Here is a 57,108-nt window from a genome sequence, read left to right on the forward strand (position 1 = left end):
TCACCTTGTTCAGCGCAGGCGAGGAAGACGATCCGGTCTGTCACGTGACCGCGACCTATTCCATACCGCCGCGAGACCCCGAATGAGCGCAGAAGCTGTTATCCGGCTTTCTGCTAGAGGTCTGAATGTAGAGATATTGCCGGATTCGGGCGGTCGCATCTCCGCTTTCTGGAGTGAGACCGGCGGGGAGCGGACGGACTGGTTCGTGCCGCAGCCGAAACCTGGTGACGCTGACAGCGGATCGACTGCGTGGGGCAGCTTCCCTCTGGTGCCATTCTCCAACCGGATCCGGGACGGACGCTTCACGTGGGATGGTGAAGAGCACCGGATTGCCGCTTCGGAGAAGAACGCCCCTCACGCCATTCATGGCCATGGCCGTTCGGTACCTTGGGATGTGGGTGACGTCTCCGAGACGCGTGCCGCGTTGTCCTATACCTATCCAGGAGAGGATTGGCCCTTTCCCTATCGGGCGCGGCAGGTTTTCGATCTGGTGGATGGCGCGCTCAGTGTTTCACTGGAGCTGGAGAATACCGGAACAAAGGACATGCCGGGCGGGCTTGGTCATCATCCCTATCTGCCATGGCGCGACGGTCCCGTATTGGCGACGTCCTTTGGGTCAATCTGGCCTGCGGTTGACGGTGTACTTCCGGCTGGTCCGGAGGCTGTTCCCGGAGATCTCGACTTTTCCGGCTCAAACGGGCGGAAGTTGCCGCGTGGACTTGATACCGGTTTCGGAAGCTGGAGCGGACACGCACTGGTAAAGTGGCGGGGTGCTGGGTTAAGCCTTGAAATTGACGCCAGCGAGACGCTTTCTCACGTCATTCTGTTTACGCCGGAAGGCAAGCCGTTCTTTTGTGTGGAGCCTGTCACGCATTGTATCGATGCCATCAATCTGGACGCGAAAGGCGTCGCTGGCACTGGGATACGGGCGGTTTCGCCGGAGGGATCGCTTGTTGCGTCGATGAAGTTTCGGCCCGGCGTTGACCGACGTTAAGTCTTTCATCCTGTTATAAAACGACTTACGTATGCGGTAATATAATACCGTTATTGTAAAGCTATTGAAAAAACGCGCTTTTTCGCGCTTGACTTAACAATGCGCATCCGTATTTTACGCCAACCGCTGCAGGGGGCTCCGGCCTTCGTGCGGCTATTGGATTTCGCAGCATCACTGGATGGTTAAAGAGATGCGTACTTACTCGGCTAAACCGAGCGAGATCGAGAAGAAGTGGTGGATCGTTGATGCCGAAGGCATGATCCTGGGCCGCCTCGCGACCGTTCTCGCAAACTACCTGCGCGGCAAGCATAAGCCGACCTTTACCCCGCACATGGATTGTGGCGACAACATCGTCGTGATCAATGCTGAAAAGGTGAAGCTCACCGGCAACAAGCGGACCGACAAGACCTTTTACTGGCACACCGGTTATCCGGGCGGCATCAAGTCCCGCACCATGGACAAGATCCTGGACGGCAAGCATCCGGAACGGGTGCTCGAGAAGGCCGTTCAGCGGATGATCAGCCGTGGCCCGCTCGCGCGTGAGCAGATGCGCAACCTGCGTATCTATTCCGGCACCGAGCATCCGCATGAGGCGCAGCAGCCCGAAGTGCTGGACGTTGCCTCGATGAACCCGAAGAACAAGAGGTAAGCCATGTCCGTTGAGACCGAAGCGACCAACGAAGGCGCAGGCATGGAAGCGCTCGAGGCTCTGAAGCAGGATGCTGTGGAAGAGGCCGCGAAGGCTGAGCCGAAGCTGGACCAGTACGGCCGGGCCTATGCCACCGGCAAGCGGAAGAACGCGATCGCCCGCGTCTGGATCAAGCCGGGTACCGGCAAGATCGTCGTGAACGGCCGTGAAGACAGCGTGTACTTCGCCCGTCCGGTGCTGCGCATGATCATCAACCAGCCGTTCACCGTTGCGGACCGCAAAGACCAGTTCGATGTCTACGCGACCGTAACAGGTGGTGGCCTCTCCGGTCAGGCCGGTGCCGTGCGTCACGGTATCTCCAAGGCCCTGACCTACTTCGAGCCGGGCCTGCGCCCGCCGCTGAAGAAGGTCGGCTTCCTGACCCGTGACCCGCGTGTGGTCGAGCGTAAGAAATACGGTAAGGCGAAAGCGCGCCGGAGCTTCCAGTTCTCCAAGCGTTAACGCGACCAAATATCTCAGACGGAAAAACGCGGCCTTGTGCCGCGTTTTTTTATTTGGCCAATTTTGAAAATACGGAACCGGATTGTTCGCAACTTGCCGGCTGTTTTCCTCGTCGCCCAGCACGTTTAATGGTGCAGCCGCATCATAGCGCTACCGGCATGTTTGATATCTTCGGGTAGCCCCGGAGCCATGAGCGCCTAAAAATAAAAAAAACGGCTTTTGGGAGGATCGAATGAATATCTTTCTTACTGGAGCGAGCGGGTATATCGGCGGTTCGGTTGCAGCCCGGTATGTCGAGCACGGCCATAGCGTTCGCGGTTTGGTGCGGACAGAGGAAAAGGCAGACCTAGTCCGGGCGAAAGGTATCGAGCCGGTTATCGGCAGCCTCGACGACAGCGCTCTCTTGAAGCGCGAGGCAATGGCCGCTGATGCCGTCATTAATGCGGCGAGTGCCGATCATCGGCCCGCAGCCGAGGCCCTGTTAGATGCGCTCTCGGGGAGCGGCAAGATCTTTATCCATACAAGCGGATCGAGCATCGTCGGTCGGCGCGACGAAGGGCGATATGGCGAGGCTGTGTTCGAAGAAAATACACCGATTGAGCCGTCTCCGGCACGTGCCGCGCGGGTTGCTCTGAACCGGGACATATTGGCGTCAGCTGAAAACGGTGTCCGTGCCGTGATTATCGCCCCCAGTCTGATTTATGGAGAAGGCCTGGGCACCAATCCGGACAGCATGCAGGTGCCCTGGCTGATCGATCTGGCGCGTCAATCCGGCGCGGCGCGGCATATTGGACCCGGAACAAATGTCTGGTCGAATGTCCATATTCGCGATCTTGCGGATCTTTACCTTCTCGCACTCAAGGACGCGCCTGCCGGCTCGTTCTTCTATGCCGAAAATGGAGAGAACGCGATGTGCGACGTCTGCGCGGCGATCGGCAAAATGCTTGGCTATGGCGACGGCACCATGGAAATGACCCTGGCCGAAGCGGCGGGGCATTGGGGTGAGGGGCCGGCAAACGACACAATGGGGTCAAACAGCCGGGTGCGGGCCGTACGGGCTCGAGCCGAACTCGGCTGGGCGCCGAACGGGCCAAGCCTGATCGATGAAATTGAAAGCGGGTGCTACGCAGAAGCCTAGGCGGAAAGCTGATCAGAGGCCGGAGTTTCCAGGGGTTGTGGTTCTCTCAACGGGAGGGCTATTTCCACGTCGAGATGGCTTCTATTGGTTTTTTCTTGACGGTAAAACACAGAATAAGAATATGGTCGAAATTGCACGTTTTGTTGTGTGTTTACTGAATTATGTCGCCTCAAAGAAAGTATTTATGGCGCCGGAGCAAGTAAAAGGAATTACTCGGCTACATAATGTCAAGGCGCTGTTCCATGGGGATTCCTTTTCTTTCGGTGTCACGCAGATTGCGCCGCACGCCTTTCTCAGATGGTGTTGAACAGGCCGGTGTCCGCGCGTACACGGTTTATAATCATATGTTGCTGCCAACCGTGTTCCGGTCAGTAGAGGAAGACTATCGCCATCTCAAGGAAGCCGTGCAGGTCTGGGACGTCTCGTGTGAGCGGCAGGTAGAGATCCGCGGCCCCGATTCCGGTCGTCTGGTGCAAATGCTTACCCCCCGCGACTTGAGAAGCATGTTGCCGGGCCAGTGTTCTTACATACCGATCGTGGATGAGACCGGAGGCATGCTGAATGACCCGGTATTGCTCAAGCTAAGTGAAAACAGGTGGTGGATATCCATCGCGGACAGCGATTTGCTCTATTGGGTGAAAGGGCTGGCCTACGGGTACCGTCTTGATGTGTTGGTCGACGAACCCGATGTTTCTCCGCTGGCGGTTCAAGGGCCAAAAGCAGAGGACCTGATGGCCCGGGTCTTTGGCGACTCTATCCGCCGGATCCGTTTTTTCCGCTTCGGCCACTTTGAATTCAAGGGACGGGACATGGTCGTTGCCCGTTCGGGATATTCGAAACAAGGCGGTTTCGAGATTTATGTCGATGGTTCCGATATGGGAATGCCTCTATGGAATGCCCTGATGGAGGCTGGGAGAGATCTGGATGTTCATGCCGGATGCCCAAATGTGATCGAGCGTATCGAGAGCGGACTTCTTTCCTACGGAAATGACATGACCGACGACAACACTCCGCACGAATGCGGATTAGGGCGGTTCTGTAATACGCAAAGTGCAATCGGGTGTATCGGGCGGGATGCTCTCCTGAGAGTGGCAAAGGAAGGTCCGGTTCAACAAATTCGACCACTTTCCATTGAAGGTGATCCTGTTCCTGTCTGTGAGTTTTTCTGGCCGATTAAGGCAAATGGCAGGACAGTCGGACGCGTGAGTTCGGCAGTATGGTCGCCGGACTTCAAGACGAATGTCGCGATCGGCATGGTCCATGTCACGCACTGGGATGCCGGTACCAAAGTGAGCGTGATCACTCCTGAGGGCCCACGGCCGGCTGAAGTCCAAGAAAGTTTCTGGAATTGAACTGACCGATCAGGGGATCACGAGCGAACAGCGATCTCTGTTTCCCGTTGTGCAAAGCTTCCGTTCGCTCTGAGGCCAACAGTTCAATGGCAAGACCGGCCGCGTGCCTCGTTGAGATGGCGAGCAAGGGATGCTGCTGGCCACTCCATGACGCTGATCCGGACAAATCCCCCTGCCGGCGCCTGCAAATGTTCTTTTGAACGGTGGCTGTATCGCTATTCTGCAGGCCCGTCTTCACGCGACACCGGCTCGGATTCATGAATATGCAGAAATCGGCTGTCCCGGTTTTGATCGCCTCCGTTTTGACCTGGGCATTGCTGCTGGTCTGCAGCCGCGCTCTGGTGATCGGCCTCGACCTTGATCCATGGATGTTCACGTTCCTGCAAATGGGATCCGGAGGCCTGTTCTTCATTGTGATTTCCTGGGGAGCGGACGCTGGCATCAGTGCCCTGCGGCGGCTTGATACATGGCTCATCGGTATTTTCAGGATCGGAACGGCGGCTCTGTATATGGCGGCCCTGGTCCATGTCGATGTGCTTCAGGCCGGTTTTTTCGGGGCGATCGGTGTTCCTGTGTCAGCTTTTGCTGTCTGTTTGCTATTTAGTCGCCGGCCGACCCGGCTTGAGGTGCTGGGGCATATCCCGCTTGTTGCAGGTTCCGTCACAACTGCATTCGGATTTGATGGCAGCCTTGATAATCCGGCGCTTTTTTTGCTGATCCTGTCGCTAATCTGCGTGCTGAGTGCGAGTCTCTTTGCCGAACGACACCCGCATATGACAGCACTTGCCCCACGCACGCGTCTCCGTCTCACAGGCATTGTCCTGTTGTTGACCGCAGTAGGCTTCGCCTTCTGGCGTATCGTTCAGTCAGCGACGGGAATGACGGACAGTGCGGATCTCATGGAACTTATGCGCCCCGAACTCTGGGCTGCCGCTCTCGGCCTTGGGATTACACTCAGGGGACTTGCGACCTATCTCGGCTTTCGCGCCGCGGCGGTTGCGGGCACCCATAATTATTTGGCCGCTGTGCTCATCCTGCCAATGGTTGGCGCGGTGCTGGAAGGTATTGTCGCAAATCACGGTTATGGCCCCTGGCCGGAAATCGGACCGCATCAGATAGCCGCTGGAGTACTGATTGTAAGCGGGGGAACAATGGTGATTTACGCGCGGAAGCGGGCGGGGAAGGTCGCCACCCAGGCCGCTTGATGGCCCGGGTGGTTCCGTGATGAGGGGCTAGAGACCGAGCTTGTCGATATCTGCGGCGGAATGTCGTTCTTCGAGTTGTTCGCTCGGATCGCCTGAGACGCGATTGACGACCCGGCCGCGCTTGACGGCCTTGCGGGCAGCAATTTCCTTGGTCCAGCGCTGAACGTTCTTGTAGGTGTCGACCTCAAGGAAGGTACCCGAATCGTTATAGATCTTGCCTTGTGCCAGGACGCCGTACCACGGCCAGATCGCGATATCGGCGATGGTGTACTCGTCGCCCGCGATGTACGGGGTCTCGGCGAGCTGGCGGTCCAGAACGTCAAGCTGACGTTTGGTTTCCATGGCAAACCGGTTGATCGGATATTCGAACTTCTCCGGCGCATAGGCATAGAAATGCCCGAAGCCGCCACCGAGATAAGGTGCGCTGCCCATTTGCCAGAACAGCCAGTTCATGCACTCGGCGCGTTTAGCGGGATCCGTCGGAATGAAGTCACCGAACTTGTCCGCAAGATAAAGCAGGATCGAGCCTGACTCGAAAACCCGGGTCGGCGTCGGTGTGCTGCGGTCGAGAAGGGCAGGGATCTTGGAGTTCGGGTTGATGGCAACGAAGCCGCTGCCGAACTGGTCGCCATCTCCGATGCGGATGGTGTAGGCGTCATACTCGGCGCCTTTGTGCCCGCGCTCGAGAAGTTCCTCAAGCATGACCGTGACTTTCACACCGTTCGGCGTTGCCAGCGAATAGAGCTGAAGCGGGTTGTCACCGACCGGAAGCTCCTTCTCATGGGTGGCCCCGGCAATAGGACGGTTGGTGCTGGCGAACTTGCCGCCGTTTTCCTTGTCCCAGGTCCAGACTTTCGGGGGCGTGTAGGGCGCTTGATCGTTCATGAAGCCTCATCCGTTCATATGGTTGCGGGGCCGGGCCGACGCCCCGGTTCTTTGCCAAATGGGAGATGGCCACATTTGGACAAGGTTAAAAAGGGGATTCTGGTCACCGGAAAAAGACTGTTTCTGTTTTGCGAGTGCTTGTCGCGGCCTTGTTAACTTGAACGGGGGGAAACTGATTTCATCAATTCCACGCTAGCGGCGTCCGTGCGCCAGTTTCACGGAGTCCGGCATGGCCCGCAATCTGGCCATCGCGAGTACGCCGAGGAACGGGCCGACAGCCAATGGAACAAAGGCGCCGCTCCAGCCGAACCAGTCGACCAGAAAGGGCACCGCGTGGATCGTCGCGATGGTCAGCACGAAGCCGATGCAGGTCTGCGTCGTGACCATGGTGCCGACATAGGCAGGTGGCGAGAGCTCGATGACGCTGGCGGAGAATTGGGCAGAGTCGGCGATGATAGAAATACCCCACACAACGCATAAAATGAACAGCACGTAGGTCGGCATTCCGAACGCGAAACCGGCGAGGATGCAGCAAATGCCGCTGATCGTCATGGCGCCGATGGTAAGCCGGGTGCGGCCGATCCGGTCGGCAAGAAAGCCTCCCGCTATGCTGCCCGCAGCACCGGAGCCGATCATGGTGAAGGCGAGAAGTTTAGCCAGTTCCGGTGCATGCTCTCCGCCCGGGTATATGGCCAGGCTTGACGCGAGAAACAGACCGATCCAGGCCCAGACGGCATAAAGTTCAACCATATGGCCAAAATATCCGAAATTGGCGAGCCGTAGAGCGGGGTCAGTCACAGCCTGAAGCATCTGGCCGGGCTTGAAGGCTGCGGCCTTGGCAAAGGGACGGCCGGGCTGGAACAGTTGGCAGAGCAATCCGGCGATCGCAGCCATGGTCGAGCTCGCGACGATAGTGAAGCGCCAGTCGAGGCCACCGAACAGATCGATCAGGTGCGGGGCGCCAGAGCCCAGCGTCAAGGCCGCTACCAGCAATCCGACCAGCAATCCTCTGTCTTTCTCGGTCCAGGATGAGACCAGCACCATGCCGACAGGATAGACGCCTGCCATGCAGGCACCGACGATGAAGCGCAGGACCGGCATCCAGATGCCCGCAGGATCAATGATCAATGTCGCCAGATTGGCGCCCGCGGCGATAAAGGCCGCCAGCATGAAGAGCGTCTGTGGTCTGACCCGGTCAACAAGCGTAAAGAAGGCGCTTATCAAGGTGCCCGCGACGAAGCCAAAAGAGACTGCACTTGCCATGGCCGCGGCCTGACTGTCGCTCAGGGCCATCTCCTGACGCAGTCCCGGGATGATTGCCGATCCGCTGAACCAAAGCGTCATGGCAAACACTTCGCAGGCGGTGAGCAACGCGATGTTAGGCCACTTGCCACTTAGCACGGCTTCGCTTCCCAGGTTTTGTCAGAGAGGTAGATGGCGTCTGGCTCGCCTTCTTCATTGAAAGAGCCGTCACTCAAGGCAGCGCAATGGAAACCGTGCTTTTCGTAAAAGTGCCTCGCGCGGTCATTTTTCTGAAAGACATAAAGCGAGAGCGTGCCGCCAGCGGCTGTCTTGGCGCTTTGGAGCAATTGGGAGCCGACACCTTTTCCTTGCGCCTCTAACGAGACGTAGAGGTGCTCCAGGTGATTATCGCGAAGCGCGGCAAAACCCACAGGGGAGCCGGCACTGATCGCGACAATCACATCAGTTGTCTTCAGCACGATATGTTCCATCCACCAGCGGGTTTCTTCATAGGTATGAAGGTCGGGAAGGAACGGCATGGCGATGCGGCGGGCTGAGACAAACAGATCCGTCAGCGCGTCCGCGTCGTCGGGACCGGCGTTCCGCAATTCGGTTTTCATGAACGTCCAATAACCGCTTTTAAAAAAGGCTGAGCGGTTTTGCTCCCTCACCAATGACAATTCAACCCTTGAGGCTGCAATCGGTGCCGGACTCGGTTAAGGATGTGAAAAGTCTCACAAAGCATAAGGAGCAGAGAGTGCCGGTACTTCTAAGACCTGTAAAAGGGAAGACACCCAGCGTCGCGGCCCCTTCTTTCCTTGCAGAGACCGCTGTTCTGGTCGGCGACGTAACCGTCGGCGCCGAAAGCAGCATCTGGTACGGTGCGGTTCTTAGAGGAGACGACAATCCGATCCGGGTCGGTCGCCGGAGCAATATCCAGGACGGCACGATTGTGCATGTCAGCTCCAAAGGGTTGGGCACTGAGATCGGAGACGACGTGTCCATTGGTCATGCAGCCATCATCCATGCCTGCATCCTGGAGGACAGGTCCTTCGTTGGCATGGGCGCGACGGTGATGGACGGTGCAGTGGTGGAAAGCGGCGCAATGGTTGCCGCGGGAGCCCTCGTTGCCCCAGGTAAAATCGTCCGTTCAGGGCAGGTCTGGATGGGGAACCCCGGCCGGCATGCGCGCGATTTGACGGAAAAGGAGAAGCAATATCTCTCTTATGTTTCCGTACACTATTGGGAACTGGCGCAAGAATATCTGGCTACTGACCACGGCTGACCTGGGGATAGTGATGCGGGATTAATCCTTATCCTGCATTTTCACAAAGCTCCCCGGTGCATCCTCGATCACTGTCAATGCACCGTCGCCGGGCGTTCTCGCCTCGACCTGACCGCCGCCATGGCGAGACATCCATTTTGCCCATTCTGGCCACCAGGAACCTTCGTGATAGCTCGCCCCTTCAAGCCATTTATCGGGTGACTTCGGGCGGCGACTATTGATGTAGTGGCCGTATTTAGGCTTGTCGCCGGGTGGATTGACCACACCGGCGATATGTCCGGATCCCGCAAGGCAGAACTTGATCGGACCGGAATAGATCTGTGTCGCCCGATAGGTCGATTTCCAGGGGGCGATATGGTCTTCCTTGGTCGACAGGATAAATGCCGGGGTCTTGATCGTGTTGAGGTCGATTGGTGTCCCGGCGAGCGTGAGGGCGCCCGGCTCGATCAGCTTGTTCTCCTGGTACATCTTGCGCAGATAGAAGCTGTGCATGACCGCCGGCATCCTGGTTGAATCGGAGTTCCAGTACAGCAGGTCGAACGGGAAGGGGTCCTTGCCGAGCAGGTAGTTGTTCACAACAAATGACCAGATAAGATCGTTGGCGCGCAGCATGTTAAATGTTGCTGCCATTTCGGCGCCGTCGAGATAGCCGCGCTTGTTCATCTTCTCTTCGAGAGCAGCGAGCTGCTCCTCGTCGATGAAAACGCTGAGCTCTCCTGCCTCTTCGAAATCAACCATGGTAGTGAAGAATGTGATCGACTTGATGCGGTCGTCTTTCTTGGCGGTCATATAGGCGAGGGTTGCCGCCATCAGCGTGCCGCCGATGCAATAGCCTATGACGTTGGCTTCTTTCTCTCCTGTTGCCTGCTCGATTGCATCAAGCGCCGCCAGGGGGCCTTCCAGCATGTAATCCTCGAAGGATTTCCGGCTCAGATTTTCGTTCGGATTGACCCAAGAGACGACGAAGACCGTGAAACCTTCGGATACGGCCCAGCGGATGAAGGAATTCTTCTCCCGCAGGTCCAGAATGTAGAACTTGTTTATCCACGGCGGCACGATGAGGAGCGGACGGCGATAAACTGTCTCGGTTGAAGGTGCGTACTGAATCAACTGCATCAGGTCGTTCTGATAGACGACCTTTCCGGGCGACGTGGCGATGTTCTTGCCGACTTCGAACGCGTCGGGATCTGTCATCCGGATCGACAACTTGCCTTTGCCGCGCTCAAGATCTTCAAGCAGGTTCTGCAAACCGTGCACGAGGTTATCGCCATGGGTTTCCATGGTGGTCCTGAGCACTTCCGGATTGGTCATCAGGAAGTTTGTCGGAGCCATCGCGTCGACGAACTGCCTTGTGTAGAAGTCGACCTTCTGCTGGGTTTTTTGATCGAGCCCCTCGGTTCGTCCGACAAGATCCTGCGTCCAGCGCGATGTCAGCAGATAACTCTGTTTGATGAAGTCAAAGACGACATTTTCCTGCCAGGCCTCGTCCCGGAACCTGCGGTCGGTGTTGTCCGTCTGAACTGCCGGCTCGGTTTCCTGCCCCAGCCAGCGCTGCGCGGACCGGTTCCAGATGTCCATATAACCTTGCCAGAGATCGATCTGAGCCTGAACGAGATGAGCCGGGTTGTTCATCATCTGGTTCGTGAGGGCCATGAAAGCATCGGCGAGGTGCAGCGGGTCGGGTTCCGCGGTCTTGCCGTCAAGTTTCTGGCGCTCCATGAAGCCACCCACGAGCTTTTGCGATCGCGTTGCGATGTCCTGCATGGTGTTGGCGAATTCAACGGGGTCGATCTGCTTCATCTCCTCCGAATGCTCATGCATCCCAACCTCACTCTCTCAGCCGATCATTTGAAATCAATTGTAGCAATAGTAGGGATCGAGTGTGGCATTTCAAAGAATCATACCCACAAAATCAGATAGTAATCTGTGTTTTTCCAAGCAACTATGGTAAATCCGTCCGCGGCAAGTTTACTGTCGAAGGTCGGTAATTCGCGTGACCGGTCCGAGAGGCGGAGTTTCTGAAGGATGACGGAAATGTATAAAGGGCGCCACAAATCGGCTTTGGCTCTGGCAACGGCCTTAAGCTTGACGCTTGCGGGGTGCTCATCCGTGCCTGACGCGCTCAATCCGGTTGAATGGTACAACGACTCCGCATCTGCTGTCGGCGGCTGGTTCGATGATTCCGATGCCGATACGTCCGGCGATACCGGCGCCTATCCGAATGTTTCCTCTGTCCCCGAAAACTCGACCCCGCGTACGACAGCTACGGAGCGGGCGGGAATTAAGGACGAACTGGTCTCGGACAGGGCGAATGCGCAGTATGACGACAAAGGCTCCGTGCCATCGGTGACTGACGCCAGCACTGGCTCCCTTGCGCAGATTCAACCGAAAACTCCCGTTGTTTCAGCGCCCAGCGAAGCGACAGAGAGTGCCGCCGCAGAACAGATCAAACCTCTTCGGATGACTGCCTCGGATGAAGCCACCAAGCAGATGGAGGCGCCTGAGAAGGCCGCAGCTCCGTCTCTGCCGTCTCAGGCTGTCGCCGATACCGAGAACACTTCACCGCGGTCCAGTCTGTGGCCGAATTCACCTGCGCCGGAATCCGCGGGTGATCGCCCGGTAACAAGCGCCAGGGTAGGTGAGCCGACGACGCGCGAGAGCCGTACGGACCAGCCCCGTAATGGCACACTGGGCCCGCGCTATAAAAAGTTTGCCGCTGAAGCAAAAGCCGGTTCTTCAGAGACCGTTGCAGATGAAAGCCCGTCTGTACCGGAAACGGTCCAAGAGGTCGTGCCTGCAGCGGAACCTGCAACAGAGACTGCTTCTGTCCCAACGGCCCCGGAACCTGCAACAGAGACCGCTTCTGTCCCAACAGCCGCGGAGCCTGTCGCCGTACCTGAACCCGAGCCGACTCCGGCTCCGCTCGCTGTGGAACCCGGACCGCTGGCGCTTACCGTTCCGGAGAGCAGGCCCTTCAATTTCGACGACCCGAGTGTGATCGTTGACGAGAGCGCACTGCCGGGAGCTTTTGAGAGCTATCCAGCTGGCGGCGGCGGTTCGTATCAAGCGGGAATCATTCGCTTCAGCAATGGGTCCTCCCATCTGTCCAGCTCGGATCGCGGTGTCATACGCGAGCTGGTTCCATTGATTCGGGAATACAACGCGAACGTGGAGATCGTCGGTCATGCGTCGAGCCGTACCCGGAACATGGATCCGTCAGAGCATAAACTGATTAATTTCGAGGTTTCGCTGAAGCGTGCGAATGCGGTAGCTCAAGCGCTGATCAATGCGGGAGCGCCGTCGGACCGGATTTCCGTGGTCGCTGTTGGCGACAGCCAGCCCGTATCGTCGGAAGCGATGCCGGCAGGTGAAGCGGACAATCGCCGGGCGGAAATTTATCTCATCTATTGACCCGCGCTCCCTGCGGGGTATGAAAGCGGGGCCTTGGTGGCTCTGCCGCCGGGCCGCACGTTAAATCTGGTGCGGCGGGATTCGTGAATTGAGCGATCCCGGCGCAGGTCCGTTAGGGAGAATGCATAGATGCAGCCGTTCAGAGTAGCAATCGCCGGACTGGGTACTGTTGGGGCGGAGACGGCGCGTATTCTTCTGACTGACTCAGAGATGCTGAGCGCCCGTGCCGGGCGCCCGATTGAGCTGAAGGCAATTTCAGCCCGGGACAAGAGCCGTGATCGCGGTATCGATCTGTCCGGCGTTGACTGGGTCGACGATGCGGCGGCATTGGCCGGACGCGACGATGTCGATTGCGTGCTGGAACTTATCGGTGGCTCAGAAGGCGTGGCATACGACCTTGTTCTGGGTGCTATAAAGTCTGGCAAGTCGGTCGTGACTGCCAACAAGGCGCTGATTGCGCATCATGGATCAGAAATCGCCAAAGACTGCGAAGAAAAGGGTGTCGGCCTCGGGTTCGAGGCGGCTGTTGCCGGCGGCATTCCTATCATCAAGTCGCTACGCGAAGGGCTTGCCGGGAATCATATCAAGCGGGTCTACGGAATTCTGAACGGCACCTGCAACTACATCATGAGTGTGATGCGTGAGACCGGTCGTCCGTTCGACGATGTGCTGGCCGATGCACAGCGCCTTGGCTATGCCGAAGCCGATCCGTCCTTCGATGTCGACGGGGTCGACGCGGCGCACAAGCTGGCCATCCTCTCCGCCATCGCCTTTGGCCATCATGTCGATTTCGAGAACGTTCATGTCGAGGGTGTGCGTCACGTCTCGCCGCTGGACATCACGTTCGCCGAGGAACTCGGTTACCGCATCAAGCTGCTCGGCATTGCCGAGGAAACGGACGCCGGTGTGCAGCAGCGCGTCCATCCCTGCATGGTAAAGGCGGAAACCCCCATCGGGCAGGTTGAGGATGTCTTCAATGCCGTCGTCGCCGAAGGCAGCGCCGTCGGTACGACTCTCTCCTATGGTCGCGGCGCCGGTGCCGGACCGACCGCGTCGGCGGTAATCGCCGATGTCATGGATCTCGCGGCTGGCCGTCGGGTACCGGTGTTCGGTCTCGATTCAAGCAAGCTTTCTCCGGCCCGGACCGCGCCGATCTCTTCTTTAACGGGATGTTATTATCTGCGCCTGATGGTGATCGACCGACCGGGTGTGCTCGCCGATGTGACGGCGGTGTTCCGCGATCATGAGGTCTCTATCGAGGCGATGATCCAGCGGGCGAGAAACCCTGAAGAAGCAGTGCCGCTGGTGCTGACCACGCATGAAACCTCGGAGTTGGCGATCAAGGCGTCGTTTGAGGAGTTGGCGAGGCTGGATTGCGTGCTGGAAGAGCCGCGGCAGATCAGGATAGAAGACTTCTAATTTCCGGCTGCCATGGGCGCCGGACCGGAATTAATCAAAACCAAGACGACAAAAAAAGGACGACAATTATGGCCGACAGGGAAACGCAGGGCGCGCTGACCATGGACCGGAACCTTGCGCTCGAAGCAGTGCGGGTGACGGAGGCTGCGGCGCTCGCGGCGTCTCGCCTGATGGGGCGTGGCGACGAAAAAGAAGCCGATCAGGCAGCTGTCGATGCCATGCGGAGCGCTCTCAACAATCTTGAGATCGACGGCACCGTGGTGATCGGCGAAGGCGAGCGTGACGAGGCGCCGATGCTTTATATCGGAGAGAAGGTCGGCAAGGGCGGTCCGAAGATCGATATCGCGCTCGATCCGCTGGAAGGCACCACGATCACAGCCAAGGGCGGCCCGAACGCGCTTGCCGTCGTGGCAATGGCAAACGAAGGCGGCTTTCTGAATGCGCCGGACGTTTATATGGACAAGATCGCCGTTGGCGGAGATTTACCCGAAGGTGTGGTCGATCTCGATAACAGCGTCGCCGAAAATCTCGCCAATCTCGCCAAGGCGAAGAAGATGGAGATCGAGGATCTCGTGGTTTGCATCCTCGACCGCCCGCGTCACAGCGATCTGATTGCCAAGGTTCGCGAAGCGGGAGCACGGATCATGCTGATCGACGACGGCGACGTTTCCGGTGTGATCGCTACTTCCCAGCCGACCAGTGGCGTTGATCTCTATATGGGCTCTGGTGGCGCCCCTGAAGGCGTTCTGGCGGCGGCGGCACTGCGCTGCATCGGTGGCCAGATGCAGGCACGCCTGCTGTTCCGGAACGATGACGAGCGCGGCCGGGCGACCCGCCTGGGCATTACCGATTTCGACCGGAAATACGGCCTGCTCGATTTGGCCAGCGGCGACGTGATGTTTGCAGCGACCGGTGTGACCACCGGCACCATGCTGCAGGGCGTGCGAAAGTATCCGGGTGGGGCAATGACCCACTCGATCATCATGCGCTCCAAGACCGGCACCGTACGGACCGTCGAGGCCCATCACGACTGGACCCGCAAGTCTTCTAAAACCGGCTTCGACAAAGACCAATAAGATCGTGCAGAGTTTCCTCGGGATTGAGCGCTCCTTCACCGGCAAACGCTGGGTCCCGAGGCATGGCACTGACCCCGAGACCGAACGCGTCGGCCTCGCTATTGCCCAACGGTTCGGATTTCCGGAACTGGTGGGCCGGCTGATTGCTGCGCGCAATATCGGGCTGGATGAAGTCGAGGCCTTTCTCGACCCGACCCTGAAATTGATGATGCCCGATCCCGGTGTCCTGCAGGATATGACACCCTGCGTCGAACGGATCGCGCAAGCGGTGAGGGACGGCGAACGTATCGCGGTTTTTTCCGACTACGATGTCGACGGAGCGACCTCCGCCGCCGTTCTGATCCGCTATCTACGATGGATCGGTATCGATCCCTTGCTCTATATCCCTGACCGGATCAGCGAAGGTTACGGTCCGAACGCGCCGGCGCTGCTCAAGTTGAAAGAGCAGGGCGCCTCGCTGATCGTGACGCTGGATTGCGGCGTCACGGCTTATGATCCATTGCGGCAGGCGGCAGAGGCCGGCATCGAGATGATCGTGATCGATCATCACATGGCTGAGCCGGAGCTGCCGAAAGCTCTGGCGATCGTCAATCCGAACCGGATCGACGAGGACGGGGCGCTCGGCCACCTAGCTGCCTGCGGGGTGACGTTCCTGGTTGCTGTGGCGCTGAACCGCGCGTTGCGGGAAGCGGGATATTTCAACGGTCGTCAGGAACCGAACCTGCTGCACCTGCTGGACCTGGTGGCGCTTGGCACGGTGTGCGACGTGGTGCCGTTGAAGGGCCTGAACCGTGCCTTTGTTATCCAGGGCCTCAAGGTCATGGCTAAGCGCGGTAACAAGGGGCTGGTGGCTCTCGCGGACGTTGCCGGTGTCGATGCTCGTCCGGAGCCTTACCATCTGGGCTACGTGCTTGGCCCACGTGTGAACGCGGGCGGCCGTGTCGGCAAGAGCGACCTTGGTGCTCGCCTGCTTCTGACCGACTCTCCCGAGGAGGCCGCAGCACTGGCGACCGAACTCGACAGTTTCAATACGGACCGGCGCGAAATCGAGGCGCAGGTTCTAGCGGAGGCCGAGGCGCTGGCGGCGGAACAGCCAGACGACGCACCGGCGATTGTCGTGGCTGCAGAGAACTGGCATCCGGGCGTCATCGGTATCGTCGCAGGCCGGCTGAAAGAACGGTACAATCGCCCGGCATGTGTGATCGCTCTGGATAACGGGATCGGCAAGGGCTCCGGACGCTCCGTTCCCGGTGTTTCTCTCGGGCCGGCTGTCATTGCAGCTCATCAGGCGGGATTACTGGTCGCCGGTGGCGGCCATGCCATGGCGGCGGGTTTCACTGTCGAAGCGGACAAGCTGGATGCGTTCCGGAGCTTTCTCGGGGACCGGATTCACAGCGAGCTGGAAGGCGAGCCCATGGTGCCGACGCTTTCCGTCGATGCGCCCCTCGCCATTGGCGGGGCCAGCCGGGATCTGGTCGACACAATCCAGAAAGTTGGGCCGTTCGGTGCCGGAAATTCCGAACCGCGTTTTGTTCTGACCGATGTCCGCCTTGTCGATGTCCGTGAAGTCGGGACCGGACATGTGCGCTGTGTCTTTACCGGTCCGGACGGCAAGCGTCTGAAAGGCATTGCCTTTCGCGCCCTGGAAGGCGATCTCGGTCCGGCTCTGCTGAAAAGCAGCGGCCGCCCGATCCATGTCGCGGGCCATCTCCGGCCGGATGACTGGAATGGGCGCAGCGATGTGCAGATCATGATCGACGACGCTGCTGACGTTTCCTGACAAACATAAAACGGCGCCCTGAGGCGCCGTTTTACTGACGAGGTCATGTCTCTCCTACTGGATAGCGAGAGGAGCGCCCATTGAGCCGGTCGCACCGGCAACGGGGGTCGGCGTGTAGACGTAGGCAAACTGGTAGACGCCATCGGCGGCCAGTTCGGAAAGCTTCATGTTTTCCTGGTTCACGATACCGTGCCGCGTCTGCAGGAAGGTGTGAACGCAGAACACGCAGGCCGGGTCCGGATTGGGCACCGCATCGACAGGCCAGGTATCGGCCCCGGTGACACCAGCCTTTACGTCTTCAGCCACCCACCGCGCGACTTCCATGCCGATCCCGGGGCAGCCATTGTTGTATGTTGCGGCATCGTTCCAGTGCTTTTCCCAGCCGGTACGGAAGATGATCGCGTCACCTTCGGCGAACTGGAAGCCTTCCATCCCCTGTTTTTTCAGCGCAGCCAGCACATCGGCCATGGTGATGACTTCACCTGCGGCCATCGACTCGACCCCGCGCACAGCCGCGATGTCCAGCAGGATGCCGCGGGCCACAATGGGATGCAGTTTTTCCGTGCCGAGCTTTTTCAGCCCGTAAGGCGTGATCATTTCGTCGGCGGTGAAGCCGTTGTACCAGCGCATCTCGCCTTTGTTGCCGCCGGTTCCGCTATTCACGCCGATATGGCCGAGGCCATCGAACTGGGTGCCGACCTGACCAATCTCTGTTGCCAGGAATTCGTCGTTCCACAGCACTTGGTTGGCGCCGAAGGCCCCTCCTGTCGGCGCACCCGGGATACGCAGCGAAAATTTGCGGGCACCGAAAAGTGGCATGTCAGCCGTGTATGGATGTCCGAGATTGTAGGTTTTCCCGGTCTTGATTTGGGAAATAGCCCGCATCACCACATCCGGCTTCAGATACCAATTCGTCGAACCGGCTTCATCTCCTGCACCCCATAGCGGATTCGGCCACCATTTCGAGCCGAGGGGCGTTTCCATCTTGTCCCCGTCCACCCACGGCTTACCGGCACAACCTTGCCAGTTCTCCGGTGTGCATTCGGCATTGGCAGTACCGCCAAGTCCGAGCGTTCCGGCAAAAGCCATTGCAGCGATTATATATTTTTTCATGATGTCCTCCCTAGTTGCGAACGGCGCATTGAAGGGACTGAGAGGCCGTCCGTGCTCCCGGTGGTGATTATTCGCGACTTTTGCAGGAACAGCAAAAAGGAATTAACGCGCTTTGAGAGAATGAGGATTCTGGGCTTGATTTCCCGAGGGTGAACGAGTACACCAACGCCTCGCTCGACGACGACCCCTTCGTCTAGAGGCCTAGGACACCGCCCTTTCACGGCGGCAACACGGGTTCGAATCCCGTAGGGGTCGCCATCTTACCTCGGAGTGCCGAGCGGTCGGGGTCTTTTGATGACTCCTTCGACGACCCCTTCGTCTAGAGGCCTAGGACACCGCCCTTTCACGGCGGCAACACGGGTTCGAATCCCGTAGGGGTCGCCATCCACATCTTGCCGCTCTGTCCGGCTCATGACAGACTTGGTTTAAGGCCCCTTCGTCTAGCGGTCAGGACGCGGCCCTCTCACGGCTGAAACACGGGTTCGATTCCCGTAGGGGTCACCAATATTTAATCTTCCCAAAAACTGCCTTCGTCACCACCTCTACACCTGAACGGGGGAGTGACTGATGACCATCCGCATGCATTTTCTAGTCGCTGCCGGTCTCGGCTTGATCGGCGGAACGGTGCTTGCCGCCGATATCCAGCCGGAAGGGCCGAGTGGCCTGACGGAACAATCCGGTGCGACTGCCAAGCAGTTCATGGTCGCGGCCGCGAATTCGCACGCGGTCGAGGCTGGGTACGATGTTCTCAAGGACGGCGGCAGTGCAATTGACGCGGCGGTTGCCGTGCAGATGGTGCTCAACCTCGTAGAGCCGCAATCCTCGGGCATCGGCGGCGGGGCCTTTCTTGTCTACTGGGATGCCGTTACCGGGAAACTCACCACCTATGACGGGCGCGAGACAGCACCTGCGGCAGCTGGTCCGGACTATTTCATGAAGCCTGACGGCGGCCGGAAAGGGTTCTGGGAGGCCGTAAACGGCGCCGGTTCTGTCGGTGTGCCGGGCACTGTTGCGATGCTCGAGATGGCGCATACGGCGCATGGAAAGTTACCATGGCCGGACCTGTTCCGGCCTGCGATCCGGATGGCACGCGACGGCTTCGAGATATCGCCAAGGCTCGGCGGTGCAATCGCCCGGGCAGTCAAGCGTGGCTTGCCCGACCAAGCCGCAGCCCGTGACTATTTTTATCACCCTGACGGCTCTGCGAAAAAACCAGGAACGGTGCTCAGGAACCCTGCCTTTGCCGCAAGTCTGGAAGCGATTGCCGCTGGAGGCGCGAAAGCCTTCTATGAAGGCGAGATCGCGGAAAGCATGTTGGCTGCTCTTGCATCGACACCGGACAATCCCAGTCTGATGACGGCAGCAGATCTTGCGGGATATCGGGCGATTGAACGGGCGCCGGTCTGCGTTGCCTATCGGGCATTCGAAATCTGCGGAATGGGGCCGCCGAGCTCCGGTGCGCTGACTGTCGGCCAGATCCTTGGCATGCTCGCTCAATTCGACATGAAGGCCGTCGGCTACGGACCTGTTGCCGCGCACCTTTTTGCCGAGGCGTCGCGGCTCGCCTATGCGGACCGGGCGCTATATATGGCGGATGAAGATTATGCGGAGGTTCCGGTGCGCGGTTTGCTGGACCCGCACTACTTGAGAGCGCGTGCGGCACTGATCGACACTGGTCATGCCATGGAAAAAGCGACGCCCGGCACCCCGCCTTTTGCCAGAAAAGGCGATCTCTTTCCCGATCGTCAGCCAGAGCGCGCCGGCACCAGTCATTTCGTTATTGTCGATGCGGCCGGTAACGCAGTCTCCATGACCACGACAATCGAGACCGGCTTTGGCAGCCGGCTGATGGCCGGAGGTTTTCTGCTGAACAATGAGCTGACCGATTTCTCCTTCCTTCCGGAGAAGGACGGCAAGCCGATTGCAAATCGTGTGGAAGGCGGCAAGCGCCCGCGCAGCTCCATGGCGCCGACGATTGTCCTGAAGGACGGCCGCCCCGTGATCCTGATCGGCTCGCCGGGCGGCAGCCGGATCATTCCCTACGTGGCCTGGGCGCTGGTCGGTATGATCGATTGGGATATGGACCCGCAACAGGCAATCGATATGGGGCATGTCAGCAACCGGAACGGCCCAACGGATCTTGAAGAGGGGACACCAGTCGCTTCCTGGCGTTCGGCACTCGAAGCGAAAGGACACACGGTCAAGGTTCGTTCGATGAATTCGGGACTGCACACCATCAGCATCGGCGACGGTATGCTCACCGGTGGGGCGGATCCCCGACGTGAAGGCGCGGTGCGGGGCGACTGACCCGTTACCAGTAGACCGGATACTTCTTGCCCGGGCGCAGATTGTTGAAAAGCAGTGCGACGACAACGATCAGAAGCGCGCCGGACAGGACGGGCGTCAGTAGAAAAGTCGGACCCGGCTGAAGCACGAAGATCACCGCGGGATCGGCCCCGGCCGGTGCGTGGCCGGTTCCGGTCCACATCATTGCGGAAACGGCCAGCCCGATTGCCAGCGCCATGCCGGGCCACTCCGGGCCGAGAACAGCCAGAACCGCAAGACCGACGAGGCTGGAGACCAGATGCCCGAAGACGATGTTGCGCGGCTGCGCCAGCGGGCTTTCCGGTAAGGCAAAGGCGAGAAAGCAGGACGCACCGAACGGTGCCATCATCAGCATGGCGTCCAGCATTTCCGAAAGACCGGCGGCAAAACCGATGGCAAGCATGGCGCCAAGGCCACTGAGGAGCGCGGCGGCGGGCCTTGCCGGCTCAGGGCAAGCGCCGCCTCCGATCATTTTTCCGAGAAACGTCGGCATGTGGTCAGCCCTCCAGCTCGGCCAGTCTGGTTTCCAGATAGCTCAGGCGCTGACGCAGCGGTGCGACGGCCTCGGCGACGTCGGCTTCCGTGAAACGGGGCGTGATATGCTGCGGGCAGTTCCAGTCCGTCGCCTCGATGGTCAATACGACTGCGCGCTCGACACGCGCTCTGTATTCGGGGAGCTGGAGGCGTTCCAGCATATCCGGCGCATCCTCGTGGTGCAGGATCTTTGCCCGCGCCCATAGCTTCAACCGGCGGCGATTTGCATAATCCATCAGGATCATTGCGACTTTGTCGTTGCCGCTCATATTGCCGACGCTGAGATATTGTCGGTTTCCCCGGAAATCGGCGTAGCCGATGGTCCGCTCGTCGAGCAGTTTCAGGAATCCTGCAGGACCACCTCGGAACTGGACATAGGGCCAGCCGGTCTCCGAGACGGTTGCCTGGTAGAAACCATCCCGGGCCTCGATGAAAGAGGCCTCTGCTTCGGTCAGTCCGATGAAGCCATCCTCTCCAGACGACTGGAAGCGACTCATCTGCGCCCGGCTGCCATAGCGCTCCTGCGCCGCCTGGACATTGGGGGTAAAGCTGATTTCTGCGAACGGTCTCGCCATCGTCCGGTCTCCTCAATGCTGGGGCGGAGGGACGGCACGCATGCTGCCCCTCCGGTATCGCTCAGGCTGCACGGGCCGTCAGCGCGACCTTCGGGAAGTCGATATCGACCTCGGTCGACTTGGCCAGGATGTTGGTCAGCAGGTTCATGCCGACATGAACAACGATCTCGACGATTTCCGCGTCCGAATAGCCAGCGTCCCGAACAGCGTTGAATTCGGACTCGGTCAGCGATCCCTTGTGCTCGCTCAAGGCCAGTGCGAAGGCAACGGCGGCCGCAGCCCGTTCATCTGTAGACCCGCCAGACCGGTTCGCTGTCATGTCGTCGTCCGTCAGGCCGGACTTGCGGCCAATGGCAGTGTGGGCGGAGAGGCAGTACTGGCAGCTGTTGCGGTCCGCGAGGGCAATGGCGATCCGTTCCCGTGTCCGCGGATCGAGAGCGCCTGCACCGGCGATTTCATGCAGGCCGAGGAAGGATTTCAGGGCTGCCGGAGACTGGGCGAGAACGGCGAGGAAGTTCGGGACCATACCCAGCTTGCCCTTGATGGCAGCGAGCAGGGCGCCCTGTTCATTGTCCGCGGTTTCCGTGGTGATTTTGGCAATACGGCTCATGTCAGATCCTTTCAGCGCCGGCGGTTATGAATGGGGGAAAACAGTGATCTCCGGCGCCCCCATCAGATCGTCTATTCCGTTAGAAGAATGAATAGGCATACAATGGAAAAAACTATTCCAATTACCGGAATAAAATGGATCGGTTTCGCGAGTTGCAGGTCTTTGTGAAAGTGGCTGAAACGGGTGGCTTCGCCTCCGCGGCACGGCTGCTTGCCATGTCGCCGCCCGCGGTCACCCGCGCGGTCTCGGCGCTCGAGGCGCGTTTGAATGCACGGCTTCTGGTCCGCACCACTCGATCGGTTCGGCTGACAGAGAACGGCAGGAGGCTGCTGGCGGACGGGCGCTCCATTCTGAACGCGCTGGAGCAGGCCGAGGAAGCGGTAGGAGGCTCTCCTCAGGCGCCGAGAGGCCATATCCGCGTAACGGCACCGGTCTTGTTCGGCTGTCACGTCGTCACGCCTGTGTTGGGAGCCTTTCTTGACCAGTTCGCGGAAGTGACGGCGGAGACGTTGTTCGTTGACCGGGTTGTTAATGTTGTGGAGGAGGGGCTGGATGTTGCCATCCGCATCGGGGAGCTGCCGGACTCATCCCTCACGGCAATACGCGTCGGGTCAGTCTGCCGTGTGGTCGCGGGAGCTCCTGCCTATTTCGACAAATACGGCGTGCCGGAACATCCAGCCGATCTCGCCGACCATAGGCTCATCAACCCGTTGGCGTTTGGCAGCAGGATCTCTTGGAGCTTCGAGCAGGATGGAAAGCCATTGGTTTTCGAATCCGAAGCACGCCTGGCGCTCAACACGAATGACGCTATTCTGGAGCTTCTGCGCGGAGGATGGGGTGTATCGCGCTTGCTGTCCTACCAGGTTGCAACCGGAGTCCGGAGCGGCACGCTGATGACCGTGCTCGACAAATTCAGGCCCGTACCGGTACCCGTGCATGTGGTCCATCCTGAAGGGCGTATTGCATCGGCAAAAGTACGGGCGCTGGTGGATTTCATGGTGGAGAAACTCAGGCAGAATGAGATTCTCCATGTGGCCGGATAATTAATGACGCGCTGTAAGTATCTGACAGGAAAAGACTATGAAAGTGACCACACTCGGCTTTGATGCTGACGATACACTGTGGGAGAACGAACGCTTCTTCAAGCTGACGGAGGAACGTTTCACCGAACTCCTCATCGATTTTGCGGAGCAGGATCACCTCCGTGAGCGGTTGCTGGCGGCAGAGCGGCGCAATCTCAAGATCTACGGCTTTGGTATAAAGGGTTTCACTCTGTCGATGGTTGAAACCGCCATCGAAGTGACCGACGAGCGGGTTCCGGCGCGCGTGATCGAGCAGATCCTGACAGCGGGCAGGGAGATGCACGCGCACCCGGTTGAAACGCTTCCTTACGTCCAGGAAACCCTGGAACAGCTCGCGCCGAATTACCGCATGGTGCTGATCACCAAGGGAGACCTGTTCGATCAGGAACGGAAACTGGCAGCGTCCGGACTGGGAGAGCTGTTTGATGCGGTTGAAATCGTCAGCGACAAGACGGCTGAAACCTACACCCGGATATTCACTGAGTTGGGCGATGCTCCGTCACGCGCAATGATGATCGGCAACTCGCTGAAGTCAGATATTGTTCCGGCTATCGAGGCCGGTAGTTGGGCCGTGCATATTCCGCATGAGCTGACATGGGCTCTGGAGCATGCGAACGAGCCGGCCGAAGCAGATCAATTCAGGTGCCTGAAGAATGTCGGTGAGGTGCCCGGACTGTTACAGGAAATAGGGTAACCGATCTCACTGCCTGTATTTAAGCACCGGCATTATAAAAGTGCGATAATGTATATTATGGGAAATTATATCGAATGCTGATAGCTGCCCTAACAGACAGCAAGCAGGCACTTTGGCCAATCAATCCAAATAATTGGCGCAAAGCGTTGATATGAGCTGGCCAGTTCGGTTCTTGGAACGTTACTCGTCTGTCATCGGCGTGGTGATGACGAGAAAAACGAGATCCGTCAGGCCGGAGTTCTGGATACCGTGCTCTATCCCTGGCGGGATGAAGATTACGTCGTGACGCCGGACCACCTGTTTCTTGCCGGCGATCTCCATAAGGCCCTCGCCTTCGAGCACATGATAGACCTGCTCCTGCACCTTGTGGCTATGCCGCTCGACATATGCCATCGGCTGATAGCAGGAAATCCGATGGTCGAGCAGCTTGGCGTCGGAAGTCTCTGCTGAGACCAGCGGCTTGGACAGCGCGCCGCCGTGATGGCCGGGGAATTCCTTCCACTCGACCTCGGCAATATTCCGGATGAAAGCCTTGCTCATGTCTGTTTGCTCCTCGGTTCCGTGCGTTCTTGACGATTAAGGGTGATACGGCTCGCCGAAGACCGGCTCCTTGTGCGGGATCGGCGGCAATGCCCAGGTTCCGGTTGCCGGCGGGCGGACTTCCGCATCGACATGCACATCGATCAGATACGGTTTGTTGGAAGCGACCGCATGTTCCAGCGCGCCCTTGAAATCTTCCGATTTCGAAACCGTAACGCCCTCAACGCCCGCGGCCCGTGCCCAGGCGGCGAAGTCCGGGTTGTAGGGCCGGTTGTTGTTGCCGGTCTCGTAGAAGCCCGTAGCGATCTCGCGCCCGTCGAACAGGCCGTACTGGATGTCGCGGATGGCGCTCCAGCAGAAGTTGTTCCAGACCACCCAGACGACCGGAATGTTGTATTCGGCGGCGGTGCAGAGAACGTGCGGCACCATGGTGAAGCCGCCATCGCCGCAGATCGAGATGCAGGGCCTGTCCGGTGCCGCCAGTTTGGCGCCGAGAATGCCGCTCGGCCCGAAGCCCATGCCGGAGAACCCCCAGGTGTTCAGCATGGATTGCGGCCGCCGCGCTTTCCAGAACTGCATATACCAGTTGTGATGCACGCCGGAATCGAGGGAGATGATCGCATCGTCCGGCAACACGGCCGCGCAATCCGCCACCACGCGCTCAGGGCGCATCGGGCTGGCATGCACGTCGAAATTCGGCCGGGTGAAGTCGTCCCATGCCTTGGCCCAACCGGCAATATCCGCCAGCCACGGCGCCATGCGCCCGTCTTCGGATGCGCCACGCTGGTCAAGTTCCGCCAGGAGCTGGGTCAGGAACGTCTTGGCATCAGCCAGGATGCCAAGATCCGGCGGATAATTGCGGCCGATTTCATCGTGGTCGACATCGGCATGGATCAGTTTCGTGTCCGGGAAGTTCCATGAGTAACCGGGTGTCCAGGACGACGAGGACCGGTCGTCGAAGCGCGCACCGACGGCAATGACGAGGTCCGCGTGCCTGCCCGCCTGGTTTGCCTGATAGGCCCCGTTCCGGCCGATGAAGCCGAGCGAGAGCGGGTCTTCCATATCGAAGCAGCCCATGCCGTTCGGCGAGCTGATGACGGGAATGGAGAACCGGCGCGCGAGCTCCGTCAGCTCCGCGCTTGCTTCCGAGAGCGTCACGCCGTGGCCGATGAACAGAACCGGCTTCTCGGCCGCCAGCAGCATATCGACCGCTGCCGCGACATCTTCCGGTGCCGCTCCGTTGCGGCGGGCCAGATGGCCGCCCGACGGCGCCTCGGGAGTAACGTCCGCCTCTTCCTGGAAGACGTTGAACGGCACGTCCAGATTGACCGGTCCCGGCCGGCCGCTCAGCATCGTTGTCGTTGCCTGACGTAGGGCCAGCGGCAGCATGTCGACCCGGGTCGGCTGGAAGCTGCGTTTCACTACCGGCCGCATGACATTGGCGAAATCGGCCTGATTGTGCCGGTTCAGTTCCTGGAACGGGCTGCGGTTGAACTGCGAGGTCGGCACGTTTGCCGTGATCGCCAGGAAAGCGGAGCTGTCCGTCTGCGCCACCGCTGTCGCCATGATCAGGTTGGCCGAGCCAGGACCGCAGGAGGTCAGGGTCGCGACCGGCTCGTGCTTGACCCGGAAATAGGCATCCGCCATATGCGCCGCCGTCTGCTCGTGCCGGGGCGAGATCAGCTTGATCTCGTCCTGCACATTGTACAGCGCATCCAGCATGCCCACGGTGCCGTGGCCACAGATTCCGAAGATATACGGGATCTTCTCGTTGATCAGATGTTCCGCGATGATCTCCGCGCCTTTACGCAGCGCCATGGCGCTCTCCCGTTCCAGGTTGTCTCAAGTCGTTCTCAGGAAAATTCCGGCCTTAGACCATGCCGCCGTTTGTCTGCACGATCTGGCCGTCAATCCAGGAGGATTTGTCGGAGGCCAGGAAGGCCACGACGTCTCCGACCTCATCCGGTTGACCGACCCTGTTCAGCGGGCTCATGCCGGCGGAGCGCTGGATTGCCGCCTCGTCCTTGCCGGAGCGGAACAGGTCAGTATCAACCGGTCCCGGTGCAACAGCGTTCACCCGGACACCACGCCCGGCCAGTTCTTTCGACATGGACCGGACGAGACATTCGACAGCCGCTTTGGTGGCGCTATACGGACCGAGGCCCGGAGCAGCGAAACGCACGAGCGACGTGGTCAGCGCGATGATCGTGCCGCCGTCCGTCACCGACTTGGCAGCTTCCTGGAGTACGTTGAAGGCGCCGACGATATTCACCTCGACGAGACGGCGGAAATTCTCCGGATCGAAATTCGCCATCGGTGCCGGCGGCACGTTGATGCCGGCATTGGCGACGATACAGGTCGGCGCCCCGCCGAAATCCTTGCTCGCATCCGCGATTACCCGGGTGACATCCGCCGGATTTGTGATGTCAGCCTTGTAGGCCCGCACCGATCCGGCGGTCTCGGGCGCGGTACTTGTATAGGTCAGTGCGACGTCAAAACCGTCCGCTGCGAGAGCATCGACGCAGGCTTTGCCGATCCCGCGTGAGCCGCCGAATACGATTGCGATTTTCTTGGTCATGATGGTCCTCGTGTTTCTGGATAGAGAATGGAATTCAACTACATGTGACGCGGATTAGAGCCACAGGATCTCCTTGCGATAGTCCAGGTCGTCAAGCAGAGCCTTTGCGGGCCCGGTATGGATAACAGCGCCGCGGTCGAGCACGAAGACCCGGTCGGCCAGGGCCAGCACCAGATCCAGATTGTGCTCAACGATTACCACTGGAAGGCTGAGGCGAAGCCGGTCGAACACGGCGAAGAGATCCTGGATGATCGCGGGCGCCAGTCCCTCGAAAGGCTCGTCTAGCAACAGCAGGCGAACATCTCCGGACAGTGCCCGGGCAACCGCCAGCATCTGCTGCTCGCCACCCGACAGATAGTCGGCGGGCGTGTCGAGGCGTTCTTTCAGGACCGGGAAGAAATCAAAGATCTGCTCTTCGGTCCAGACGACAGCGCGATCACTCGATGCCGCCCGTGCCAACCGGCCAAGCTCGAGATTTTCGGCAACGGTCATCCCGGCGAAGAGCCCGCGCCCTTGCGGGACATACCCAATACCAAGCCGCGCGGCCTGATAAGCGGGCATACCGACCAGCTCCCGGTCGCCGAATGTAACGCTGCCGGAGGCGGCCGGAACAAGACCGGCAAGCGTCTTCAGCATTGTCGACTTGCCGGCACCGTTGCGTCCGAGCAAGGCGACAATCTCGCCCTCTTTTACGTCCAGCCCGACATCGTTCAGGATATGGCTCTTGCCGTAGAAGGTATTCACCTTGTCGATTGTCAGTACCCGGGCCGCCTCGCCTGCAGCATCTGTCTTCCGGCCTGTCACGACCGGGGTTCCGGAGCCGGTGTAGACCTCCTGAACCCGGCTATCCGTGCGCACCGCCTCAGGCCCGCCGGACATCAATACCTCGCCCTGGTTCATCACCGTCACATGCTTCGAGAAGGCAAGCACACGATCAATGTCATGCTCAACGATCAGAACCGGGACCTCCTTTGAAACATTCTCGATCAGGTTGGACACCCTCTCCCGCTCTGCCGCAGCGAGACCTGCAAGGGGCTCATCGAGCAATAGCATTCCCGGCTTCGAGGCGAGCGCGATACCAAGATCGACCAGTCTCTGGCCGCCATAGGAAAGATCACCACCCTTGGTTTCCTGAATTCCGTCGAGCCCGAGATAGCGGATCAACTCATCCGTCTCGGCATTGATTTCCGGGTCTCTGTCGACGTCCTGCCATGGATTGAAGCGGCTTTCGTGCCGAGCCTGCAAAGACAGCCGAAGATTTTCCCGTATCGTAAGATCGTGGAACAGATTGGTGATCTGGAAAGACCGGGCCAGCCCCCGGCGGCAGATAGCGTCCGGCGAGAGGGACTGGATTTCCTCTCCCCGCAACCGGATCACTCCCCTATCCGGCGTGAACATGCCGGAAACCAGATTGAAGAGAGTCGTCTTGCCGGCGCCGTTCGGGCCAATCAGCGCGTGAATTTCGCCTGCAGAGACTTCCAGTCCGGCATGTTCCACAGCCCGGATACCGCCGAAATGCTTCGAGACGCCCTCGACCTGCAGAACGGTGCCGCCTGTGCGTTCGGGCCGAAGGAACGCTGGCAGCGCGAGATTGTCGTACAGCTTCCGCTTGCTCATCGCGGCCGCTTCCGAAGGTGCCTTGTGCCAGTGACGGCGCATACGCTCCCAAATCCCGACAAGGCCGTTCGGCGAATAGATGACGAAACTGACGAAGACGATGCCGAACCAGAACAGCCAGTGCACGGTCCAGATCGAGAGCATCTCGCGGAACAGGATGTAAAACGCGACACCGATAGCCGGGCCGAGGATGTGACGCATCCCGCCGATCACCACCATGGCCAGCAATTCGCCGGAGAAGATGATGGAGGTGGATTCCGCCGACACGATGTAGTGCTGAAAACCGGTCAACGCTCCCGCCAGCGCGGTAACCGCGGCCGAGAGGACAAAGGCGGCCAGCTTGTAGCGGTCGACAGGATATCCCTGGAATGTGGCGCGCTGTTCGTTCTCCCGGATCGCTACCAGGACGTGGCCGAAGGGCGAACGGGCAACCCGGTGCAGCCCATAAAGAACCAAAAAGCCAATCACGGCGACGACGGCGTAGTAGGAAAGCTGGTCGTCCAGATTGAGAGGACCAAGGGTGCCCCGCTGCAGGCCGCCAAGCCCGTCCTCACCACCTGTCACCTCCGTCCAGCGAAAGGATATCGTGTATGTCAGGGCGGCGAGCGCCAACGTCATCAGCGCGAAATAAACACCCTTCCTGCGCAGCATCAGAACGCCGACAACAGCCGCCGCGACAGCAACGAAAAGCATGGCGAACAGGACCGGGATCAGGATCTGGTCCGGGAACCAGTGTCGCTGGCTGAGCGCAGCGGCATAGGCGCCGATACCGAACCAGGCGCCATGCCCGAAGGACACCAGACCAGTATAGCCGACAAGGACATTCAGCCCCATGGCCGCGATCGTCAGCGTGACAAGAAAGGCCGCCGTGCTGGTTGTTTGACCCAGCAGCGACATGATGGCCGGCAACAGAAGCAATGCCAGTGCGCCAACCCAGAGCGGCGCGTGCTTCGTTTTCAGGAGCGCGGAGGTCATTCGAACTTCTCCATGCGCTCGCCAAGCAGGCCGCGCGGACGGAACATCAGGATCAGGAACATCAGGACGTACATCGAGGCCTCACCGGCGGCGGGCACGAAATGGATGGTGATGCCGCGCACCACGCCGACCAGCAGCGCAGCGGCGACAACGCCCCAGAAACTGCCAAGCCCACCGATAACGACGACGACGAAGGCGACGGTTATGATTTCTGCTCCCATCGCCGGGTGAACGACCGCAATCGGGGCGAACAGCGCACCGCCCAGAGCGGCCATGCCGACACCCAGAACCACGATGGTGGTCATATAGGGCTGCAGCCGGATACCCAGCGCCGCCACCATGTCCGGGTCCTGGATCCCGGCCCTGACAACGCGTCCGAAAGACGTCTTCTGCAACAGGTACCAGATACCAACCAGCACCACGGCAACCACGGCCAGCAAAAGAAGGCGGTATTTGGAAAACAGGAAATCGCCGACGATCACCGGCCCCTTGAGCAGCGCCGGCATTGAAGCGGGTTGCGGTGCCGCGCCCCAGATGATCCGGATCGTTTCCTCGCCGACCATGGCGAGGCCGAAGGTCACCAGCAATCCCAGGATCGGGTCGGCGGTGTAAAACCGCTTCAGGATGAAACGCTCGAACAGGATGCCGAGCAGCCCGACGAGGACCGGCGAGATAGCCACAGCAGGTGCGAAGCCGACATATTTGGCAATCTCGACAGAGACATAGGCGCCAAGCGCGTAGAACGCGCCATGGGCCAGATTAACCACACCGCCGACGCTGAAGATCAGCGACAGGCCGAGTGCTATCAGCAGGTAATAGCCACCAAGGACGAGGCCATTTACGAGCTGTTCCAGAAGGAAGACGAGCTGCATTCCTGTTCAGTTCTCTTAACTACGGGATCGGGCATGCGAAAAAGCGGCGTGGCCCCGGGGACGTTCGGGGACCACGCCAGGCAGGTCTCAGAGCGTGCAGGGATTTTGTTCGCTCGTCGGATATATCGCCTCCAGCGGCTGGTTTGCCCCCGGAACGGCAGTCCCGAGCGTCATCAGATCCCATTGGTCCTTGGCCGAGCCGGCATCTTTCACCGAGAACGGATAGGCCTCCTGGACAAGCTGGTGATCCCAGGACCGGAAATAGGCTTCCCTGCCCTTCATGATGTCGAACTTGGCACCCTTCTCGAAATGCTGGATCAGCTTTTCGGAATCCGTCGACTTGGTCTCTTCCATCGCCTGGGCGACCAGTTTCAGGGCCACATACTCGATCCAGGCGTGGTTCTCAGGCAGCTTGCCATAGCGCTTCTGGAAGGCCTCAACGAACGCCATCGACGCAGGTGTCTGCAGCGTATGGTACCAAACGGTCGGCCAGGTGCCGCTGAGGTTGCCCGGACCGGCGGCCCACGCATCTGCAGTGTTCAGGTTGAACCCGACTGTCGGGAACGGCAGGCCGTATTCCGCATACTGTTTGACGAAATTCGTCACCTGATTGCCCGCGAGATTGAGGCACACCACGTCCGGCTGCGACTGCCGGATCTTCAGCAGATACGGGCTGAAATCGGTGACGTCGGTCGCCACCAGATCGTCTCCGGACAGGGTCGCGTCATTTGCCGCAAAGAAGCTCTTCGCCGCCCGCAACAGATCGTGACCGAACACATAATCGGCGGTCAGTGTGTGGAACTTCTTGCCCTTCACCATGCCGTCACGCAGCAGCGCATTGCCGACCGCATTGACCATCACTGTGTTGGGAATATCGGTGCAGAACATGTAGCGGTTGCAGTTTTTGCCACGGAGGGTGTCCGACCGCGGCCCGAGCGCCATGAACATCTTCTTGTTGCGCGCGGCAACCTGGGAGATGGCAAGTGCCGAGGCGGAGCTGATTTCCCCCATCAGGAAGGCCTTCTCGTCACGCTCGAGCATGCGCTGGGCCTTGGTCGCGGCAGTGTTCGGATTGATCGAATCCTCGGATTTCACGTCCAGCTTGCGGCCCATTACGCCGCCCGCCGCGTTGATTTCCTCGGCCGCCATCTGGATACCCAGCACCGCCCATTCGCCGAGAGCGCCGAGAAACCCGGTCATCGGTGTAAGGTGGCCGATCATGATGTCATCGGATGCGGCACGTACAATTGACGGGCTGCCGATTGCCGCGCTGGCAACCAGCCCGCCACCGACCTTCAAAGCAGTTCTTCGGCTTACAGGCGCCTGAATGTGGGCGCGCGTTGTCACGCGTTCTTCCATAATTACCTCCCTCAAGGCTTATTATTTATTATTGTTGTATATGATTTTTACAATATCGCATCATTGTCAACTCGGACTTTGACAATTTCAGCACGCGGCAATCAAAGCGGGAGGTCAGGCCGAGCGGCCGGATTCAAAGTCCGGTCCGTAAAGCCAGGAAATCTCGAAAGAATCCGGAGTCGACGAGCCAATAGCCCGCCTACTTGGTAAAATAGAGGCTGTTTTGAAAGCGCTACTGGAGGGCTGGCGCGCCGAGCGCTTCGCTCACGCGTTCGGCGGCAGATCGCAAGATTGCCTGTTTGTCCTGCAATTCAGAGATGGAAAGCCGCCAGACCGGACCGGAAATGCCGATCGCGCCAATCAGATTATTGCGAAAATCGACGACAGGAACCGCGGCGCAGCGTACTTCGGCAAAGAGTTCGGCATCGTCAAAGGCAATCCCGTTTTCCCGGACCTTACGGAGCTCCGCCACCAGTCTCTGGCTATCCGTGATGGTTGCCGCAGTGTGCGACTCCAACGTCACATCCTCGAAGTAACTCTCCAGCTGGTCCGGCTCCAGATGGGACAGAAGAACCTTGCCGACAGCGGTCGCATAAGCTGGACGCATGGTCCCGAGCCCCTCGCTCAGCCTGAGCGGACTTGTGCTTTCCTTACGCGCCATGATGGCCACGTTTGTCCCCGACCAGACAGCAAAATGAGAGGTTTCCCCGGTATCCCGGGCCAGGTCATGGAGAATCGGGCTAACGATATTGTAGAGCTCGATATCGTTTAGGGCCGCAGCAGCCAGCAGGAACATCGGCCGGCCGATATGGTATTTCTTGCTCTTGTCGTCCTGACGGACATAGCCGAGCTGGACCATCGTCTTGACCAGATGGAAAGCGGTGCTGTTGTTCAGCTCAACAGCCTTGCTCAGCTCCGAAAGCTGAATTCCGCCAGGGGACTGGCCGATACATTCGAGTATGGAAAATGCCCGCGCCAGCGACTGAATGCTGGGTTTTTCGGCTTTTCGTGTTTCCACCAAATCTGCGTCCATCGTCCAAATTCACTATCGCGGCGGGAAGATCTCACGCTTTACAGGCGTACTATCATGTTGGCGAGTCTGCCCCAAAAACACCGGAAATTCAATCGACAAGCGGCTTCTGAAGAGAACAGGAACTCTGCCGGGACGGCATCAGCGTGACCGGCCTGACGGAGTAAACCTGCTCCTCTCCAACTACATGCAAGCCGATGAGTAGGCGGATTATATCTGTATATCGCAGTCGTATTTTACAATATTGAACAATTGGGCCGGATCGCGGACATTTCACTGAAACTGGCTGCAGGGGGAGATCTGACGTGCGTTTCGGTAAAGCGGACCTGTCGCAGGATTATGACGTTATTGTGCTGGGGGCCGGGGCTGGTGGCATGACCGCAGCGGTGGTCGCCGCGAATGAGGGCCTGAATGTACTGCTTCTGGAAAAAACAAACCGGCTGGGCGGGACAACGGCGCTCTCCGGGGGCATGGTCTGGGCGCCGAACAGCGCACCGGGGACGACCGCGGTGGATACCGTCGCAGAGGCACGTACATATCTGGACTCGGTGATAGGCATCCTGCCCGGCGCGACTTTACGGCAGACCTTTCTGGAACGGGCGCCCGAGGCGATTGACTATCTCGGCCGAAACACAGCGGTCCAACTCGCACCCCTCGCCTTCTACCCGGACTATTATCCGGACCTACCCGGCGCCACCTTGAAAGGGCGGGTGCTCGAGCCTCTTCCATTCGACGGCTGCTCGCTTGGTGAGGCCTTCGCGCTGTTACGGGACCCGCTGCCGGAATTCACGCTTTTCGGCGGCATGATGGTCGCCCGTACCGATATTCCGCATTTCCGGCGCATGTTCCGCTCTCCCCGCTCGGCCCTGCGCGTTGCCCGGTTGTTGATCAATTACGGCCTGCATCGGCTCAGCCTGCACCGCGGGGCGTCGCTTGTGCTTGGAAATGCACTCGCCGGGCGGCTGATGAAAAGCCTTATGGACCTTTCTGTTTCCGTCGCCCTTGAGACACATGTCATGCGACTGCTGATCGAGGGCGGGCGGGCCGCTGGCGTGGTGGTTGCGGGGGATGATGGCCGCCCTGTCGGGATCAAGGCCAGTCGCGGCGTCATCCTTGCCACCGGCGGGTTCTCTCATAACCAGACGATACGGCGTGCACGCTTGCCGGAGAATGCAGGCAGCCTTTCTGCGGTTGCCCCTGGTGCTACAGGAGACGGTCTCGGCCTTGGCGAGGCCGCTGGCGGCGCAATCCCGGACGGTAACGCGAGCAATGCCTTCTGGGTTCCTGTCTCAACCTTCCGGCGGGAGAACGGAGCCGAAGCGGTCTACCCCCATACGGTGACTGACCGCGGCAAGCCCGGCATGCTCGCCGTGGCATCCGACGGTTGCCGCTTCACCAACGAAGCCAACTCTTATCATGAGTTCGTCTCGGCCATGCTGCAGACCGATGCGGGGCGGAGCGCCGTGCCGTGCCACCTGATCTGCGATTCAAACGCGCTCTGGCGGTACGGCCTCGGTGCCGTCAAACCGATGACTGCCCGGCGAGCGCCTTATCTGGAGAGCGGTTATCTGATTCAGGCGCAAACCCTTGCCGATCTTGCCGACAGGATTGGCGTGGATGCCGCCGCGCTTGAGGAAACCGTTACCCGCTACAACGCGGACGCAGAGAGCGGAACCGACACCCTGTTTGGGCGCGGCTCAAACGCCTATCACAGATATGTCGGCGACTCAGAAAACAGCCCTAACCCCTGCATGCGCCCCCTCACCGACGCTCCCTACTACGCGGTCAAACTGCAACCGGGCGATCTCGGTACGGCGGGAGGGCTTCTGACCAATGAAAATGCGGAGGTTCTGAGCGAAACAGGCACGCCGATACCCGGCCTCTATGCCTGCGGGAACGACATGAACTCGATCATGGCAGGTTGTTATCCCGGCCCTGGCATCACGCTCGGTCCGGCTCTTGTGTTCGGGTACCTTGCGGCGATGCATATCACGGGGAAGAACGGGCCTGAAGCCCGCCGGCTGGATGCGACTTGCATCAATCCTTCATGACAATTTTTGCCGCCGGGGCACGGCCTCCTGAATCGACAAGTGTCTTGAAGGTCGTCCGCGTATCAGACTTCTCGAAACTTTTGGAGAACCGGATCATCCCGTCCGATGTTCTCAGCAGGACATGGTGCTGCCGGCACAGAGCCGCGAGATCGCCAAGGAAAGCTGCTGCTTCTTCCTTGGAAAGAAGCAGCTTCTGGTGATCTTTCTGTAACTCGCCGATCAAATTCGGGTCTATCATCGAATTCCGGTCCCTCGGTCGCGGTCGTTATCTGGATCTCTATGTGGGCAGAATAGCACTTGAAGACGCTCTGAAGAAACCTGGACGGGTGATCACCTGGCATGCGGGTGAGCACAACAGATCGCACAAGAGCTCTCAGCGGGAAGATTACATCACGGTCGTCCCGAAAGAACTCGCAGGCATGCTGCATGCGATCGGCTCGACGACCACGCTCTATGAGTTTCTGGAAGTTTTTATCGAAGACCTTCTCTACGAACGTTTTGCTGCGGTGGATTCCGACGGGCCGGAGTGCGTCGGAACTTCCGATGCGGGTTCCGAACCTGTTCTGGAGTTGCGGGGGTATTTCGATCGCTGGATGGAATTCTACGTCCGCGAGGTGATCCCGCCCCTGCCCGATCCATCAGGGCCCGGGGGAGCGACGGGGTTCGTTGAGGCAATGAAGCGTCAGCAGCCGCGGTGGCTCATCCTAGCGAACCAGAATGCGCGCGACGAAGTGCGCTGTATGGAAGGGTTCGAAACCTTGCTTGATGTCGCCGAAACGGTGTCGAAGCGTTTCGATCTGCGCCTCGACCTCGAAATGGCACGAAACGGTTTCCGGAGCATGTTGCGCAGACGCGCGGAATCCGAGGGAAAACCGGCTGACTGGAGCCTGCTCGATCTCGGGGAAATCTGACTCGCTCAATCAGAAAAATAAAATAACTATCTGAAGTTATTTGACTTTATCAGTGACTCAGAAACTGGTCCGGCCTTTCAGGTCCTGAAACGGGATCATCACATGCTCACGGTACGCAGGCCGTTCCTTCAGCCGCTCATACCAGGCCTCGACCCGCGGCACGGCAGGCCATTCCAGGTCCATGCCGAAAAGCCTGTAAAGATTGGTTCCCGCAGGAATATCCGCCAGACCGAATTGTGATCCACCGAGAAAGTCACGGCCCTCCAACGCTTCTTCCAGACGGATTAAGCATTGGCTCGTAAGCTCCTGTTTTTCGCGGATAGAAAGCCAATCACGCTGCTCTTCCGGCGTGCGAAAATAGCCCCAGAATATCCCGGTCAGGAATGCCGGCTGAAGACTGGTCTGGGACCAGTCCATCCATCTGTCGGCTTCCGACCTCGCGCCCGGGTCATCCGACCAGAACGCGGCATCCCCGAAGACAGCGGCGAGATAGCGCAGGATGGCATGGGATTCCCAGATGATCGAACCGTCATGGTCGATCACCGGAACCTTGCCGTGCAGGTTCATGGCGCGAAACGCCGGATCATCCAGCCCGCCCGCCGCGCCGCCGGCTTCGGTATGGATATGCTCCAGCTCCAACTCGCCGATCAGCCACATGACTTTCTGCACGTTGAAGGCACTGCGCCGACCCCAGACTTTCAGCATTGATCGCTCCCGCTATCACCCTGATTTCGCGGCCATAATAAGATTTTGCGGACAATTCGCAATCGACCGGTCACTACCCATTACGGAACCAGCGTTTTCAGATTTCGATCACCAACCCGTCATACCCCGGCTCGACGCCTGGAGGGCATTTCGCGAGTGTTTCTTCGTAGTCGAGAGAGGCTGCCATGTGGGTGAAATATGCCTGGCCCGGTTTTACGCGTTCGATCCAGCCGAGCGCAGTCTCCAGGTTAGCGTGGCTTAGGGCCGGACCGATACGAAGACAATCCACGATCCAGACGGGGATGTTCCGCAGTCTTTCGAGCTCGGCGTCGGTAAAGATCGCAACATCGGTCGAGTAGGCGAAAACATTGTTGACGAGCAGTCCGAGTGACGTGCCGCTTGGACCGTGATCCTGCTCCAACAGTTCAATCGAGAGCGGACCGATCTCCAGCGTATCGCCAGGGGAGATGTGCAGCGCTTTCAGTGGTGAGCGAAAGTGTGGCGGGCTATCCGGCGTTTTCTCGAACATGTAACCGAACCGCTGGAAGAGGTCCTTGCGGGTCTTGGCATCCATGTAGGTCGGGATCTGCTTACCGGTTCCCCAGCAGAGCGGACGGATGTCATCAATGCCGTGCACATGGTCCGCGTGGCTATGTGTGTAGATGATCGCATCCAGATCCGTGACCTGTGCATCGATAAGCTGATCGTGGAGATCAGGTGTTGTATCGACAAGGACACTTGTCCCGCCCTCTTCAAGCAGGATCGACGGGCGCCGTCTGCGGTTTTTCGGGTTTGACGGATCACATGCTCCCCATCCGTCACCGACAATCGGAACGCCGGAAGACGGCCCGCATCCGAGCATGGTGATCTTCATGACGGTGGTCAGGCTCCGCCGGTGAGGGTGAAGTCCTCAGGCACGGAAACCCGCGAGAACAGACGGAAGAAGTTTTCCGTCGTCAGCTTTGCCATTTCCTCGACTGAAATGCCGCGCAACTCGGCGAGCGCCTGATGGGTATGGGCGACGTAAGCCGGCTCATTTCGCTTGCCGCGCTTTGGTACAGGCGCGAGGTATGGAGAGTCCGTTTCGACCAGCAGGCGGTCCAGCGGCACGTCCCTTACTGTCGAGCGGATATCCTCGGCATTCTTGAAGGTGATGATGCCGCTCAGCGAGACATAGAAGCCGATATCCAGCGCCCGTTCGGCCAGCCGGCGGCCGCTGCTGAAGCAATGCAGGACGCCCGTGTAGGGCTTGCGGGCATATTCCGTTTCCAGCAGCTCGGCTGTGTCGTCATCCGCATCGCGGGCATGGACAATCAGCGGCAGTCCGGTTTCCTGCGCTGCCCTGATATGGGTGGTGAAGCTGCGGCGCTGCGCGTCGCGCGGGGAGCTGTCATAGAAGTAATCAAAGCCGGACTCGCCAATGCCGACCACTTTCGGATGCGCGGCAAGCGCGACCAGTTCCTCAACGGAAACTTCCGGCTCCTCCCCCGCCTGATGCGGGTGAATGCCGACGGAGCAGAAGACATCGTCATACTGCTCCGCGATCGCACGAATCTTCGGAAAGGTGGTGATCCGGGTGCTGATCGTGACCATACGGCAGACACCGGCCAGCCGGGCCCGTTCAATTACCTCGTCCCGCTCATCCTCGAAGGTCTCGAAATCGAGATGGCAGTGAGAGTCGACGATTGCCGGCGCGTTCACTCAGGCCTCCGCTACTTCCGGTTCGACATAACGCGGGAAAACCGGGCTTGGCTTCGGCAGCTCAACTCCGGGCACCAGCCGAGCTCCGAGGGCGGCGAACTTCCGCTGTTCCTCGCCGAGCGCGAGCTGATCCAGCATCTTCGCTGCACTATCCGGCACAATCGGCTGCATCAGCACACCAAGCACGCGGATGGTATCGGCGAGCACATAGAGCACGGTCGCCATCCGGTCCGGATCGGTCTTTTTGAGCCCCCAGGGAGCCATTTCGTCGACATAGCGGTTGGCATCGCCGACGATTTGCCAGACCTGATCCAGCGCCTTGTTGAAGGCTTGCGCGTCGTAGGCCTCACGAAGCGTACCGAGCAGGCCAGAGGCAGAGTCCATCAATGCCTTGTCGGCGTCGGTGAAGTCTCCATGCGCCGGTACCTTACCGTCGCAATTCTTGGCGATCATCGACAGCACTCGCTGTGATAGGTTGCCGAAGTCGTTGGCCAGCTCGCTGTTCATCCGGTTGACCATGGCCGTATGGGAATAGTCGCCATCATTGCCGAACGGCACTTCACGCAACAGGAAGTAGCGCACCTGGTCCAGTCCGTATTTCTCGATCAGCTCCAGCGGGTCGATCACATTGCCGACGGATTTGGAGATTTTCTGGCCCTCGTTTGTCCACCAGCCGTGCGCGAAGACACGCTTCGGAAGAGGCAGGTCCGCAGCCATCAGGAAAGCGGGCCAGTAGACGGCGTGAAAGCGCAGGATGTCCTTGCCGACCATATGCAGGTCCGCCGGCCAGAAGGCTTTGAAATCGCTGCTCTCGGTATCCGGATATCCGGCGGCCGTGATGTAGTTGGTCAGGGCGTCGAGCCAGACATACATGATGTGGGCATCGTCGCCCGGAACCGGCACGCCCCATTTGAAGCTGGTGCGGGAGACCGAAAGGTCGCGCAGGCCGGACTTCACGAAGCTCATGACTTCGTTGCGCCGCGCGGACGGAGCGATGAAATCAGGATGCTCCTCGTAATATTTCAGCAGCGGTTCCTGCCATTTTGAGAGGTCGAAAAAGTAGCTCGGCTCTTCCACCCATTCGACAGGCGCGCCTGTCGGTGCCTTACCGTCGACAACCTCGGTCTCGGTGAAGAAGGCTTCGTCGCGCACCGAATACCAGCCTGCATAGGCGCCAAGATAGATATGGCCCTTCTCCAGCAGCTCGTTCCAGATGGTCTGGCAAGCCGTCTTGTGGCGCTCTTCGGTCGTCCGGATGAAGTCGTCGTTCGAAAAATTCATCGCGCCCGCAAGGTCGCGGAAATTCTGGGACACCTTGTCAGTGAAGGCCTGCGGATCGACGCCAGCATTGGCGGCCGCGGTCTCGACTTTCTGGCCGTGCTCGTCGGTGCCGGTCAGGAATTTGACCTCATAGCCGTCCAGACGCTTGAACCGGGCCAGCGCGTCACAGGCAAGCGTCGTGTAAGCGTGGCCGATATGGGGCTTGTCGTTGACGTAATAGATCGGCGTTGTCAGGTAATAATGCGCGCTCATGGAGAAATCCGATCGGCGGTCGCCATCCGCTCAGGCGGACAGTCGGTGAATCTGGTGCCTTGAGGTACCGTCAGCACCCGTCAGTTTCAAGGCGAAACGTCAGGACGCAGCGTGATCCGGTGCCAGGGAATAGAACACATCCATCAGCAATTGCCGCTTGTCGAGACTGAGGCCAATGCCCTTGCCGAGGAGCGATGCGATCCGTGAGCGGCGCTCCGCAATACCGGCGGGTCCGAGGGTTTTGGTCAGCCGCGCGGCGGCGGCCCCCATCCCCTTCACCCGATCGACAGGTGCTTCTCCTGCCGCAGCGTCCCGTGCGACACGGCCGAGCCACCAGTCCAGCAGGTTCATACCGGTCACGAAAGGGTCGCTTTCCTCCGCCTTGACCGGCCGGGTCCAACGGTCAGCCAGCTCCAGCAACGTGAGGTCCTGAAGCTGCGGATAGGACCCGAGAGCGCCGAAAATATCTTCCAGCGCGGAGATCCCTCCCTCTGCTGCAAGTCCAAGAGCGCGGCCAATGCTACCTTCGGAGAGCGCAACCAGCGTTCCGGCAACTTCCGGCGAGAGTTCCGGCTGATGGACCGCGAGCAACTCGGCGATCTGGCTGTCGGAGAGCGGGCCGAGGCGGACTGTCCTGCAACGGGACCGGATTGTCGGCAGCAACCGGCCCGGCGTGTGGCTTACAAGTAAAATCAGCGCCTGCCGCGGAGGCTCTTCCAGCAGTTTCAGGACCGCGTTGGCCGCATTCCGGTTCATCTCGTCCGCGCAGTCGAGAATGACAACGCGCCAGCCGCCAAGCGATGGGGTCAGACGCAGGAAGCTGCCGATCTTGCGCACATCGTCGACCACGATCTCGCCACGCATCTTCTTGCGTTTCTCGTCATAGCCGCGCTCGACAACCAGCATGTCCGGATGGCTTCCGGCAGCGATCTGCGCGAATACCGGATCGTCGCGCGACACATTGAGACTTGCTGACGCCGGGGGTAACGCATCGCCGAAAAGACCCGGTCCCTCGTCTTCCGCGCCGCCGGAAAGCACGTAACGGGCAAACCGGTAGGCCAGAGTTGCTTTGCCGATACCGGCGGGCCCAGTGATCATCCAGGCATGGGGAATACGTCCCGAGGAAATAGCATCATGCATTGCCGTCTCGGCCGCTACGTGGCCAACCAGCGTGTCATTCTCTCTCGGTAGAGAAAGGCGTTGCTCTTCGCTCATAAAGTGGCTCCGAGCCGTTCTCTCACCAGCCTGACGATGGTTTCGCTTACGTGGTCGGCTTCGGCATCCGCATCGACCAGTGCGACGCGTTCCGGCTCAGCCGCAGCGATATCCCGAAACCCGTCCCGCATCCGCTGATGGAATGCGATTTCCATGCGCTCGAACCGATCCTCGGCGCCGCGCCGTTGCGCCTCATCCGTGATGCGGGTCCGGGCAAGGCCGACCTTGGGGTCGAGGTCGAGGATGATTGTCAGATCCGGGCTGAGGGCGCCGAGTACGATCTTGTGCAGGTCCGCGATTTTCCCGCGGTCGAGCCCGTGGCCATAGCCTTGATAGGCCATAGTGGAATCGGAAAATCGGTCGCAGAGCACCCAGGTGCCTTTTTCAAGCGCGGGTTCGATCAGGCGCCGGACGTGGTCCCTTCGGGCGGCGTAGAGCAACAGAAGCTCCGTCATGGCATCCCAACGCTGGGGATCGCCGGTGACAAGCAGTTCCCGGATCTGTTCCGCCCCGGCAGAGCCTCCGGGCTCGCGTGTCAAACAGACAGTCTGTCCCGCTTTCTCAAGCGCAGCTGCCAATATGCGGATCTGAGTGCTTTTGCCAGCCCCTTCTCCACCTTCGAATGTGATGAAGCGCCCTCTTTCGGGGGCAGCGCGATCAACCACCACTGCCCCAGACAAGGTATTCAACTGCCGCGCCGACTTTGCCGAAGACACCGAGCTCATCCACATCGCTGCCGGCATAGAGAGGGATACTCACGTCATCCATATCTGGTGCCGAGACGCGAAGGGTCGCCAGTTGCGTGCCTGCGGCAATCGGTGCCGGGATCGGCCCTTTATAGACCACGCTGACTTTCATTTTCTGTCGCGCGGTTCGCCGAAGCGTGAGCAGTACGTTGCTGTCGGTCACCAGCGGAACGGTCTTGGCGTTTCCAAGCCAGACATCGGCATCGGCGACGACGGCGCCTTTTTCGAACAGATGGTAGTTCTCGAATTCCCGGAAGCCCCAATCAAGCAGCGCCTCGCCCTGGCGGGAACGTGCAGTCACACTATCCAGGCCATTGACGACCAGCACCAGACGTCTGCCGTTTCGGACGGCTGACGCGGTCAAGCCATATCCGGCGGCTTCGGTGTGCCCGGTTTTCAGTCCGTCCGCGCCCATGTTCTTGTACAGCAGCGGGTTCCGGTTGCCCTGTTTGATCTTGTTGTAGGTGAACTTCGTTTCCGAATAGATCGGGTAATATTCAGGGAACCGGCGGATGGTCTCGATCGCCAGACGAGCAAGGTCGTGAGCCGTTGTTCTGTGCTCCGGATCCGGCCAGCCGGTCGCGTTTCGGAAGGTGCTGTTGGTCAAACCGATTTCATGTGCACGCCGGGTCATTTCAGCGGCGAATGCCTCTTCGGTTCCGCCGAGCGCTTCGGCCAGAGCGATGGCAGCGTCATTGCCGCTTTGCACGATGATGCCATGCAGAATGTCATGCACGGCGACCCTGGTATTCACCTTCACGAACATCTTCGAGCCGCCCTTGCGCCAGGCTTTCTCGCTGATGGCGATGGTATCGTCCATTGAAAGCCGGCCATCCTTGAGGCGCTCGAACGCCATGAAGACGGTCATGATCTTCGTCATGGAAGCCGGCGGCATCGGCTTGTCCGCATCCTTTTGATAAAGGATTGTGCCCGTGTCGTAATCGACCAGAATGGCCTCGCGCGCATTGGTCTCGAGCGCGAATGTCTGCGGCGCGAAAAGCAGGCAGGCGAAAAGCAGCGCGGCTCCACCAAGTGCGATGCGCATATGTCCGACTGCGACGTTCAGTTTGCCGGCGAATATCGTCATGAAATCCCCACCCGTCCGAATGACGAGACGTTTTGGTCCAACAGGTTTTCGGCTTCAATAGCCCCAAGCGGTCGTGAACATAAATCACAAATTTGATTGAAATGAGACATAAGCCCGTCCCGCAACTTTTCGCGGCAAGTTAACCTGCGCTATTCGACAATCACACGCGCGCCGGGATATCCCTTGCTAATAATAGCTTCGAGTATCCGGTCTGCATCCTCGACATCATCAAGGGGACCAAGGCGCACACGGTAGAAATACTTCCCATTGACCTGACGCGGATCGATCCGCACCGGGCCGACATCGGCCAGAATTTGCGTCAGCTTGTCCGCATTGTTCGCATTTGTAAAAGCGCCGGCCTGAACGAAAATTTCGGTCCGTTCCGGTTCGGTCTGGATCACGGTCTGGCTTCGGGACTGGCGGGTGAGATCGACGGCACTGCCTTGATCCGCAGCACTTGGCGTTGCTGTGGATACCGGCGCCGGAGGCGGTGTGAGGACAACGGTTCCCGGTATCTTGGATACGTTGCCTTTAGACACAGCAACACTGGGCGCTGCGGTCGGTGTCGGGACGGGCTCAGGATTAAGGCTCGCGAGCTGTACCGGTTTCCCCGACTGATAGGCCTCTGCAATCTGCCGACTCTCCTCCGGGAGGATCTCAACCCGGACCTTTGCCGTGCCTTGGCGCTGAAAACCGAGAAGTTGCGCTGAGCGCCTGGAGAGATCGATGATCCGACCATGGGCGAACGGCCCCCGGTCATTGATCCGGACAACCAGCGCGCGGCCGTTTTCCAGGTTGGTCACCCGCACAACGCTGGGCATTGGCAAGGTACGGTGCGCGGCGGTGACGGCATTCTGGTCGAAGATCTCGCCATTGGCGGTGTCTTTGTTATGGAAGTTAGGCCCGTACCAGGAGGCTATCCCGGTTTCGACATATCCATAATCGACCTGGGGATAGTACCAGACACTATTGATAGCGTAGGGGGAGCCGACCTTATAGCGGCCAAGCGGTCTGCCATCAGCTGAGGCGTTCTGAACCTGTTTGGCCGTATGGACCACAAACTCCGTTTCCGCGCAGGCGGACAACAACAGGGCAAGCGTCATGAAAGAGAGTGTGGCGAGAGTTTTCATGTCTGTCCTTTTGGTCCGTCAGGCGCCCGACTTACAACGGATATGCAATTGCAGCCCCGATACTACCACATCTCGTGGCATATCTCGTGGCCGATTTCGCGATGAACTATTCCTGGCCGATAGCTTCCGCCAGCGTGCCGACCGCCGTCGCGAAATAACTTGAGCGGTTCCATTTCAGGATGACCTCGTAGTTCGAATAGGCGAGATATGCCGGTGCCAACTCCCCGTCTCCAGGAACGATCAGCTGGCTGGTCAGGTTACGGCCCGGCAACGGGGTGCCATCGCGCCGTGTCACGCCGAGGGCTTCCCATTCACGCATCGTCTTGGTGGTCTTGGAATCAACGAGGGACTTGTCGAAATTGGCCGGCAGGCTGACGGGGCGGCCCCAGGTCTCGCTGTCATTCCAGCCTGATTTGGACAGGTAATTGGCGATAGACCCGAAGACATCGGCTTTCGTGCCCCAGATGTCCTTATGACCGTCACCATCATAGTCGATAGCGAAGTTGTGAAAGCTGGAGGGCATGAACTGACTCTGCCCCATGGCTCCTGCCCAGGAGCCTTTCATGTCGCCATGCGCGATATGGCCCTGCTCCAGGATCTTCAGCGCCAGCAGCAACTCCTTGCGGAAGAAGGCGCTGCGGCGTCCGTCATAAGCCAGGGTCGCCAAAGAGGCGACAACAGGAAAGCCGCCGGTGATACGGCCGAAATCTGTCTCCACGCCCCACAGGGCAACGATAAAGCGCGGCTGCACCCCGAACTTCTCGGAAACCTCGGCCAGCAAATCCCTGTTCTCCTTAAGGAGCGCACGGCCTTTCTGGATTCGAGATTTCGGTACAACGCGGGTCAGGTACTGCTCAAATGTCAGGGTGAATTCGGGCTGCTTGCGATCAAGCTCGATGATGCGCGGGATCGGTGCGACGCCGGCAAATGCCTGATCCAGGATGGGGCGGCTGATCCCCTGCTGTGCCGCCTCGGCTTTCAGCTCCGTTACCCAAGCCTCGAAGGGCTGCGTTTCTGCGGCGTGAGCTGAGGTGAAAGTGGCTGCCGAAAGCAGTCCTGCAAGTACCAGAAATTTTCTCAACATATCAGTGCCCGATGCCTAGCCTGTGTCGCCGAATGCAATACAGCATGTTGTGGCATAGGGGGCAGGCGCTCGCAAGAAAGTGCGCTATTGGTTCACAACCCCTTGATCCAAGTGAACAGTTTTAGCGGCATCCAGAATGCTCCGATCAACACGCTCGCGAATCTGACCAGAGCGTCAGCGCAAGGACCTGTTAAGTCGGGCCCGCTGAAAATTCTCCCTAGACAGATTGATCGCGTTAGATATCCTAAATAACAAAATTAATCATATTTATGAGAACACAAATGAAGCGAGTATTGTTGACTGGTGCCGGCGGAGGCATTGGCCGTCGCATGCGACAGACTCTTGTCGGGTGTTACCCGATATTGCGTGTATCCGACATGGTTGATCTGGGACCGCCAGGTGACGGTGAGGAGGTTGCGATTGCCGACCTCACGAACCCGGAGGATCTGGCGCGGATTGTCGATGGCGTCGACGGGATCATCCATCTCGGCGGGTTGTCCGTCGAGAATGAGTGGGATGATATTCTTCGCACCAATATCGACGGCGCTTACCGGCTCTTCGAAGCGGCGTACAAGGCTGGCGTGAAGCGAATTGTCTTCGCCAGTTCCAACCATGCAATCGGGTTTTACCCGCGCGGCCAGATACTGGACGGATCGGAGCGCCCTCGCCCCGATTGCCGATACGGGCTCAGCAAAGTCTTCGGCGAAGCACTGTCCCAGTATTTTGCAGACAATTACGGCCTTGGCATCCTCTCCATCCGGATCGGGTTTTGCTTCGAAAAGGCTGAAACCCAGCGGACGCTCGGGTCATGGGTCAGCATCGGGGATCTGACTCAGCTCTGCCGGATCGGCCTCGATACGCCGGAACTTCATCACGAGATCGTCTTCGGCATGTCCGACAATTCACGCACTTGGTGGGACAACAAGACGGCACGGCGTCTCGGATACCAGCCGAAAGACTCGTCGGATATCTGGGCCGCAGAAGTGGATGCCTCCGGTATTCCGGAGCCGGGGGACGCGGTTGGCCTGGCGGTCCAGGGCGGGCCTTTCGCAAGCGAGGGATATCAGGGCGATCCGCGCCGCGTTGGTGCAGACAGTGCCAAACCGATTTCCTGACAGAACTTCAGGCTCTTTACTCAATCCATTTCGGGAGAAACGACGTGTCTTTATCGCCTCAGGAGCTCAAGGCCCGCATGGCCACAGGCCTTCTGTCTTTTCCGGTTACGCATTTTGATCAGGAACTGAAATTCGCGCCGAAGCCCTATCAGGATCACGTCTCCTGGCTGGCCTCATACGATGCCGCGACATTGTTCGCAGCAGGCGGGACCGGTGAATATTTCTCCATCGGTCAGGACGAGTTCCCTGCCATCATCCGCGCCGCTGTCGAGGCTGCAGACGGGCGTTGTCCGGTTGTTGCCGGATGCGGCGTCAATACAGCCCGGGCCATTGCCGATGCGCGCGCTGCCGAAGCGGCAGGAGCGGATGGTTTGCTGCTACTGCCGACATATCTGATGGCTGGAACCCAGGCTGGACAAATGGCGCATGTGAAAGCCGTCTGCCAATCGGTTTCCATCGGTGTGGTGGTTTACAACCGCGCGACCTCCGTGCTCACCGCCGACAGCGTCGCCCGTTTGGCAGAGGAGTGTCCCAACCTGATCGGCTTCAAGGACGGCGTCGGTGAAATCGACCTCGTGACCCGGATCCGCACCATGCTCGGAGACCGCCTTGTCTATGTCGGCGGGATGCCGACCCACGAGTTGTTCGCCGCAGCATACGATGCCGCCGGGTTCAGTACCTATTCCTCGGCCGTATTCAATTTCGTGCCGGAACTGGCGCTGAAATTCTACGCAGCCATGCGGTCCGGAGATCGGGCGATGATGGACGATATCCTGAAATCCTTCTTCTACCCTTTCGCGAACATCAGGGATCGTGTTCCTGGATATCCGGTCAGTCTGATCAAAGGAGGGTTACGTGCCGTTGGCAGAGACCCTGGATCGGTGCGCCCTCCTCTTTCCGCGGCGACCGATAATGATGTCGAAGACCTTGCAGCAGTTATCGAAGCTTCCGCGTTGGCCGTTGCCGCTTAGAAGTAAGATTCATTTTTCGATAGATTGACCAATTGTAAAAAGGAGGCATACTTATCCGAGGAATATAGACGGCGCATCAAGCGCCGCATTCCGCAACGCGCGCCGCATAAGAAAAAAGCAGACCAGCGGTGCATTGGTCCCGGGCACACAGCCGGGCCAAAAAGGGAGGAAATACAAAATGTCGATTATTCACAAAATCGGATCAACCGCGCTTGCAGTTGCTTTGCTGGCGGGAGTTTCCGGCAGTGTCGAAGCAGCCGAATGGAAGGGCTGGAACATTCACAAGCCCGGATATCCAAACACGGTCGCAATGGACAAGTTCGCCGAGCTTCTGGCTCAGAAGACGGACGGGCGTCATACGCTTAAAATGTTCCATTCCGGTGTTCTCGGAAACCAGCCGGATGCGATCGAGCAGTTGCGCATCGGCGGCGTTGAGATTGGCAACTTCAACCTCGGGCCGATCGGGCCCGTCGCGCCGGAAGCCAACGTCGTCTCCCTGCCCTTCATTTTCAAGGACATGGACCATATGCATCGGGCCATGGACGGTGCACCCGGCGATCAGATCAGTGCCGGCATGGCGAAGAAAGGCATGATCGCCCTTGCCTGGTACGATTCCGGTGCGCGCTCTTTCTACAATTCGAAACACCCGATCAATAAGCCCGACGACGTCAAGGGCATGAAGGTTCGTGTGATGAATAACGACCTTTACTCCGGGATGATCGCCGCGCTTGGCGGCAATCCGTCTCCCATGGCGTTTTCTGAGGTTTATCAGTCACTGAAGACAGGTGTTGTCGACGGTGCCGAAAACAACTGGCCCTCTTATGAGTCGACCGGCCACTTCGAGGTCGCGGGATATTATTCCCTGTCCCAGCACCTGATCATTCCGGAATGCGTCTGCATCAATGCGGACGTCTATAACGGTCTTTCCGATGCGGACAAAACTGCCGTAAAGGCAGCCGCCCGGGAGTCTGCAGACCTGCAGCGGAAACTGTGGGCGGAGCGGGCCGAGGCCAGCCGGCAAATGGTGATGAAGTCCGGCGTGAAGTTCAACGACGTGGCTGACAAGGCGGCATTCCAGGATGCCATGAAGCCCGTTTTTGAGAAGTTCCTGGAAACCAATCAGGAACTGAAGCCGCTCGTCGCGGCTATCCAGGCAACGCAGTAAGAACTCCTGTCCCGTGGCCGCCGGAATGACTCACAGAAGCAGGTCTTTCCGGCGGCTCTTTTTGACGTCCGTCAAACTGCGTGCCGCATGCGGCACTTTTCGAGCCGGGATTCCAGATGAGCTCCATACATCAGAATGGCCCAGAGGCCGACGCCCGCACGACAACACTTAATGCCTCCCCCATGGTGCGGCTGTTCTTCCTGGGGCTGGATACACTTTGCCGCGTGAGTCTTTGGGCTTCCGGGATAGCCATGGTCGTTTTGACCGTGATGTTCGGCTGGCTTGTGTTCGGTCGCTACGTGCTAAACGCAACGCCGACCTGGGTCGAGCAGGTCGCCCTGCTTCTGGTCGCCTTGATCGGTTTTGTCGGAGCCTCGACAGGCATCCATGAAAGATCCCACCTCGGAGTCTCGTTTTTTCGGGATATAGCGCCTCGCCCACTGCAGCGCGCGATGGATTTCCTCGTCCACATGATTATGGCCGCCTTCGGAGCAGTCATGATGGTGCAGACCTATAAACTGGTCCTGTTCAAGTGGAGCACGCAGATCCCGCTCATCCATGTTCCCGAAGGGCTCCGCGCTATACCGCTGACCTTCTGCGGGGCGGCGTGTCTGATCTATTCGACAGGTCATCTGATCCGGTTCTTCCTGAACCGCGAGCCACCCTCTTCTTCTCCGCGCTGATCGGGATATTCAAATGGGACTTCTTATTCTGCTCGGCGTGTTCGCCGTATGCGTTGTCATCGGTGTGCCGGTTGCTTTCGCCCTGGCTGTTGCCGCGGTGACTGCATTCTTCATCGAGGGGCTACCGCTCGTCGTCGCCTTTCAGCGCATCATCTCGGGCATCAATGTTTTCTCCCTTATGGCGATCCCCTTCTTCATTTTTGCCGGGGAGCTGATGTTTCACGGCGGCATCGCCATCAGGCTCGTCCGGCTCGCATCTGCGGCCGTTGGTTGGGTGCGCGGCGGCCTTGGTGTGGTGAATGTTCTGTCCTCCATGCTGTTCGGCGGTATCTCCGGATCGGCTGTAGCGGATATCTCCGCGCTTGGCTCGATCCTGATCCCGGTGATGAAGGAAAAAGGCTACGACGATGATTATGCTGTGAATGTCACCGTGACGTCGTCGATCGCGGGCATTCTGGTTCCGCCATCCCACAACATGATCCTGTTCGCCATCGCTGCTGGCGGTGGCATTTCGATTTCCCAGCTTTTCCTGGCTGGTGTTCTGCCCGGCGTCCTGATGTGTGTGTGCCTCGCGGCAGCGGCCTACATTATAGCGGTCCGTAGAGGGTACGGAGTTGAACCGTTCCCGGGACTGTACTCCTTGTTCCTCAGTTTCATCGCGGCCCTGCCCGGTCTTTTCACCGCTGTGATCATCGTGGGAGGTGTGCTCTCCGGCATTTTCACAGTGACAGAGTCGGGAGCATTCGGAACGCTCTACGCTTTCGCCGTGACGCTGATCGTCTACAGATCGCTGAGTTGGACAGCTTTCAAGACCGCTGTGCTGAATTCGGTCCGGACCACATCGATGGTGCTGATCCTGGTCGCCTCGGCAACGGCGTTTGCCTACATGCTGACCTTCTATCAGGTGCCAACCCGGATGATCGAGTTTATGACCGGCGTGACGGAAAACCCGATTGCCATCCTGCTGATGATCAATCTCATGCTGCTTGTACTCGGCATGATTATGGACATGGCGGCGCTGATCCTGATCTGCACCCCGATCTTCTTGCCCGTTGTTATATCGCTCGGCATGGACCCGGTGCAGTTCGGCATGATTCTGATGATGAATCTGGGCTTGGGGCTCTGCACACCGCCTGTCGGCGCCTGTCTGTTCCTCGGATGTGCCGTCGGCAAGGTTCCGATCGAACGTGCGGTGCGGACGATCTGGCCTTTCTATGCGGCCATATTCGTCGCGCTTATGCTGACGACTTTCATCCCGGCGATTTCACTCACATTGCCGCGCCTTGTCGCTGGATGATGGTTTTAGATCAAGCCTCGCAGGGTGGCGGCGCGTAGCCCTTAACTCCGGGCTCGCAAACGAAAACACCGCCGGCCTGAGGCTGGCGGTCTTCGGTGCCGGGCGTAATCAGGCCGTCCCCCATGCTGGTGATATAAAGCTGTTCCAGATGAGAGCCGCCGAAGGCCAGGCAGGTTGGCTTCTCGACCGGAACCGGAATGACCCGGTCAATTGTTCCCTCGGGTGTCAGACGGAGAATGTGCCAGCCATCGACACCGGCCATCCAGTAACAGCCTTCCACATCCATGGCCGCACCGTCCGGTCTTCCCGCCACGGCATGCGTGTCGAAGAATATGCGCCGGTTCGATGGGGTGCCGGTTTCGAGATCATAATCGAATACCCAGATCGTCCGGATCGGCTTGTAGCTGTCGGAGAGATACATGCGCTTCCCATCCGGCGAGAAGGCGAGCCCGTTCTGGATATAGAGTCCGTCGAGGACCTGCCGGCAGCTCCCGTCCGTATCCAGGCAGAACAGCGCGCCATCCCCCGTCTCACCCGCTGCGGCATCACGCGGCCCGCTTTTCGGCATGGTGCCCGCCCAGAACCGGCCTGACGGATCGACGGCCCCGTCATTGAACCGGTGTGTCGCAAGACCTGGCGCCATGTCATTGATTACGCTGATAGAACCATTAACCGGATCAAATGCGCACCAGCCCTCTTCGAGGCCAACAATAGCACCGCCCGACCGACGAGGCGCCACGCAACCGATGGCCGACGGCATGAGCCAGGTTTCGTGTTTGTCTGTCTCGGGATGAAATCTGTTCAGGGACGGAGCGGCAATGTCGACCCACCAGAGCACGCCCTTTTCAGCATCCCAGACTGCGCCCTCACCGAGAGTCGCCCTCACATCCAGAACGCATTCAACCGCGATATTCAACTCCGCCTCCTGCATTCCTGATCCGTCTGGAAGGTTCTTTGGTTATGAGGAAAGGGACTTCCTGTACCGCGTGATGCTGCCACTCAGATGATCCCGCATGGCAAGCCGGGCTGCGTCCGGATCACCTGCAGAGATTGCGTCCGCGATCGCCCGATGCTCCACCTTCACCCGTTCGAGATAGTTCTTGTCTATTAGACGTTCGCGATCCTGTTCCGTCAGCGTGCTGCGTGGAATTGCAGCGTTTCCGAGTGAATTCAGAAAACTGGCGAATAGCTCGTTGTTGGTTCCCTGTGCGATGGCGAGATGAAAGGCCGCGTCCAGTGCAACAGAGGGTTCACCATTCTCTACGGCGCGTTCGAACTGCTGGAGGTTCTCTCTAATTCTGGCATCCTGGGACAGACTGCGGCGCGTGGCCGCGAGTCCGGCAGCCTCTACCTCGACAGCCATGCGCAACTCCAGAAGGTCGAGTGTGCTATGGACATCTCCCGACAGGAACGACGCGATGCCTTTGTTCCGGGTGCCGTTCGGATCGCGGACAAAAATACCGGCGCCGCGTCTCGGTTCGACCAAACCGTCTGCCTTCAGAACAGCAACGGCCTCTCGAATAACAGTGCGGCTGACGCCGAACTCGGCTTCCAACTCTTTTTCCGTCGGCAGCCGGTCGCCTGTCTTCATGGGCCCGGCGGCGATTTTAGCGCGCAGTGCCGCCGTCGTTTCCTGAGTGAGATTCCGCCCGCCATGAACCTTCTGAGGCATTGAATTCGATTCCCGTCACGTCTTCTAAGTATGATTAGTCGCCTGTATATGTAGTATTAATTCAAATGATTGATCAATTCGATTCTGTATGCAGGCGCGTTCCCAAAACGCTCCAGTCGGAGATATTTGAGCCTGAATCAGAAAGCCTCAGCCCGGAAGATCTATCGATCATCTGTTCCCTGTTGCAGGGCGCGACAGGGTTGCGTATAGACACTGCTCCTCGCCCGTTTCGGCGGGGCGGCATTTGAACTTAGTTTGCTTGTTGCAGTAATGCTCTGCGGCAAATTCGAGTGCCAATTGCGGATGGGTGGCCGAGTGGTTGAAGGCACCGGTCTTGAAAACCGGCAGGCGGGAGACCGTCTCGTGGGTTCGAATCCCACCCCATCCGCCATACCGCGTGATTAACAGCACTCCTTTCAATTCAGATGAATAACCACGCTGCTCCCAAGCGTGGCTGTGCTTGAGCTGACAGTTCAATCTGTGCAGTGTGGTTTCCGACGCGAGGCTTGTTGCGGGCTTGCGCAATCGTTCCTTTGGAGACCGTCCGATGCCCCTCACCTGCCAACGGGACCTGTTCGATCTGCCGACCGGGCTGACCTATTTCAATACGGCCAGCCAGTCCCCTTGCCTCACTGCCAGTTTTTCGGCCGGTGAACGCGGGCTCAAGCGCAAGCTGCAGCCATGGATTGCTGAGCGTGCGGCCCTGCCGGGCGAGATGGAGCGCTGTCGGGATCTATTCGGCGGCTTGCTCGGAGCAACTGCGGACGATGTCGCAATTGTTTTTTCGACCAGTTACGGAATAGCCGCAGCCGCGGCAAATCTGACTTTGGCACCGGGACAGGATGTGCTCGTGCTTGAGGCTCAGTTCCCGTCGAACGTCTATGCCTGGCAGAGGCTGGCGGAGCGGTCGGGTGGCGGGGTCCGGTCCGTCCCGCGCGGTGCCGACTTTGATTGGACTGGACCTGTCCTGGACGCGCTGGATGACGGTGTGGGTATCGTGGCGCTGCCGAACTGTCATTGGTGCGACGGCGCTCTTGTTGATCTGGAGCCGATCGCGGTGGAATGCGTGCGGCGCGGGATACCGCTGGTCGTGGACGCGACCCAGTCTCTCGGCGTGAAACCGCTGAACCTTGAAACGGTCCCGGCAGATTTTATCGTCGCATCCGCCTACAAGTGGCTGCTTTGCCCGGACATGATGGGCTTCATGTATGTGGCGCCGAAGCACCAGACGGGTATGCCGCTGGAGCTGAACCACGCCTCGCGGACCGACGCGCCGTCGATGGAGACCGGGAGCGGCCTTGGCGGCCACCTGAAGCCGAATGCGCGGCGCTTCGATATGGGGGCGGCGGACAGCATGATCCACATGCCGATGTGCGTGACGGCGCTGGAAAAGATCAAGGAATGGACGCCAGACGCGATCCACACATATCTGACCGGGCTCGTGGATAGTATTGCCGAACGGGCGGAGGACCGTGGGTTTAGCGTCCCGCCAAAGACCCGCCGAATAGGGCATTTCATTGGGCTCTACCAGGAAGAGGCGTGGCCGGACGACATCTGCAGCCGACTTGCCGCACAAGGTATCCATATCGCGCTGCGGAACAACGCAATGCGGATCAGTCCCTATCTCTTCAACGATATGGCGGATGTTGACAGGTTGTTCGAGGCACTTGATGCAGAACTGCGATGAGTTCAGCCGGATTTACTTACGAACGTAGGCTCCGTCCTTGATGATGACGATGAACGCATGTCGGCTGCTGTCTCCGAATTCATCGAAGGTCAATTCCTGCTGCAGCCCAGGCAAGGGTGGGAGCGCGGTCATTGCTTCTTTTAAATTCTGCCCTTCTGTCCTGATCTTTATCGCGGCAATCAGCATGGTCGCAGCGTCATGAGCCGTCACACTTGAATATCCGGGGGCAGCCTTGAAGCGGTCGCTATAAGCATTCTTGAATCGGACAAAACGTTCACTTGTTCCATCGCGGTCATAGGTTTGTACGAGTTCGAGCCCCTCGACAGCATTGCCGCCAAGTCTGGTCAAGCTCTCCGAGGCGGCCCCTCCGGCAGCGATAAGTTTGACATCTTTGTTCTTTCGGCGGATCTGCTGTGAAAGCTGTGCAACGTTTACACCGTTTCCAACCAGCAGGATGCCATCGGGACTCGTCGCCAGCAGCGACGTGACAATTTCGGAATAATTTCCGCTATCCTTGGCATCGAACGCAGCCTTCGCTGAGATCTCTCCTCCTAATTTTACAAAATGCGTCCTAAACTCCTTCAGCCAACTCTCGGAAAACGCGGCATTGTTAGCGTCCGTCGCCGCAGCCATCCGCCTATAGCCATTTTGGTAGTAATACTTGGCATAAACAGCGGTAACCTGGCGGGTCGTTGAGTTTATCCTGAAAAAATAATCGTCATTGTCGGCAAATCTGAATGACGAAACTGTGGGAGAGATAGTGACGACTTTCGCATCGTTGATCACAGGCACAATCCCGGCTGCGACGCTGCTGAGATTAGGTCCGATTATAGCTTCCACGCCCTGTTCAACAAGGTCTTTCGCAGCGGCAGCTCCGCCGGCCGCATTGGCGCCGTCGTCACGGATCAGCATTTGAATTTGACGACCGTTGATGCCGCCGGCCGTGTTTACTTCCTCGATCGCCATCTGGACGGCATTTCTTGATGCAATTCCGACGTCTGACGCGCGTCCCTCGAGGTCGCCTATAAAACCGATCCTGATGGGAGCTTCTTCACCGCAGCCATATAGAGGCACTGCCAAGCAAATAAACAAAATCCAAATTTTTCTGCGAATCATGATCGAGTCTCGTCGCCATGCTCAAAGAAAATCAGATTGTGTTGAAAATAATAACTTTCGGTAAAAACTGCTTCTTTATTTTCCCATAATTCTCCAACGTCTTCTAACCGCACAATTGAACTACATCTGGGGCTTTTCAGAGATCGCAGTCGGCTCAATTCCGCCGAAAATCAACATCGTAGGTTTTCGAGCCCAGAAGTACAGTACTGACCTGCGGAGGCGCTTCGGCGATCACACGGCCCCGACGGATGACGAACAACCGGTTCGGCTTAAGACGGATGGCTTCCATCGCGTCGCCCGCCTGCAGGATCACCAGATCCGCATTCGCCCCTTTCGCGATACCGTAGCCTTCCAGCCCCATTGCCTTCGCCGAGTTCTCCGTAACGGCGGCGAACATCGCCTTCATCTCGTCAACGCCGGTCATCTGGCCGACATGCACCGCCATATGCGCGACTTCCAGCATGTCGTGGCTGCCAAGGCTGTACCAAGGGTCCATCACACAATCATGGCCGAGCGCAACGTTGATTCCGGCCGCCGTCATTTCCTTCACCCGCGTCATACCCCGGCGCTTCGGATAGCTGTCGTGCCGCCCTTGCAAGGTGATGTTGATCAATGGGTTCGGGATCGCATGCATCTGGCTTTCCAACATCAACGGCAGCAGCTTGGAGACATAGTAATTGTCCATCGAATGCATGGATGTCAGGTGCGAGCCAGCCACCCTGCCCTCCAGCCCGAGCCGCTTGGTCTCCGCTGTCAGCGTTTCGATATGACGCGACATTGGGTCATCCGTCTCATCGCAATGCATATCGACGCGCAGCCCACGCTCCGCCGCGATCTCGCACAGGGCGCGAACCGAGCGGGCGCCATCTTCCATTGTGCGCTCGAAATGCGGGATGCCACCGACGACATCGACACCCTTGTCCAGCGCACGCCTGAGGTTTTCAGCAGCACCTGGGGAGCGGAAATAGCCGTCCTGCGGGAAGGCGACGAGCTGGATATCGATATAGGGCTTTAACTCCTCCCGAACTTCGATCAGCGCATCGACGTTAAGCAGTCGCGGATCGGACGTGTCGACATGGCTGCGGATGGCGAGCGTGCCCTTGGCGATGGACCAGCGGGCAAGCTCCCGCACACGCTGTTTGATTGCGTCACCAGTCAGGTGCGGTTTCAGCTCCCCCCAAAGCTGGATGCCTTCGAGCAATGTGCCGGATTGGTTCAGACGCGGCTCGCCGAGGCTAAGGGTTGAATCCAGATGGAAGTGTGGGTCGATGAAAGGCGGCGTCACAAGACAGCCGCTCGTATCGATCACCCTGCCCGCGTCACCTGTGACCGCCGGCCCCACGTCGACAATGCGGTCTCCTTGAATGGCGATGGATTGGCCGGCACGCCCATCGGGCAGCGTGGCATTCTTGATCAGGATATCGAGCATTGGATCAGGCTTTCGTTAAACGCGGTCACCGCGCCGGAACGGCACCAGCAGTGCTTTGGGGTAACTGGCCCGCCGCGCCATCACCACCATGGCGGCGATGGAGAGCACGTAGGGCGCCATGAGGAAGAACTGGTAAGGGATCTGCGCGCCGGCAAGCTGCTGCGCGCGGACTTGCAGAGCGTCGAGCCCGGCAAACAGCAATGCGCCGAGCAGCGCCTTGCCGGGGCGCCAAGAGGCGAAGATCACCAGCGCAACGCAGATCCAGCCCCGGCCGTTGATCATGCCGAAATAGAAGGCGTCGAACGCGCTCATGGTGATGAAGGCGCCGCCGATTGCCATGAAGGCGCTGCCGACCATGACAGCGCCGGTCCGCACCGCCAGCACGTCGATACCCTGGGATTCGACCGCAACCGGGTTCTCCCCAGCCATACGGACCGCGAGGCCGAGCGGGGTGCGCTCCAGCACATACCAGACGGCGGGAACGGAGAGCAGCGCGAGATAGGTGAGCGGCGTCTGGCTGAACAGCGCCTCGCCGATCACCGGGATATCCGACAGACCCGGAATGGCATAGGGCTGGAACGGAACGATCTTCGGCGGCGTGGTCGCGTCCGGCAGCAGCATGCGGAAGACATAGTAACTGAGCGAAGAGGCAAACAGGGTGATGCCGATGCCGGTCACGTGTTGTGAGAGCCCGAGATAAACCGTGAAACTGGCGTGAAACAGGCCAAACAGCGCGCCGATAAAGGCCGCGAAGACAATACCTCCCCAGAGGTCCCCGCCCTGGAAGACCCACATCCACCCGGCCATGGCACCCATTGTCATGATGCCTTCGATGCCGAGATTGAGTACTCCCGCACGCTCGCAGATCAGCTCGCCGAGGGTGCCGAGAATGAGAGGGCTGACGATCCGGATGGTGGCGGCCCAGAACCCGGCGGTAAGGAGGATTTCGAAAATGTCGCCGATCATCGC

Annotated in this window: 53 protein-coding genes and 4 tRNA genes (1 of these 57 only partly in view); 27 read left to right on the plus strand and 30 right to left on the minus strand. The window is 59.1% G+C overall.

Annotated features, from left to right (window positions below):
* The 7 genes from IG629_RS04160 to IG629_RS04190 form a co-directional block, all read left to right on the plus strand.
* Positions 1 to 86, plus strand: partial view of a PaaI family thioesterase gene (locus tag IG629_RS04160; protein WP_193170717.1) — the 3' portion only. Its footprint begins 343 nt before the window's first position; the window shows 86 of its 429 coding nt (coding positions 344-429); the start codon falls outside the window, past its left edge; the stop codon is at positions 84 to 86.
* Complete coding sequence (locus tag IG629_RS04165) at positions 83 to 994, plus strand: aldose 1-epimerase (protein WP_193170718.1); 912 nt, start codon at positions 83 to 85, stop codon at positions 992 to 994. The genes IG629_RS04160 and IG629_RS04165 overlap by 4 nt, the downstream gene beginning before the upstream one ends.
* A 190-nt stretch (positions 995 to 1,184) precedes the next feature.
* On the plus strand, positions 1,185 to 1,643 hold the full coding sequence (rplM, locus tag IG629_RS04170) for a 50S ribosomal protein L13 (RefSeq protein WP_193170719.1): 459 nt from the start codon (positions 1,185 to 1,187) through the stop codon (positions 1,641 to 1,643).
* Positions 1,644 to 1,685: 42 nt separating this feature from the next.
* On the plus strand, positions 1,686 to 2,144 hold the full coding sequence (gene rpsI / locus IG629_RS04175) for a 30S ribosomal protein S9 (RefSeq protein ID WP_226886445.1): 459 nt from the start codon (positions 1,686 to 1,688) through the stop codon (positions 2,142 to 2,144).
* Between the two features lie 232 nt (positions 2,145 to 2,376).
* The gene (locus tag IG629_RS04180; RefSeq protein ID WP_193170721.1) at positions 2,377 to 3,282 is read left to right on the plus strand and encodes an NAD-dependent epimerase/dehydratase family protein; all 906 of its coding nucleotides are present in this window, start codon (positions 2,377 to 2,379) and stop codon (positions 3,280 to 3,282) included.
* Between the two features lie 242 nt (positions 3,283 to 3,524).
* On the plus strand, positions 3,525 to 4,634 hold the full coding sequence (locus IG629_RS04185; RefSeq protein WP_193170722.1) for a dimethylsulfoniopropionate demethylase: 1,110 nt from the start codon (positions 3,525 to 3,527) through the stop codon (positions 4,632 to 4,634).
* A 263-nt stretch (positions 4,635 to 4,897) separates the two neighbouring features.
* A complete protein-coding gene (locus tag IG629_RS04190) occupies positions 4,898 to 5,839 on the plus strand; it encodes an EamA family transporter (protein WP_193170723.1) in 942 nt (313 codons plus the stop codon).
* A gap of 27 nt (positions 5,840 to 5,866) precedes the next feature.
* Here IG629_RS04190 and yghU read toward each other — a convergent pair whose 3' ends face one another.
* From yghU to IG629_RS04205, 3 genes are all read right to left on the minus strand, one after another.
* Positions 5,867 to 6,724: a glutathione-dependent disulfide-bond oxidoreductase gene (yghU, locus tag IG629_RS04195; protein WP_193170724.1), complete on the minus strand. Its 858-nt coding sequence runs from the start codon at positions 6,722 to 6,724 to the stop codon at positions 5,867 to 5,869.
* Between the two features lie 192 nt (positions 6,725 to 6,916).
* The gene (locus IG629_RS04200) at positions 6,917 to 8,068 is read right to left on the minus strand and encodes an MFS transporter (RefSeq protein ID WP_193170725.1); all 1,152 of its coding nucleotides are present in this window, start codon (positions 8,066 to 8,068) and stop codon (positions 6,917 to 6,919) included.
* Between the two features lie 50 nt (positions 8,069 to 8,118).
* Entirely contained in the window at positions 8,119 to 8,637 is a 519-nt protein-coding gene (locus tag IG629_RS04205; protein WP_319025004.1) for a GNAT family N-acetyltransferase, read from the minus strand.
* 86 nt (positions 8,638 to 8,723) lie between these two features.
* Here IG629_RS04205 and IG629_RS04210 point away from each other — a divergent pair, with 86 nt between their 5' ends.
* Positions 8,724 to 9,251, plus strand: coding sequence for a gamma carbonic anhydrase family protein (locus IG629_RS04210; protein WP_319025005.1), 528 nt, complete (start codon positions 8,724 to 8,726; stop codon positions 9,249 to 9,251).
* 21 nt (positions 9,252 to 9,272) lie between these two features.
* On the opposite strand, the gene IG629_RS04215 is transcribed toward IG629_RS04210, so the two are convergent.
* A complete protein-coding gene (locus tag IG629_RS04215) occupies positions 9,273 to 11,072 on the minus strand; it encodes a PHA/PHB synthase family protein (RefSeq protein WP_193170727.1) in 1,800 nt (599 codons plus the stop codon).
* Between the two features lie 288 nt (positions 11,073 to 11,360).
* Here IG629_RS04215 and IG629_RS04220 point away from each other — a divergent pair, with 288 nt between their 5' ends.
* The 4 genes from IG629_RS04220 (at position 11,361) to recJ (ending at position 16,937) form a co-directional block, all read left to right on the plus strand.
* Positions 11,361 to 12,662, plus strand: a complete 1,302-nt coding sequence (locus tag IG629_RS04220; RefSeq protein WP_193170728.1) for an OmpA family protein — start codon at positions 11,361 to 11,363, stop codon at positions 12,660 to 12,662.
* Between the two features lie 129 nt (positions 12,663 to 12,791).
* Positions 12,792 to 14,081 (plus strand): homoserine dehydrogenase, encoded by a 1,290-nt coding sequence (locus IG629_RS04225; protein ID WP_193170729.1) that lies wholly within the window; start codon positions 12,792 to 12,794, stop codon positions 14,079 to 14,081.
* 101 nt (positions 14,082 to 14,182) lie between these two features.
* Positions 14,183 to 15,157: a class II fructose-bisphosphatase gene (gene glpX / locus IG629_RS04230; protein WP_404923354.1), complete on the plus strand. Its 975-nt coding sequence runs from the start codon at positions 14,183 to 14,185 to the stop codon at positions 15,155 to 15,157.
* Between the two features lie 4 nt (positions 15,158 to 15,161).
* The gene (gene recJ, locus IG629_RS04235; protein WP_319025006.1) at positions 15,162 to 16,937 is read left to right on the plus strand and encodes a single-stranded-DNA-specific exonuclease RecJ; all 1,776 of its coding nucleotides are present in this window, start codon (positions 15,162 to 15,164) and stop codon (positions 16,935 to 16,937) included.
* A gap of 54 nt (positions 16,938 to 16,991) precedes the next feature.
* Here recJ and IG629_RS04240 read toward each other — a convergent pair whose 3' ends face one another.
* Entirely contained in the window at positions 16,992 to 18,050 is a 1,059-nt protein-coding gene (locus tag IG629_RS04240; protein ID WP_193170731.1) for a cyclase family protein, read from the minus strand.
* Positions 18,051 to 18,232: 182 nt separating this feature from the next.
* Between IG629_RS04240 and IG629_RS04245 the strand changes: the two genes are divergently transcribed.
* The 4 genes from IG629_RS04245 (at position 18,233) to ggt (ending at position 20,357) form a co-directional block, all read left to right on the plus strand.
* Positions 18,233 to 18,308: transfer RNA gene (locus tag IG629_RS04245), tRNA-Glu, on the plus strand.
* A 50-nt stretch (positions 18,309 to 18,358) separates the two neighbouring features.
* Positions 18,359 to 18,434, plus strand: a tRNA-Glu gene (locus tag IG629_RS04250).
* Between the two features lie 45 nt (positions 18,435 to 18,479).
* Positions 18,480 to 18,554, plus strand: a tRNA-Glu gene (locus IG629_RS04255).
* 63 nt (positions 18,555 to 18,617) lie between these two features.
* The gene (ggt, locus tag IG629_RS04260) at positions 18,618 to 20,357 is read left to right on the plus strand and encodes a gamma-glutamyltransferase (RefSeq protein ID WP_193170732.1); all 1,740 of its coding nucleotides are present in this window, start codon (positions 18,618 to 18,620) and stop codon (positions 20,355 to 20,357) included.
* 4 nt (positions 20,358 to 20,361) lie between these two features.
* Here the strand turns inward: ggt and IG629_RS04265 are convergent, their stop codons facing one another.
* From IG629_RS04265 to IG629_RS04275, 3 genes are all read right to left on the minus strand, one after another.
* On the minus strand, positions 20,362 to 20,868 hold the full coding sequence (locus IG629_RS04265; RefSeq protein WP_226886432.1) for an HPP family protein: 507 nt from the start codon (positions 20,866 to 20,868) through the stop codon (positions 20,362 to 20,364).
* Positions 20,869 to 20,872: 4 nt separating this feature from the next.
* The gene (locus IG629_RS04270; RefSeq protein ID WP_193170733.1) at positions 20,873 to 21,484 is read right to left on the minus strand and encodes a pyridoxamine 5'-phosphate oxidase family protein; all 612 of its coding nucleotides are present in this window, start codon (positions 21,482 to 21,484) and stop codon (positions 20,873 to 20,875) included.
* Positions 21,485 to 21,545: 61 nt separating this feature from the next.
* The gene (locus IG629_RS04275) at positions 21,546 to 22,094 is read right to left on the minus strand and encodes a carboxymuconolactone decarboxylase family protein (protein WP_193170734.1); all 549 of its coding nucleotides are present in this window, start codon (positions 22,092 to 22,094) and stop codon (positions 21,546 to 21,548) included.
* Positions 22,095 to 22,228: 134 nt separating this feature from the next.
* On the opposite strand from IG629_RS04275, the gene IG629_RS04280 reads away from it, so the two are divergent.
* Together IG629_RS04280 and IG629_RS04285 are read left to right on the plus strand one after the other, a co-directional pair.
* Positions 22,229 to 23,137, plus strand: a complete 909-nt coding sequence (locus tag IG629_RS04280; RefSeq protein WP_193170735.1) for a LysR family transcriptional regulator — start codon at positions 22,229 to 22,231, stop codon at positions 23,135 to 23,137.
* A 37-nt stretch (positions 23,138 to 23,174) separates the two neighbouring features.
* The gene (locus tag IG629_RS04285; protein ID WP_193170736.1) at positions 23,175 to 23,870 is read left to right on the plus strand and encodes an HAD family hydrolase; all 696 of its coding nucleotides are present in this window, start codon (positions 23,175 to 23,177) and stop codon (positions 23,868 to 23,870) included.
* Positions 23,871 to 24,050: 180 nt separating this feature from the next.
* Here the strand turns inward: IG629_RS04285 and IG629_RS04290 are convergent, their stop codons facing one another.
* The 7 genes from IG629_RS04290 to IG629_RS04320 form a co-directional block, all read right to left on the minus strand.
* The gene (locus IG629_RS04290) at positions 24,051 to 24,410 is read right to left on the minus strand and encodes a cupin domain-containing protein (protein ID WP_193170737.1); all 360 of its coding nucleotides are present in this window, start codon (positions 24,408 to 24,410) and stop codon (positions 24,051 to 24,053) included.
* A 36-nt stretch (positions 24,411 to 24,446) separates the two neighbouring features.
* The gene (locus IG629_RS04295) at positions 24,447 to 26,228 is read right to left on the minus strand and encodes a thiamine pyrophosphate-binding protein (RefSeq protein WP_193170738.1); all 1,782 of its coding nucleotides are present in this window, start codon (positions 26,226 to 26,228) and stop codon (positions 24,447 to 24,449) included.
* Between the two features lie 52 nt (positions 26,229 to 26,280).
* The gene (locus IG629_RS04300; RefSeq protein WP_193170739.1) at positions 26,281 to 26,988 is read right to left on the minus strand and encodes an SDR family oxidoreductase; all 708 of its coding nucleotides are present in this window, start codon (positions 26,986 to 26,988) and stop codon (positions 26,281 to 26,283) included.
* A 54-nt stretch (positions 26,989 to 27,042) separates the two neighbouring features.
* Positions 27,043 to 29,580 (minus strand): branched-chain amino acid ABC transporter ATP-binding protein/permease, encoded by a 2,538-nt coding sequence (locus IG629_RS04305; protein WP_193170740.1) that lies wholly within the window; start codon positions 29,578 to 29,580, stop codon positions 27,043 to 27,045.
* A complete protein-coding gene (locus IG629_RS04310) occupies positions 29,577 to 30,452 on the minus strand; it encodes a branched-chain amino acid ABC transporter permease (RefSeq protein WP_193170741.1) in 876 nt (291 codons plus the stop codon). Before IG629_RS04310 ends, IG629_RS04305 begins: the two co-directional genes overlap by 4 nt.
* A gap of 87 nt (positions 30,453 to 30,539) precedes the next feature.
* Complete coding sequence (locus IG629_RS04315; RefSeq protein WP_193170742.1) at positions 30,540 to 31,811, minus strand: ABC transporter substrate-binding protein; 1,272 nt, start codon at positions 31,809 to 31,811, stop codon at positions 30,540 to 30,542.
* A gap of 232 nt (positions 31,812 to 32,043) precedes the next feature.
* The gene (locus IG629_RS04320) at positions 32,044 to 32,844 is read right to left on the minus strand and encodes an IclR family transcriptional regulator (protein ID WP_193170743.1); all 801 of its coding nucleotides are present in this window, start codon (positions 32,842 to 32,844) and stop codon (positions 32,044 to 32,046) included.
* A 302-nt stretch (positions 32,845 to 33,146) separates the two neighbouring features.
* Between IG629_RS04320 and IG629_RS04325 the strand changes: the two genes are divergently transcribed.
* Positions 33,147 to 34,892, plus strand: coding sequence for an FAD-dependent oxidoreductase (locus IG629_RS04325; protein WP_319025007.1), 1,746 nt, complete (start codon positions 33,147 to 33,149; stop codon positions 34,890 to 34,892).
* On the opposite strand, the gene IG629_RS04330 is transcribed toward IG629_RS04325, so the two are convergent.
* The gene (locus IG629_RS04330) at positions 34,879 to 35,130 is read right to left on the minus strand and encodes a hypothetical protein (RefSeq protein WP_193170744.1); all 252 of its coding nucleotides are present in this window, start codon (positions 35,128 to 35,130) and stop codon (positions 34,879 to 34,881) included. The genes IG629_RS04325 and IG629_RS04330 overlap by 14 nt on opposite strands.
* Before the next feature lie 43 nt (positions 35,131 to 35,173).
* On the opposite strand from IG629_RS04330, the gene IG629_RS04335 reads away from it, so the two are divergent.
* Positions 35,174 to 35,803, plus strand: a complete 630-nt coding sequence (locus IG629_RS04335; protein ID WP_193170745.1) for a hypothetical protein — start codon at positions 35,174 to 35,176, stop codon at positions 35,801 to 35,803.
* 57 nt (positions 35,804 to 35,860) lie between these two features.
* On the opposite strand, the gene IG629_RS04340 is transcribed toward IG629_RS04335, so the two are convergent.
* The 9 genes from IG629_RS04340 to IG629_RS04380 form a co-directional block, all read right to left on the minus strand.
* Positions 35,861 to 36,508, minus strand: a complete 648-nt coding sequence (locus IG629_RS04340) for a glutathione S-transferase family protein (RefSeq protein ID WP_193170746.1) — start codon at positions 36,506 to 36,508, stop codon at positions 35,861 to 35,863.
* A 97-nt stretch (positions 36,509 to 36,605) separates the two neighbouring features.
* Complete coding sequence (locus IG629_RS04345) at positions 36,606 to 37,382, minus strand: MBL fold metallo-hydrolase (protein WP_028465075.1); 777 nt, start codon at positions 37,380 to 37,382, stop codon at positions 36,606 to 36,608.
* A gap of 8 nt (positions 37,383 to 37,390) precedes the next feature.
* Complete coding sequence (locus tag IG629_RS04350; RefSeq protein ID WP_193170747.1) at positions 37,391 to 38,209, minus strand: TatD family hydrolase; 819 nt, start codon at positions 38,207 to 38,209, stop codon at positions 37,391 to 37,393.
* Complete coding sequence (gene metG, locus IG629_RS04355; protein WP_193170748.1) at positions 38,210 to 39,742, minus strand: methionine--tRNA ligase; 1,533 nt, start codon at positions 39,740 to 39,742, stop codon at positions 38,210 to 38,212.
* Between the two features lie 99 nt (positions 39,743 to 39,841).
* A complete protein-coding gene (locus tag IG629_RS04360; RefSeq protein ID WP_193170749.1) occupies positions 39,842 to 40,957 on the minus strand; it encodes a DNA polymerase III subunit delta' in 1,116 nt (371 codons plus the stop codon).
* Positions 40,954 to 41,682: a dTMP kinase gene (gene tmk / locus IG629_RS04365; protein WP_193170750.1), complete on the minus strand. Its 729-nt coding sequence runs from the start codon at positions 41,680 to 41,682 to the stop codon at positions 40,954 to 40,956. The genes IG629_RS04360 and tmk overlap by 4 nt, the downstream gene beginning before the upstream one ends.
* Complete coding sequence (locus IG629_RS04370) at positions 41,615 to 42,790, minus strand: D-alanyl-D-alanine carboxypeptidase family protein (RefSeq protein WP_226886433.1); 1,176 nt, start codon at positions 42,788 to 42,790, stop codon at positions 41,615 to 41,617. Before IG629_RS04370 ends, tmk begins: the two co-directional genes overlap by 68 nt.
* Before the next feature lie 149 nt (positions 42,791 to 42,939).
* On the minus strand, positions 42,940 to 43,920 hold the full coding sequence (locus IG629_RS04375; protein ID WP_193170751.1) for a septal ring lytic transglycosylase RlpA family protein: 981 nt from the start codon (positions 43,918 to 43,920) through the stop codon (positions 42,940 to 42,942).
* 106 nt (positions 43,921 to 44,026) lie between these two features.
* Complete coding sequence (locus tag IG629_RS04380; RefSeq protein ID WP_193170752.1) at positions 44,027 to 45,004, minus strand: lytic murein transglycosylase; 978 nt, start codon at positions 45,002 to 45,004, stop codon at positions 44,027 to 44,029.
* Between the two features lie 281 nt (positions 45,005 to 45,285).
* Here IG629_RS04380 and IG629_RS22570 point away from each other — a divergent pair, with 281 nt between their 5' ends.
* The 5 genes from IG629_RS22570 (at position 45,286) to IG629_RS04400 (ending at position 50,235) form a co-directional block, all read left to right on the plus strand.
* Positions 45,286 to 46,119: an NAD-dependent epimerase/dehydratase family protein gene (locus IG629_RS22570; RefSeq protein ID WP_226886434.1), complete on the plus strand. Its 834-nt coding sequence runs from the start codon at positions 45,286 to 45,288 to the stop codon at positions 46,117 to 46,119.
* Between the two features lie 44 nt (positions 46,120 to 46,163).
* Entirely contained in the window at positions 46,164 to 47,090 is a 927-nt protein-coding gene (kdgD, locus tag IG629_RS04385) for a 5-dehydro-4-deoxyglucarate dehydratase (protein WP_319025009.1), read from the plus strand.
* A 178-nt stretch (positions 47,091 to 47,268) separates the two neighbouring features.
* The gene (locus IG629_RS04390) at positions 47,269 to 48,255 is read left to right on the plus strand and encodes a TRAP transporter substrate-binding protein (protein ID WP_193170754.1); all 987 of its coding nucleotides are present in this window, start codon (positions 47,269 to 47,271) and stop codon (positions 48,253 to 48,255) included.
* A gap of 116 nt (positions 48,256 to 48,371) precedes the next feature.
* Positions 48,372 to 48,938 carry a TRAP transporter small permease gene (locus tag IG629_RS04395; protein WP_226886435.1) on the plus strand — a complete coding sequence of 189 codons (567 nt, stop codon included), beginning with the start codon at positions 48,372 to 48,374 and terminating at the stop codon, positions 48,936 to 48,938.
* Between the two features lie 13 nt (positions 48,939 to 48,951).
* Complete coding sequence (locus IG629_RS04400) at positions 48,952 to 50,235, plus strand: TRAP transporter large permease (RefSeq protein ID WP_193170755.1); 1,284 nt, start codon at positions 48,952 to 48,954, stop codon at positions 50,233 to 50,235.
* A 10-nt stretch (positions 50,236 to 50,245) separates the two neighbouring features.
* Here IG629_RS04400 and IG629_RS04405 read toward each other — a convergent pair whose 3' ends face one another.
* Together IG629_RS04405 and IG629_RS04410 are read right to left on the minus strand one after the other, a co-directional pair.
* Positions 50,246 to 51,151, minus strand: coding sequence for an SMP-30/gluconolactonase/LRE family protein (locus IG629_RS04405; RefSeq protein ID WP_226886436.1), 906 nt, complete (start codon positions 51,149 to 51,151; stop codon positions 50,246 to 50,248).
* A 42-nt stretch (positions 51,152 to 51,193) separates the two neighbouring features.
* Positions 51,194 to 51,907, minus strand: a complete 714-nt coding sequence (locus IG629_RS04410; protein ID WP_193170756.1) for a FadR/GntR family transcriptional regulator — start codon at positions 51,905 to 51,907, stop codon at positions 51,194 to 51,196.
* 301 nt (positions 51,908 to 52,208) lie between these two features.
* Here IG629_RS04410 and IG629_RS04415 point away from each other — a divergent pair.
* Positions 52,209 to 52,298, plus strand: a tRNA-Ser gene (locus IG629_RS04415).
* 156 nt (positions 52,299 to 52,454) lie between these two features.
* Positions 52,455 to 53,594: an aminotransferase class V-fold PLP-dependent enzyme gene (locus tag IG629_RS04420; protein WP_193170757.1), complete on the plus strand. Its 1,140-nt coding sequence runs from the start codon at positions 52,455 to 52,457 to the stop codon at positions 53,592 to 53,594.
* Positions 53,595 to 53,606: 12 nt separating this feature from the next.
* On the opposite strand, the gene IG629_RS04425 is transcribed toward IG629_RS04420, so the two are convergent.
* The 3 genes from IG629_RS04425 to IG629_RS04435 form a co-directional block, all read right to left on the minus strand.
* Positions 53,607 to 54,710 carry an ABC transporter substrate-binding protein gene (locus tag IG629_RS04425; RefSeq protein WP_193170758.1) on the minus strand — a complete coding sequence of 368 codons (1,104 nt, stop codon included), beginning with the start codon at positions 54,708 to 54,710 and terminating at the stop codon, positions 53,607 to 53,609.
* A 154-nt stretch (positions 54,711 to 54,864) separates the two neighbouring features.
* Positions 54,865 to 56,139: an amidohydrolase family protein gene (locus IG629_RS04430; protein ID WP_193170759.1), complete on the minus strand. Its 1,275-nt coding sequence runs from the start codon at positions 56,137 to 56,139 to the stop codon at positions 54,865 to 54,867.
* Between the two features lie 15 nt (positions 56,140 to 56,154).
* Positions 56,155 to 57,105 (minus strand): ABC transporter permease, encoded by a 951-nt coding sequence (locus IG629_RS04435; RefSeq protein WP_193170760.1) that lies wholly within the window; start codon positions 57,103 to 57,105, stop codon positions 56,155 to 56,157.
* Positions 57,106 to 57,108 lie beyond the last annotated feature (3 nt).

Source organism: Nisaea nitritireducens, assembly GCF_014904795.1.
GTDB lineage: Bacteria > Pseudomonadota > Alphaproteobacteria > Thalassobaculales > Thalassobaculaceae > Nisaea > Nisaea nitritireducens.

Coding starts and splice junctions, on each gene's coding strand:
- IG629_RS04320 (WP_193170743.1), bottom strand. CDS start 32,844: ATGGACGCAGATTTGGTGGAAACACGAAAAGCCGAAAAACCCAGCATT.
- IG629_RS04165 (WP_193170718.1), top strand. CDS start 83: ATGAGCGCAGAAGCTGTTATCCGGCTTTCTGCTAGAGGTCTGAATGTA.
- IG629_RS04305 (WP_193170740.1), bottom strand. CDS start 29,580: ATGACCTCCGCGCTCCTGAAAACGAAGCACGCGCCGCTCTGGGTTGGC.
- IG629_RS04315 (WP_193170742.1), bottom strand. CDS start 31,811: ATGGAAGAACGCGTGACAACGCGCGCCCACATTCAGGCGCCTGTAAGC.
- rplM (WP_193170719.1), top strand. CDS start 1,185: ATGCGTACTTACTCGGCTAAACCGAGCGAGATCGAGAAGAAGTGGTGG.
- IG629_RS04310 (WP_193170741.1), bottom strand. CDS start 30,452: ATGCAGCTCGTCTTCCTTCTGGAACAGCTCGTAAATGGCCTCGTCCTT.
- IG629_RS04430 (WP_193170759.1), bottom strand. CDS start 56,139: ATGCTCGATATCCTGATCAAGAATGCCACGCTGCCCGATGGGCGTGCC.
- IG629_RS04215 (WP_193170727.1), bottom strand. CDS start 11,072: ATGCATGAGCATTCGGAGGAGATGAAGCAGATCGACCCCGTTGAATTC.
- IG629_RS04190 (WP_193170723.1), top strand. CDS start 4,898: ATGCAGAAATCGGCTGTCCCGGTTTTGATCGCCTCCGTTTTGACCTGG.
- IG629_RS04345 (WP_028465075.1), bottom strand. CDS start 37,382: ATGAAGATCACCATGCTCGGATGCGGGCCGTCTTCCGGCGTTCCGATT.
- ggt (WP_193170732.1), top strand. CDS start 18,618: ATGACCATCCGCATGCATTTTCTAGTCGCTGCCGGTCTCGGCTTGATC.
- IG629_RS04300 (WP_193170739.1), bottom strand. CDS start 26,988: ATGACCAAGAAAATCGCAATCGTATTCGGCGGCTCACGCGGGATCGGC.
- IG629_RS04395 (WP_226886435.1), top strand. CDS start 48,372: ATGAGCTCCATACATCAGAATGGCCCAGAGGCCGACGCCCGCACGACA.
- IG629_RS04360 (WP_193170749.1), bottom strand. CDS start 40,957: ATGAGCGAAGAGCAACGCCTTTCTCTACCGAGAGAGAATGACACGCTG.
- IG629_RS04390 (WP_193170754.1), top strand. CDS start 47,269: ATGTCGATTATTCACAAAATCGGATCAACCGCGCTTGCAGTTGCTTTG.
- IG629_RS04400 (WP_193170755.1), top strand. CDS start 48,952: ATGGGACTTCTTATTCTGCTCGGCGTGTTCGCCGTATGCGTTGTCATC.
- IG629_RS04410 (WP_193170756.1), bottom strand. CDS start 51,907: ATGCCTCAGAAGGTTCATGGCGGGCGGAATCTCACTCAGGAAACGACG.
- IG629_RS04225 (WP_193170729.1), top strand. CDS start 12,792: ATGCAGCCGTTCAGAGTAGCAATCGCCGGACTGGGTACTGTTGGGGCG.
- glpX (WP_404923354.1), top strand. CDS start 14,183: ATGGACCGGAACCTTGCGCTCGAAGCAGTGCGGGTGACGGAGGCTGCG.
- IG629_RS04275 (WP_193170734.1), bottom strand. CDS start 22,094: ATGAGCCGTATTGCCAAAATCACCACGGAAACCGCGGACAATGAACAG.
- IG629_RS04285 (WP_193170736.1), top strand. CDS start 23,175: ATGAAAGTGACCACACTCGGCTTTGATGCTGACGATACACTGTGGGAG.
- IG629_RS04240 (WP_193170731.1), bottom strand. CDS start 18,050: ATGAAAAAATATATAATCGCTGCAATGGCTTTTGCCGGAACGCTCGGA.
- tmk (WP_193170750.1), bottom strand. CDS start 41,682: ATGAGCTCGGTGTCTTCGGCAAAGTCGGCGCGGCAGTTGAATACCTTG.
- IG629_RS04280 (WP_193170735.1), top strand. CDS start 22,229: ATGGATCGGTTTCGCGAGTTGCAGGTCTTTGTGAAAGTGGCTGAAACG.
- IG629_RS04340 (WP_193170746.1), bottom strand. CDS start 36,508: ATGCTGAAAGTCTGGGGTCGGCGCAGTGCCTTCAACGTGCAGAAAGTC.
- IG629_RS04330 (WP_193170744.1), bottom strand. CDS start 35,130: ATGATAGACCCGAATTTGATCGGCGAGTTACAGAAAGATCACCAGAAG.
- metG (WP_193170748.1), bottom strand. CDS start 39,742: ATGAGCGCGCATTATTACCTGACAACGCCGATCTATTACGTCAACGAC.
- IG629_RS22570 (WP_226886434.1), top strand. CDS start 45,286: ATGAAGCGAGTATTGTTGACTGGTGCCGGCGGAGGCATTGGCCGTCGC.
- yghU (WP_193170724.1), bottom strand. CDS start 6,724: ATGAACGATCAAGCGCCCTACACGCCCCCGAAAGTCTGGACCTGGGAC.
- IG629_RS04185 (WP_193170722.1), top strand. CDS start 3,525: ATGGGGATTCCTTTTCTTTCGGTGTCACGCAGATTGCGCCGCACGCCT.
- IG629_RS04435 (WP_193170760.1), bottom strand. CDS start 57,105: ATGATCGGCGACATTTTCGAAATCCTCCTTACCGCCGGGTTCTGGGCC.
- IG629_RS04265 (WP_226886432.1), bottom strand. CDS start 20,868: ATGCCGACGTTTCTCGGAAAAATGATCGGAGGCGGCGCTTGCCCTGAG.
- IG629_RS04295 (WP_193170738.1), bottom strand. CDS start 26,228: ATGGCGCTGCGTAAAGGCGCGGAGATCATCGCGGAACATCTGATCAAC.
- IG629_RS04420 (WP_193170757.1), top strand. CDS start 52,455: ATGCCCCTCACCTGCCAACGGGACCTGTTCGATCTGCCGACCGGGCTG.
- IG629_RS04375 (WP_193170751.1), bottom strand. CDS start 43,920: ATGAAAACTCTCGCCACACTCTCTTTCATGACGCTTGCCCTGTTGTTG.
- IG629_RS04180 (WP_193170721.1), top strand. CDS start 2,377: ATGAATATCTTTCTTACTGGAGCGAGCGGGTATATCGGCGGTTCGGTT.
- IG629_RS04425 (WP_193170758.1), bottom strand. CDS start 54,710: ATGATTCGCAGAAAAATTTGGATTTTGTTTATTTGCTTGGCAGTGCCT.
- IG629_RS04200 (WP_193170725.1), bottom strand. CDS start 8,068: ATGACGCTTTGGTTCAGCGGATCGGCAATCATCCCGGGACTGCGTCAG.
- IG629_RS04370 (WP_226886433.1), bottom strand. CDS start 42,790: ATGACGATATTCGCCGGCAAACTGAACGTCGCAGTCGGACATATGCGC.
- rpsI (WP_226886445.1), top strand. CDS start 1,686: ATGGAAGCGCTCGAGGCTCTGAAGCAGGATGCTGTGGAAGAGGCCGCG.
- IG629_RS04290 (WP_193170737.1), bottom strand. CDS start 24,410: ATGAGCAAGGCTTTCATCCGGAATATTGCCGAGGTCGAGTGGAAGGAA.
- IG629_RS04270 (WP_193170733.1), bottom strand. CDS start 21,484: ATGGCGAGACCGTTCGCAGAAATCAGCTTTACCCCCAATGTCCAGGCG.
- IG629_RS04380 (WP_193170752.1), bottom strand. CDS start 45,004: ATGTTGAGAAAATTTCTGGTACTTGCAGGACTGCTTTCGGCAGCCACT.